Raw genomic sequence first — 57671 nt, 5'->3', positions numbered from 1 at the left:
CGCACAGGAGGGCGCGGGCACCGGGCCCGGCGCACTGCGCTGGATGATCGCCACCGGCGAGGAACTGCCGCCCGCCCTGGCCCGGCGGTGGCACGCCACCCTGCCGGGCGTCCGGCTGCTCAACGCCTACGGCCCCACCGAGTGCTCGGACGACGTCACCCACGCCGTGCTCGGCCCGCCCGCCGACGACGTACGCCACCTGCCGATCGGATCGCCCGTCGGGAACGCCGAACTCCACGTGCTGCGCGAGGAGGACGGGCGGTGGCAGGCCTGCGCGCACGGCGAGGCGGGAGAACTGTTCGTCGGGGGAATCGTCGTGGGCCGCGGCTACCTGGGCGACCCGGTCCGCACCGCGCAGGCATTCTTCGCCGACCCCTTCGGCGACGGCGACGGACGCCTCTACCGCACCGGCGACGCCGTACGCGTGCTGCCGGACGGCCAGTTGGAGTACCTGGGCCGGGTCGACCGCCAGGTGAAGCTCGGCGGCGTACGCATGGAACTCGCCGAGATCGAGGCGGTGCTCGGCACCCACCCGGCGATCGCCGCCTGCGCCGTCACCGTCCACACCCCCGACGACGCCGGTGCCCTGGTCGCCCGGGAGAGCGCCCACACCCCGGCGGCCGCACAGCCGCCGCGGCTGGTCGCCTACGTCACCCACCGCGGCGAGGAGGTACCGCAGGAGACGCTCCGCGCCCATCTGGCCGAGCGGCTCCCCGCGCCGATGGTGCCCCGCACCTTCGTCGTCCTGCCCCGCATTCCGCTCACCCGCAACGGCAAGACGGACCACCGGGCCCTGCCCGCGCCGCCGCGCCGCGACCGCCCCGCGAACCGGCCGTACACGCCGCCGCGCGGCGCGGCGGAGACCGCCGTCGCGGACACCGTCGCCGAACTCCTCGGCACCGGACGGGTCGGCAGGAACGACAGGTTCCTGGAACTGGGCGGCGACTCGCTGCTGGCCATGCGCCTGGTCGCGGAACTGCGCCGGACGGGAGCGGCCGTGAGCCTGCGCGACGTGCTGCGCGACGGCAGCCCCGCCGCGCTCGCCGCCCTGGGCCGCGAGGAGCCGCAACCGGCCGACGACCGCACCGAACCGCCCCGGGACCGGCCGCGCACCCGGCCGCTCACCCCGCAGCAGGCCGGGGTCTACTTCCACTGGCGGCTCGACCCGCTCAGCCCCTACTACAGCTACCAGGGGTCCCTGGAGCTCGACGGCCCCCTCGACCCGGCACGGCTGGCACGGGCCTGGCACCTGCTGCTCGACGAGAACCCGTTGCTCCTCGCCCGGTTCCACGAGACCGACGCGGCGGACGGGCCGGAAGTGGTGCACCACTACCCGCACTGGGAGGTGCCGCTGCCCGCCCGCGCCCGGGACGTCACCGCGGACGAGTTCCGCACCGAGGCCGCCCGGGAAGCGGCCAAACCCTTCGACCTCCTCACCGAACCCGCCCTGCGGGCCGGACTGTTCCGCCTGCCCGACGGACAGCACCGGCTCCTGGTCACCATGCACGAACTGCTCCTCGACGGCTGGGGCGCCACCGTGCTCTTCCAACGCCTCGCCGAGCTGTACGAACAGCTCCCCGCCGCACCCGACCCCGAACGGGCCACCCGGTACGACCGCTACCTGGACCACCTGACGGACCTGCTGGCCACCGAGGAGGTGGCCGAGGCGGGGGAGTACTGGATGCGCCGACTCGCCGGAGACCTCCCGGCACTCCGGATCGCGCAGAAGCAGCGGCCCGCCGCACCCACCTACCGGGGCGGGATCACCGAGGCGGTCCTCGACGAACAGCTGTGCCGACGGCTGCGCGACACCGCCCTGGCCGCGTCCGCCACCACGTTCGTACCGCTGCTGGCCGCCTACGCGCTCGCCCTGAGCTACTACGGCGACACCGACGAGGTGATCGTCGGCGCCCCGATGGCGGGCCGGGAACGGCCGGAGACCGCCGAGGTGCCGGCCTTCGTGCTCGCCATGCTGCCACTGCGTCTGCGCATCGAACCGAACGCGACCCTGGGGGAGTTCACCGCACAGGTGCGGGAAACGGTGTACGACGCGTACGCCGCGGCCGACCACCCCTTCGGCTGGACGCTGCGACGGCTGCCCGCCGCGACGCGCAGCTCCTCGGCGACCCCGGTCTTCCAGACCATGCTCAACATGCTGCCGTACCCGGCGCGCGCCACCACCGCGTCGGGCGTCACCTTCCGCTTCGTCGAACTGGACACCGGCTGCACCAAGTACGACTGCGCCCTCTACGTCCAGCCGCACGGCCCGGACCGGCTGCTGCTGCAGTACGCCTACCAGCAGGACCTGCTCGACGCCCCGGCAGCCCGCAACGTACTGCGGTCCGCCCTGATCGCGCTGCGGGCCCTCACCGACCCGGAGTGCGCGGCGCACACCACCGTCCGTTCCCTCGACCTGCTGCCCGGAGACGATCACCGATGACCACGCCGACCCTGCTGGAACGCTTCGCCGAGCAGGTCGAGGCCCGCCCCCGGGCCGTTGCCCTGCGCCACACCGGCACCGACGTCACCTACCGCGAACTCGACGAGTGGAGCGGCCGACTGGCCGCCCGGCTCGTCGCCAGGGGCACCGGCCCCGGCTCGCTGGTGGCCCTCGCCGCCCAGCGCGGCCCCGCCGCCGTCGCAGGGGTCCTCGCCGTGCTGAAGACCGGCGCCGCCTACCTCGGACTGGACCCCGCCACCCCCGTGCGACGACAGCGCCGGATGGTGGAGGAGACCGGACCGCACTGCGTGCTGGCCGAACCCGGACTCGACCGGTTCCCCACCCTGGACGCCCCCCGTGTCGTCCTCGCCCCCCTCACCGAGGGCCCGCTGCACCAGACCCCCGGGCGGGAACCCGACGACGACACGCTGTTCCACGTCGTCTACACGTCGGGAACGACCGGAAACCCCAAGGGCGTGCGCATCAGCCACCGTTCGGTCCGCGGACGGCTGGAGTGGATGTGGCGGGACCACCCCTTCCCCGCGGACGCCGTGCTCGCCGTCCAGAAGTCCCTCGCCCTGGTCGCCTCGCCCTGGGAACTGCTGGGCGGCCTGCTGAAGGGCGTCCCGTCCGTCGTGCTCGGCACCGACGAACTCCTCGACCCGGTGCTGTTCGCCGCCACCGTCGAGCAGGAGCGGATCACCCACCTCTTCCTGACCCCGCAACTGGTCGCCGGACTCCTGGAGGAGAGCGCGAAACACCCCGGCGGCCACCGGCCCGTGCTGGTCACCAGCGGCGCCGACACCCTGCCCGTGGCCACCGTCCTGCGCTTCCGCGAGGTCTGGCCCGACGCCACCCTGCTCAACCTCTACGGCATGACGGAGACCGCCTCCAACGTCGCCGCCTACGACACCGCCCTACTGCCGAACGACGCCGAACGCGTCCCCGTCGGCAGCCCCGTCGCGGGCGCCTCGCTCTCGGTCCGCGACCGGCTCGGCCGACGACTGCCGCCCGGCGTGACGGGCGAGGTGTGGGTCTCCGGTCCGCCCCTGGCCCTCGGCTACGTCGGCGGCGACGGTGACGGCCGGTTCGTCACCGACGACACCGGGGCGACGCACTACCGGACCGGCGACCGGGGCCGCCTGCTCCCGGACTCCGCACTGGAGATCACCGGCCGCGCCGACAACCAGATCAAGATACGCGGCTACCGCGTCGAACTGGAGGAGATCGAGGCCACCCTGCGCAAGGCGCCGGACGTCACCGACGCCGGCGCGTACGCGGAGACCGAGGACGGCGGGACGCGCATCGTCGCCTGCGTCACCGCCGACGAGGAGACCGGTCCCGCCGCACTGCGCGCTTACCTGCGCGACCGGCTGCCCGACTACATGCTGCCCGCCCGCATCCAGCAGGTCCCGCACCTCCCGCTGAACACCAACGGCAAGCTGGACCGTGCCGCCCTGCGCACCCTCGTGGCGGGCACCGGACAGGAACGGGCGACCGGATACACCCCCGCCGACGACACCGAGGCCGCCGTCGCCGCCCTCTGGCAGGAACTGCTCAGCGCACCGCCCGCCTCGGCGGACCAGAACTTCTTCGACGCCGGGGGCCACTCCCTGCTCGCCGTGCGGCTCGCCAACCGGCTCGCGGGAACGGCGGGCCGCCGGGTACCGCTGCGCCGCATCCTCGGCGCGCCCACCGTCACCGCCATCGCCGCCCTGTGCCGCGAGATCCGGCAGGAGGAGCAGATATGAACAGCCCCTGGCTGAGCATGCCGGACGAGTGGGCGCGGTCCGCCGCGGCCACCACCCTCGCCGTCTGCTTCGCGCCCACCGGTGCCCACGGCTCCTCGTTCGCGGGCTGGCACGGCCGCCTTCCCGAGGACACCGCCCTCGTGCTCGTCACCCCACCGGGCCGCGGCAGCCGCATCGACGAGGAACCCGTCACCGACATGACGGTCTACGCGGACGCCGTGGCGGCCGGGATCCGCGAACTGCGGGGCGGGCGGCGGCTGGTGCTGATCGGCGTCAGCCTCGGGGCGCTGCTGGCGTACGAGACGTGCCGCCGGCTCCTCGACGCCGGGGTGCCGGTCGCGCGGCTGTGCGCGGTGGCCGGGCAGTGCCCCGGCGACTTCGACGGCCGCGGCCACGACGTGACCGTCGAGGACGCCCGCGCCTTCGTCGTCGGGACCGGACTGACCGAATCGGAGGTGCTGGCGGACCCCGAGTTCGAGGAGGTGCTGCTGCCGCCGGTGATCGCCGACCTCCGGCTGGCCGCGGGGTACGACGGCCGCCGGGGCCCCCTGCCGCAGGTCGACCTGCGTGCGGTGTGGGCCACCGAGGACCCGCACGTGCCCGAGGTCACCGTGCGCCGCTGGGCCGAGTGGACCCGCGGTACCTGCACCCTGGCGTCCGTCGAGGGCGGCCACTACGCCCACCGGGAGGACCCGGCGGCGGTCGTCTCCGCCTGCCTGGACGGCCTGCCGGGAAGCGGGCCGTCACGGCGCTCCGTGCTCGGCGCCGGGGCGACGGCCGTCGCGGGCACCGTACTGGGCATCGGCGCGGTGGCGTCGGCACCGTCCGGGGCGCGGGCCGCCACCGCCACCACGACGGGCGGCGCCCCCTTCGACGGCGACCCCACCGACCCCGTGGACCTGGCCGTGGCCATGATCCGGCAGAACACCGCCAACCCCGGCGACGGCGCGGTCACCCTGCCGCTCGCCCGGATGCTCCAGGACGTCTTCCGGGCCGCCGGCGTCGCCACCGAGATCGTGCCCACCCCGAAGGAGGGCAACGTCCACTTCTTCGCCCGCGTCCCCGGCAGCGGCCCGGCCCGGAAGGAACCGCTGGTCCTGCTCGGCCACTCCGACGTGGTGCCCGCCGACGGCGACACCTGGACGACCGACCCCTTCGCCGGCGAGATCAGGGACGGCAAGTTGTACGGCCGCGGCTCGCTCGACATGAAGGGCGTCAACGCCGCCTTCGTCGCCGCCCTGCTGCGTCACGTCCGCGAGGGCACGGCCTTCGACCGCGACATCGTTTTCTGGTCCGACTGCGACGAGGAGCAGGGCCCCTACGGCGTGCGTTGGTTCCTCACGGAACACCCCGGCAGGGTGACGGCGGGCGCGGTCGTCACCGAGGGCGGCTGGGTGCTCGACCAGCGCGACGGCACCACGCCCATGATCGCCTCGCTCACCTGCAACGACAAGCGCTCCCTGCTGCTGCGCCTGGAGACCTCCTCCTACGCCACCCACACGTCCAAGCCGTTCACCGGGCAGGCGGTGGTCCGACTGGGCGAGGTGCTCGACCTGCTGGGGGAATGGCGCGCCCACATCCGCCCCAACGCGCTGTCCCGGCGGTACTTCGCGGAACTGGCCGAGGCCACCACCGACCGGCCCTTCGCCGAGGCGCTGAGGGAGATGCTCGACGCCCGCACCGAGCGGCAGCGGGACCGGGCGGGCGAGACGGTGGTGCGGCTCAGCGGGACCCCGGAACTGCACAACGCGATGCTGCGGACCACGCTCGCCTTCACCGCGGCCCGGTCCGGCTACTACCCGAGCATCGTGCCGGGCACCGCGACCGCGGACTTCCGGGCCGCCTTCCTGCCGGGGGCCGAGGACCCCGGACGCACCGTCGCCGAACTGCGCTCGCTGATCGGCAACCGGGCGACGCTGACCGTCGTCGGGAACCCCGGCGAGAGCGAGCGGCAGGCCCTGGACCGGCTGCGCGGCTATCTGGCCACGCCCGACTCCGACCACGACACGGACGTCTTCCGCGCCTGGCAGGAGGCCGTGCGCCGGACCCACCCCGGAGTACGGGCCACCGCCTGCCAGTTCGAGGCCGTCACCAGCGCGGTGCCGTTCCGGGAGCGGAACGTGCCCGTGTACGGCATGTACCCGTTCACCGTGAACCGGGACATGCTCAAGCGCATGCACGGCACCGACGAACACATCGGGGTCGAGGCGCTGCGGCAGGGCACCGAGACCGTCTACCGGCTCCTGGCCGGACTGCGGACGGCGACCTGAGCCCGGACACACCGTGCGGGCGTGCCCGGCCGGGCACGCCCGCACGGTGTGCGGGACGTGTCGTCACCCCACGCGCACCCAGTCCAGGGTGCGTTCCACCGCCCTCTTCCAGTTCGCGTACCCCTCCGCCCGCCGCTCCTCGCCCCACTGCGGCTCCCAGCGCCTGGACTCCTGCCAGTGCTCGCGCAACTCGCCCTGGTCCTGCCAGAAACCGGTGGCGAGGCCGGCGGCGTAGGCGGCGCCGAGCGCGGTCGTCTCGGCGACGACCGGCCGGCTCACGGGGACACCGAGGACATCGGCCTGGATCTGCATGCACAGGTCGTTGGCGGTGACCCCGCCGTCGACCTTGAGCACGTCGAGGTGGACCCCGGAGTCCTGCTCCATCGCCTCCACCACGTCCCGGCTCTGGTAGCAGATCGCCTCCAGGGTGGCCCGCGCCAGATGGCCGTTGGTGTTGTAGCGGGCCAGGCCGACGATGGCGCCCCGGGCGTCGGACCGCCAGTACGGGGCGAAGAGGCCCGAGAAGGCCGGTACGAAGTACATCCCGCCGTTGTCCTCGACGGACCGGGCCAGCCGCTCGCTCTCCGCCGCATCGGTGATGATCTTCATCTGGTCCCGCAGCCACTGCACCGCGGACCCGGTGACCGCGATCGAGCCCTCCAGGGCGTAGACCGCCGGGCTCTTCCCGAACCGGTAGGCGACCGTGGTGAGCAGCCCGTGCTGCGAGCGGATGAGCTCGGTGCCGGTGTTGAGCACGAGGAAGTTGCCGGTGCCGTACGTGTTCTTCGCCTCGCCCGGCTCGAAGCACACCTGCCCCACGGTGGCCGCCTGCTGGTCGCCGAGCACCCCGGTGATCGGGATCGCGGCCCTCAGGGGGCGGGAGGTGCGGGCGCGGCCGTACGCCTCCGGGTCGGAGGAGGGGTTGATGGCCGGGAGCATCGCGCGGGGGATGCCGAAGATGTCCAGCAGTTCGTCGTCCCAGTCGAGCGTCTCCAGATTCATCAGCATCGTCCGGCTGGCGTTGGTCACGTCGGTGGCGTGGACACCGCCGTCGGGGCCGCCGGTGAGGTTCCACAGCACCCAGCAGTCCGTGTTCCCGAAGACCGCGTGCCCCTGCTCCGCGGCCGCGCGGACCCCCTCGACGTTGTCGAGGATCCACTTGATCTTCCCGCCGGAGAAGTACGTGGCCGGGGGGAGCCCCGCCTTGCGTCGGATGACCTCGCCGTGGCCCTCGTTCTCCAGGGCCTGGGCGATCGCGTCGGTGCGGGTGTCCTGCCACACGATGGCGTTGCAGTACGGGCGGCCGGTGCGCGGGTCCCACACGACGGTGGTCTCGCGCTGGTTGGTGATCCCGATGGCGTCGAGGTCCGTGGCGCTCAGGCCCCCGGTGCGCAGCGCGTTCTGCATCACCGAGTTGGTGCGTTCCCAGATCTCCACCGGGTCGTGCTCCACCCACCCGGGACGGGGCAGGATCTGTTCGTGCTCCAACTGGTGCCTGGCCACTTCGTTTCCGTCGTGATCGAAGATCATGAAGCGGCTGCTGGTGGTGCCTTGGTCCACCGCGCCGATGAAGTCCGCCATGGCGTGCTTCCTCTCCTGGGTCGGGGCCGTGAGGGAACCGGGTGTCACTTCTCCGGCGGTACGGGGAGGGTGCCCTCCGGCTCCGGTTCCGGCGAGGGCAGGAACCGGGTGATGAAGGCCTTGTAGAAGAACGCCCCCACCGGGCCGCCGACGAGCGGGCCCACGATCGGCACCCAGAAGTAGAAGTTTCCGTACTGGTCCCGCCACGCCCCTCCGTAGCCGGTGAGGAAGCTCGCGAGCCGGGGCCCGAGGTCACGGGCCGGGTTGATGGCGTATCCGGCGTTGGTGCCGAACGCCATGCCGATGGCCACCACGATGAGGCCCACGACGAACGGGCCGAGATTGGCGCCCGGCGGGTTGTTGAGGAGATCGGTGACCGCGAAGATCAGCAGCACGAGGAGCGCGGTGCCGATGACCTGGTCCCGGAAGGCTCCCCACTCGTGCACCGGGAGCGCGGTGTTCCCGTTGGCGGGCAGGGTGGAGAACACGATCTGCGTCTTGATGGTGTGTCCGGGATCGGCTTTCGCCAGCGCCTCCGTGTAGTTCCAGCGCACCAGCAGCGCCGCGACGAACGCGCCCACCAACTGGGCGAGGGAGTAGGGCGCCACTTTTTTCCAGGGGAAGTCCTTGAAAGCGGCGAGCGCGAGGGTCACGGCGGGATTGAGATGAGCCCCGCTCAGCCTGCCCGCCACATAGACGCCCAGAGTGACTCCGAGGCCCCAGGCCCAGGCGATGCTGTCGTGGTTCCCGAGGCCGCCCGGCGGGTCGGTGAGCGCACCGCCCGCGACGACCTGGGCGACGACGCCACAGCCGAAGAGAATGAGGATCATCGTGCCGAGGAACTCCGCAGAGAGTTCTCCGGCGAGTCCCGACCGCTTGAGCCGCTCCATGGGATCTCGCTTCCTGTCGATTCACGACCTCTGCGGCACAGATCCAGATATGAGCGTAGACGGGGGTCATGGGATTCGCACTCGGTGACGGAACCCCTGCGGCATGTGCCGGATCGCGACGCCGCTCAGTCCACCTCGACGTGGTCGAAGAGCTCCACCATGTGGCCGAGCACCCGTACGCAGGCCGTCACCTCGGCATCGGTGAGGTCCCCGCCCACTTGGCGCAGCAGGGACTGCTCGCGGGCGAGCGCGGCGGTGATCGCCGCCCGCCCGGTTCCGGTCAGGCGGACCAGTGACGACCGCTGGTGAGCCGGATTGGGGACGATCTCGACGAGCCGTCCCGCCGCCGCGTCGTTGACCATGCGCTGCACGAACTGTCGGCTCAGGGCCTGCGCGCGCCCCATCTGCGGGACCGTCATGGGCCCGTGCTCGCGCAGCAGGTCCAGCACGGCGCGCACGCCGACGGACAGGCCCTCGATCGGGGCGTTCTGCTCCACCTTGCGCTGCACGCGCCGGTAGAGCGGACCCACCAGGGCGAAGACCTCCGTGAGCCGGTGGGCGAGCTCCTCGGGAGGCAGGGGGCGATCGGATCCGGTCATCCCGCCATCATGACACCTCGGTTGCCAAGTTGCCGAACGAATGGCACCTTGGTTGTCATGTCTGTTGCTTCCGACCTGAGTTCCTTCGAGACAGGGGACGGCTCCCTCGTGTACCGCGACGCCGGGTGCGGCCCGCTGCTGGTGCTGCTGCACGGCGGCTTCCTGGACCACGGGATGTGGGACGACCAGGTGCCGGACCTCGCCCGGACCCACCGGGTGATCGTGCCGGACGCCCGCGGGCACGGCGGCTCGTCCAATGCGAGCGAGCCGTTCCGGCACACGGACGACCTGGCCGCGCTGCTGCGCCACCTCGGTGGCGGGCCCGCCGTCCTGGCCGGGGTGTCGATGGGTGCGGCCACCGCGGTCGACACCGCGCTCGAACACCCGGACCTGGTCCGCGCGTTGGTCCTCGGCGGCGCGGCCACGAGCGAGCCCGAGTTCCACGATCCCTGGTCCAGGGAGGTCCTGGCCGCGCAGGCCCGCGCCGTGGGTGCGGGCGACGTCGAGGGGTGGGTCGACGCCTTCCTGCTCTTCGTGGCGGGCCCGCACCGCACGCTCGACGACGTCGACCGCACCGTCGTGCGGCGCGTGCGCGAAATGGCCTTCCGGACCCTGTCCAAGCACCGTGCCGACGAACCGGACCTGCGCGTTCCCGTCCCCGACACCTGGGCGCGGGCGGCGGGGATCGAGGTCCCGGTGCTGGTCGTCCACGGCGGCGTCGACTCGGCCGATCACCTCGCCATGGCCCGGCGCCTGGTGCGGACGGTCGCCGACGGGCGCGAGGCGACCGTCGAGGGCGCCGCCCACTACCCCAACATGGAGCGGCCGGACGCCTTCGGCGAGATCCTCCGGGACTTCCTGGCGGCCGTTCCCGCGGGGTGACGGATGCGCGGGCGCGGCCGGTGGGACGCCGCCCGGTCCCGCGGGCTCAGCCGGCGGGGACGGCCGCCGCGTCGTCGGTCGCCCCCGCGGCGACCCGTGCCGGAGCGTCATGGAGGCCCAGGCGCAGGTGCTCGACGTGGAAGAGGGCCTGGTCGAGCAGTTCGGCCACATGGTTGTCGTACAGGGCGTAGATCACCGAGCGGCCCCGGCGCTCGCCCGTGACCAGACCGAGGTTGCGCAGCAGTCGCAGCTGGTGGGAGCAGGCGGACTGCTCCATGCCGACAGCCTCCGCGAGTTCCGTCGCGGGGCAGGGGCCCTCCTGCAGGCGGGCGAGGATGCGGAGCCGGGACGGGGCGGCGAGGGCCTGCAGGGTGGCCGCCACGTCCGCGGCCCCCACCGCGTCGAGGCGCTCGCGTGCGGTGGTGGCGGTGTTCGCATCAGCTCCGTGGCCCATGCGCCCATCCTACGGAGATGTACACATGAATGAGTGTTCATGTGATCCTGTATGGTGCGAGGGTCGAACCGCTCCGCCCTCCCGTGCGAAGGGTCACCGCCCATGTCTTTCACCCTCACCCGTCCGGCTCCGCCCGCCGGCCCCGCCCGGGACCGGGCCGCGGCCGTCCGGCGCACCCGTGTCCTGGCACTGGCGGAGGTCCGCTGGGCCGTGGCCGCCCTGACCCTGTTCCTGACGGCCCTGCCCCTGCACCTGCTCGGTGCGCCGTGGTGGACATGGGGCCCGCTGTACGCGCTCACGTACGCCGCGGGCGGCTGGGAGCCGGGCTGGGAGGGCCTGAAGGCGCTCCGGGACAGGACGCTGGACGTGGACCTGCTGATGGTGGTCGCCGCACTCGGCGCGGCCGCGATCGGACAGGTGCTGGACGGCGCCCTGCTGATCGTCATCTTCGCCACCTCGGGCGCCCTGGAGGCCTTCGCCACCGCGCGGACGGCGGACTCGGTGCGCGGACTGCTCGACCTCGCGCCCGCCACGGCCACCCGCCTCCTCGACGGCGACGCCGAGGAGACCGTTCCCGCACAGGAGCTGCGGGTCGAGGACGTGATCCTGGTGCGCCCCGGCGAGCGCGTCGGGGCCGACGGCCGGGTGCTCGACGGAACGAGCGAGGTGGACCAGGCGACCATCACGGGCGAACCGCTGCCGGTGCCCAAGGAACCGGGCGCCGAGGTCTTCGCGGGAACCCTGAACGGCACCGGGGCGCTGCGGGTGGCCGTGCAGCGCGACCCGTCCGACTCGGTGATCGCCCGGATCGTCGCCATGGTCGAGGAGGCGTCCGGCACGAAGGCGCCCACCCAACTGTTCATCGAGAAGGTCGAGCAGCGCTACTCGATCGGCATGGTGGCGGCCACCGTCGCCCTGTTCGCCCTGCCCCTGGCCTTCGGCGCGGCCCTGCAGCCGACACTGCTGCGGGCGATGACCTTCATGATCGTCGCCTCGCCGTGCGCCGTGGTCCTGGCCACCATGCCGCCGCTGCTCTCCGCGATCGCGAACGCCGGACGGCACGGCGTGCTGATCAAGTCGGCCGTGGTGATGGAGCGCCTCGGCCAGGTCGACGCCGTGGCCCTCGACAAGACCGGCACCCTGACCGAGGGCACCCCCCGCCTCACCGACGTCCGCCCGCTCGGCGGTTCGGGCCTGACCGAGGACGCCCTGCTCACCCTGGCGGCAGCGGCCGAGCACCCCAGCGAACACCCCCTCGCCCGCGCCGTCACCGAGGCCGCCCGGACCCGCGGCCTCGCCCTGCCCGCGGCCGAGGACTTCGCTTCCGCACCCGGAACCGGCGTCACCGCCACCGTGGACGGACGCACGGTCGCCGTCGGCGCCCCCGCCCGGCTGCCGGTCACCGCCACCGGCCACGACGCCGAGGCCGCCGCACTCGCCGCCCGGCTGGAGGAGGACGGCCGCACCGCCGTGCTCGTCGCCCTCGACGGCACACCCGTCGGCGTCCTCGGCATCGCCGACCGCCTGCGCCCCGACGCCCGCACCACCGTCGAACGCCTCACCGGCCTCACCGGCGGCGCACCGGTGCTGCTCACCGGAGACAACCGGCGGGCCGCCGCCCGCCTGGGCGCCGACGCCGGGATCGGCGACATCCGGGCCGGCCTGCTGCCGCAGGACAAGGCCGACGCCGTCAAGGAGCTGGCGGGCGCCGGCCGGAAGGTGCTCGTGGTCGGCGACGGGGTCAACGACGCCCCGGCACTGGCCGCGGCCCACACGGGCATCGCCATGGGCCGGGCGGGATCCGACCTCGCTCTGGAGACCGCCGACGCCGTCGTCGTCCGCGACGAACTCGCCGCGATCCCCACCGCCGTGGCGCTCTCGCGCCGCTGCCGCCGCCTCGTGGTGCAGAACCTCGTGATCGCGGGCGTGTTCATCACCGGCCTCGTCCTCTGGGACCTGATCGGCACGCTGCCGCTCCCGCTGGGCGTCGCCGGACACGAGGGCTCCACCGTTCTCGTCGGCCTCAACGGCCTGCGTCTGCTGCGCGACGCCGCCTGGACGCGCGAGGCCGACGGCCCTCGCCCAAACGGTGACACCACGACCTGACCGACCGTCAATCCCATTGGAACCTCGGGGGTTTCAGCCCGAGAGCGGCCGGGTTGCTGCCGGCACAGAAACCGGGAGTCCCGTGGGACGCCATGGACCGGGAGGCCCGGCCCGACCGGGGCCGGACGTCGGCCGCCGAGGAAATCCCCGAGGAACTGCTGACACTCCGGCAGGCGGCCGTGGCCCGCTCCCGCGCCCCGGTCGCCGAGGCCCCGGCCGACGGCGGCCCGGGGAACCCGGACCGGTACACCGCACCCGGTGGTGAATCGCCCGGCGTGCGACGGGGCCTGATCGACATGATCGAGGAGTACGCGCGGCACGTCGCTCACGCCGACCTCGTCCGGGACCGGTGGACGGGCTCGTCGGGGAGGCCCCGCGGCGCCGACGACGACGCCCCCCGGGCCGGTCGTCGCCCGCGGCCCGGCGGACGGCACCGACCCGTCCGCCGGCCCTACTGCCGGCGGGTGCGCCCGAGGGCCCTGCGCACGCCGTACGACCCGGCCCCGGCCGCCAGCACCGCGGCACCGGAGACGACCGACGCCGCCGGCAGCGCGAAGGCGAGCAGCAGACAGCCCGCCAGACCGATGACGGGCACGGCGCGGGGCGGCCGGCCCTCGTCGGGGCCGAGCGTCCGGGCGGCGGCATTGGCGACGGCGTAGTACACGAGGACCCCGAAGGACGAGAAGCCGATCGTCCCCCGGAGGTCCGCGGTGGCGGCGAGGACGGCGACCACGGCACCCACGGCGAGCTCCGCCCGGTGGGGGACCGCGAAGCGCGGGTGCACCGCGGCCAGGACGTGCGGCAGATGACGGTCGCGGGCCATGGCCAGGACGGTGCGCGAGACGCCCAGGACCAGTGCGAGCAGCGAGCCGAGCGCGGCGACGGCCGCACCGGCCCGGACCACGGGCACGAGACCGGGCGCCCCCGCCGCACGCGCTGCCTCGGCCAGCGGCGCCGGGGAATGGGCGAGACGGTCGGGGCCCAGGACGGCGAGCAGGGTGACGGCCACGGCGGCGTAGACGAACAGGGTGATGCCCAGCGCGAGGGGGATCGCCCGGGGGATGGTGTGCCGCGGGTCGCGGACCTCTTCCCCGAGCGTGGCGATCCGCGCGTAGCCCGCGAACGCGAAGAACAGCAGACCGGCCGCCCGGAGCACGCCGCCGACCGTGGCGTCCGCCCCGATGGCCAGGCGCCCGGTGTCCGCGGTGCCGCCGCCGAGACCGGCGACGACCACCGCCGCGAGGACGGCGAGCACGAAGGCGACGGCCACCCGGGTCAGCCGGGCGGACCGGTGCACCCCGACGCAGTTGAGGGCGGTCAGCGCCACCACCGCGGCGACGGCCACCGCACGCTCCTGGCCGGGCCACGCATAGGACCCGACGGCCAGTGACATCGCCGCGCAGGAAGCCGTCTTGCCCACGACGAAGCCCCACCCGGCGAGATGGCCCCAGAAGTCGCCGAGACGCTCCCTCCCGTACACATAGGTGCCGCCGGACGCCGGATGGCGGGCGGCCAGACGGGCGGAGGACGTCGCGTTGCAGTAGGCCACCACCGCAGCCAGGCCCAGGCCGATCAGCAGACCGGACCCGGCCGCGCCCGCGGCGGGCGCGAACGCGACGAAGACGCCCGCCCCGATCATCGAGCCCAGGCCGATCACCACGGCGTCGGACACGCCCAGACGGCGTCTCAACCCGCCCGTTCCCCTCGGCGCGTTCATCGCTCTGCTCCCCGTCGGAACCCCGCGCGGGAGGTTCCCGCGAACGGTCGGGGCGCCCGCTCCGGGGGCACGGTAACCGAGCAAGGTGTACGGCCGGGGGTGCCGCGGGCCGGACAAACCCGGTGGGGGTATCGTCGGACTCGCACCGCAGGGCCCGTACGACCGAGGAGTTCGAGGCAGCCGTGGATCGCGGACCGACGCGCGCACCGGGAGTGTCCCGGCTGCTCGTGCTGTGCGCCGTCCTGTGCGGTCTGTTCCTCATGCACGGCGCCCCGGTCGCCGCGGCCGGGGGCTGCCACGACGCGATGACGACGCTCCCGGAGCGGTCCGCGCCCCTCTCGGCCGTGCCCATGGCGATGGCCGGACACGCCACCGTGCAGCACGGGGACGACGCCCTCCGGGTGGCCGCGGCCCCGTCCCCGGCGGGCGGCGAGTCGTGCGTGTTCACCCACGTCCGGGACCGGGTGCTGCCGCTGCTCCTCGCACTGGGCCTGGTGGTCCTGGCGGTCCGGGGCGTCGCCGGGCACCGTGCGGCCGTGCGCGGGCCGGCACGACGGGGGCCGCCGTTCGGCGGCAGGGATCTGCTGCTCCAGGTGTGCATCGCGCGGACGTGACAGGGAACCGCCGGTTCCCGGCCCACCGGGGCCGGACCGGCCGGACGACCCCGCCCGTTCCACGCGCCACCGACGTGGCGCGTCCACCTGGAAAGAATCCAGCATGCGCGTTTCCCTGCCCACCGCTGTCCGCCGCCGTCGCGCACTCGCGGCCGCCGGTGCCGTCGCCGCCCTCGCCCTGGCGCTCACGGCGTGCGGCTCCTCCGACGAAACGAAGTCCGACGACCCGTCCGTGCCCGGCATGGGCCATGGCTCCGGCAGCGCCTCCGCACCGGCCGCCCCGGGCGGTGCGTTCAACGACGCGGACGTGAAGTTCGCGCAGGACATGATCCCGCATCACCAGCAGGCCATCGAGATGGCGAAGCTGGCCGACGGCCGTGCCGCCGACGCCGAGATCAAGAAGCTGGCCACCGCGATCGAGAAGGCCCAGGATCCCGAGATCGACACGTTGAAGGGCTGGCTGGCGTCGTGGGGCAAGCCGCTGCCGGAATCCCCGAAGGGTGACATGCCCGGAATGGATCACGGCTCCCACGGCGCGGGAATGCCCGGAATGATGTCCGACAAGGACATGAGCGATTTGAAGGCCGCTGCGGGCAAGGACTTCGACAAGAAGTTCGCCCAGCTCATGATCGCCCATCACCAAGGCGCGGTCACCATGGCCCGGGACGAGCAGAAGAAGGGCGACAACGCCGAGGCGAAGAAGCTCGCCGAGGCCGTGGTGACGGCCCAGACCGCAGAGATCGAGCAGATGAACAAGATCCTCGAAAGGCTCTGATCCCGGCACGGGTGGGGCCCCGCCATGCGGGGCCCCACCTCCCGGACGAAGAGTCAAATGTAATTGCATGGGCGATTTGCCCCATTGGTGTAACTGGGCGGTGAAGGGGGGTTAGCCCCTTTCATGCCGCTTCGATGGGGGGCGAAATGCACCTTTTGCGATTAAGTGGTGCGCATCACGTTCGATGTCCGTGATGCCATGCCGGACGGTCCGGTTCCCTTTTCCTGCAAGGGGATTCGGCCGTTCGATGTGAAGTGCGTTACTGAATTCCCCGCAATTCGATCTTGCGAATGAATTGTGCGCGGAATTCGGGGGCTTGTCCCTTTCGGTGTTTCTCGCCTACGGTCACCGTCAATCCGGACGGAACGCCGAATCCTGCCGCTGTCCGGCAATCCGACCCACTCGTGCACGGCAGGAACGGGGGACCCAGGCAAGCCGCCGATCCGGTATCCGGAACGGCTCGGGGTGAAGCCGCATTCGCGTGCGGCCGGGCATCTCCAGCCCGAACCCGACAGCTCACCTCGTAGGCGACGGAGAGGAATTCACCATGCCCGCAAAGGGTGCGTACCGTCGTCGCAGGCCCGTTTCGCCGGTCCGGGGTTTCATCGCCGTGGGCACGGGCGTGGCCGCCCTCGTGCTCCCGCTGGCCGTCGCCGGAGCGGCGTCGGCAACGCCGGCGCAGTCCGCCGGTGCCGTCACCGCGCAGCCCGTGACGTACACGAACGATCTGGACGGCTGGATCAGGGAGTCGCTGGCCGTCATGGCCCAGCACAACATCCCCGGCAGCTACGAGGGCATCCACCGCAACATCATGCGCGAGTCCTCCGGCAACCCCCGGGCCATCAACAACTGGGACTCCAACGCCGCCGCCGGAACGCCCTCCAAGGGGCTCCTCCAGATCATCGACCCCACGTTCCGCGCCTACCACGTGCCCGGTACGTCGATGGACAGCTACGACCCGGTCGCCAACATCACGGCGGCGTGCAACTACGCCGCCGCCAGGTACGGGTCCATCGACAACGTCAACGGGGCCTACTGACGCACCGCACGGTCAGTCCGGCCGCGGGGGCGTCCAGTCGGCGTGCCGCAGGATCGTGCGGACGGTGACCCGCGACGGTGCCAGCCGCAGCGCCGTGTCGCGCAGGGCGATCGCCACCGGATGCGACAACTGCTGGCCCATCCGGCCGGCCCGACGGGCCGCCCTCGCGACCGACTGGCTGCGGGGGCGGCGCTCGGCGTCGTAGCGACCGAGCGCCGCTTCGACGGAGGGCGCGGTGCGGAGCGCGGCGGCCAGCGACACCGCGTCCTCCAGCGCCTGGCAGGCCCCCTGGCCGAGGTTCGGGGTCATCGCGTGGGCGGCGTCGCCGAGAAGGGCGATCCGCCCGACCGCGTAGGAGGGCAGCGGGGCGACCAGCTCGTTGACGTCGTGATGCAGCACGGCGTCGGGCCGGGTCGCGGCCAGCAGGGCCGGAATGGGGTCGTGCCAGTCGCCGAACCGGCGGCGGGCCTCGGCGAGCGGATCCGGACTGCGCACACCGGCGGGCGAGTTGAACACCGCGTGCCACTCGGCCCGGCCGTCGGCGAACACGATGTGCCCGAACTCGGCCCCCCGGCCCCAGGTCAGCTCGAAGTCGGTGCGCAGCTCCACCGGCGACTCCGTGATGGCCCGCAGCACCGTCGAGCCGCTGTGGACCGGGCCGGGATGGCCGGGAAAGAGCTGCGCCCGCAACCGGCTGTTCACGCCGTCGGCGGCCACGACCAGATCCGCGTCGAGAACGGTGTCGCCGACCGCGATCCGTACCCGGGAGGCGTCGGAACGGTCGACGGACGTCACCTCGGCCCCGACGACCAGGGACCCGGCGGGCAGCTCCGCGCGCAGCAGCCGGTGCAGCACGGACCGGGGAATGCCCACGATCGGGGTGCCCAGCTCGCGTTCCAGCGCCGCCCCGTCCATGCGCGCCAGCAGACGCCCGCCCGGACTTCGGGTGCCGCCCGTGTACTGGGGCCGGGCAGCCGCGCGCACCGCCGCTCCGACGCCGAGGGCGTCCAGCGCGCGGATGCCGTTCGCGTGCAGGGAGATGCCCGCGCCCGCGTCGTCCAGCACGGGACTGCGCTCGACGACGGTCGTCTCCCATCCGATGCGGCGCAGCCCGATCGCGGCTGCCAGCCCGCCGATGCCCCCGCCGACCACCACCGCACTGCCGCCCATGCCGGCCCCCTCTTCCGTCCCGTCCCGCCACGCCCTCGGTCTTCTACATCTGTAGAAGGAGGGTACTACGCCGCCTCTACAGGTGTAGAAAGAGGGGATGAGCACCGATCGACGCACCGTTCTCGCCGACGCCGCCATCGAGGTGCTGGCCGACGAGGGGATGCGCGGACTGACCCACCGTGCCGTGGACCGGGCGGCGGACCTTCCTGCGGGCACCACCTCGGCCTACTTCCGTACGCGCAGGGCTCTGCTCGCCGGGCTCGTCCGGCGGCTCGTCGAGCGGGACCAGGCGGAGTTGCAGGCGGCGGGGGAGCGGACGCCGGTGCCGAGGACCCCCGGCGAACTCACGGACGGACTCGCCGCGTTCGTCGCGGGACGGCTCACCGGGGAGGGGCGGCGGCGCTCGCTCGCCCGTTACGCGTGCGCGGTCGAGAGTGTGCGCCACCCGGAGCTGCGCGAGATCCTCGTACCCCGCCGGAACGCGGCACGGGAGACCGTGCGGGAGTTCCTGGACGCGCGGGGCGTGGCGGACGCCGAGGGGCGCACCCTCACCCTGCTGGCCTGCGTGGACGGGCTGGTCTTCGACCGGCTGGTGGGCGGCGGGGACGTGCCGAGGGGTGAGATCGCGGGACTGGTCGCCGCGGCACTGCGGACACCCGGAGCGGGCGGCGGCCTCGTGGCCCCCTGAGCCGTACGGCGACCGGGGCACGGCCGGGCCCACGCGCCCGCCGGGGAGAGCCGACGTGCCTGCCCTGGAGGACCGACGTGCCCGAGGTCAGTCCTGGAGGTTCTCCGTCGTCCGTCCCGGTTCCCTGACCGGTGGCACGGGAACGGTCGCGGCCCCGCCCTCCCGGACCGCCCGCACCGCCGTCTCGTGGAGGTGCCGGCTGTCCTTCTCCGAACAGCACGGCACGGGGCTGCCCGACATGGTGAACCAGTCGGTCGCACCGGTGTACTGCACGGTGATCTGGGCCGTGTCGTCCGCCCAGGTCGTATGAATGGTCAGGTCCCCGGACAGGACACCGGCCTCGTCCGTGAGCACGCCACCGCGCCCGGAGAACACCCCACGAGTCGTCCACGACGCCCAAGCCATGACTCCAGGCTGACACCAGGACGGCGGATGCGCGACCCGCGGGCCGTCGCGCCCCGCGCCCCCGGGCCCGTCCCGTGTTCCGGTATTCGGATACGAGCGAAACATTCCTGCCGGGACGGCTGCGGTTCCCGCACCCGCCGATCCCCGGAGGAAGAAGCGCTGTTAACGCGAAAACGTCGGATCGTTGCTCATGAACAACGAATTCCGAAGGTGAACAGCTATTGACCTGCGGAACTCGTCAGGATTGCATGTCGCGCTGGGAGCGCCGAAAACCACTCATCACGTCCTCGTCTGGAGGCGATACCGCTCCCGCGCTCGCACACCACCCCTGCTTGATCGGAACCGCACGATGACCGACACGCTCAGCGCTCCCCAGGCGCTCGCCCCAGCGACCGGCCCCACCCCACAGAAGCTCAAGCGTTCCATCGGCGTCGTGGGCGGAACACTGCTCACGCTCTCCTGCGTGACGCCCGCCTCGACCCTTTTCGTGGTCGTACCGGACCTGTTCTCCAGCCTCGGCACGTACACCGCCCTCACCATCGCCATCGGCTCGCTGCTCTGCATCGCGGTCGCCTTCTGCTACTCGGAGCTCGGCACCCTCATCCCGAGCGCCGGCGGTGAGTACGCCATGGTGTCGACGATGGCGGGACGGCTGGCCGGGTGGCTGGTCTTCGTGCTCTCGCTGCTGGTCGTGATGATCGTGCCCCCGGTCATCGCCATGGGGACCGCCGACTACCTCGCGCCCGTCGTGCACATCCCCGCCCCCGTCGCGGGCGCCGGCGTCATGCTCCTAGCCACCCTCGCCGGCCTCCTGGACCTGCGCGCCAACGCGTGGATCACCGGGATCTTCCTCGTCCTCGAAGTGATCGCGGCGGCCGTCGTCGCCCTGCTCGGCTTCGCGCACTCCGAGCGCGGCGTCTCCGCGCTGGCGCAGGGATCGGTCGCCTCGTCGGACGGCGGCACGTCGACCGTCACCGCCATGATGGTGATCTCCGGGCTCGCGATCGCCCTCTTCATCACACAGGGCTTCTCCACGGCCGTCTACCTCTCCGAGGAGCTGGAGAACCCGCGGCGCAACGTCGCCCGTACCGTGCTCGCCACCCTCGCCATCTCCACGGCCGTCATCCTCGTCCCCGTCATCGCCATCACCCTGGGCGCACCGGACCTGGAGGCGCTGACCTCCGGCGACCTCAACACCATGGTCGCCGCCTGGTCCAACTCGGCCGTCGGTACCTTCGTCAGCCTCTGCGTCGCCCTCGCCATCATCAACGCGGGCATCGTGATGGTCATTCAGAACTCGCGGGTGCTGTTCGCCTCCGCCCGCGACAAGGCCTGGCCCGCGCCGGTCAACCACGCCCTGTCCCGGCTCGGCCGGTTCGGCTCCCCCTGGGTCGCGACCCTGATCGTCGGCGTGCCCGGGGCGGCCCTGTGCTTCGTCAACCTGGACACCCTGTACGGCGTCACGGGCGTCTCCGTCACCGCCATGTACCTGCTGGTCGCCGTAGCGGCCCTGCTCTGCCGCCGGGGCCCGCACCGCGAGGCACCGGCCTGGCGCATGCCGCTGTGGCCCGCGATCCCCGTACTGCTGATCGTCGTGCTCGCGTACATCCTGACCCAGCAGGAGACCGAGTACCTGCTGTGGACCGGCGGGATCACCGCGGTCGCCACGCTCTACTGGGCGTTCTACCTGCGGCCCCGCAAGGAGACCCACTGGACGGTCAGCATCCCGGAGGACGCGCAGCCCTGACCTCCGGACGGGGCGGGCCCCGTCGAGCCGTAACGAAGCGGGGCCCGGCCGGTGGCGGTCGGGCCCCGCGGGCGTGCATGCCCGCCCTGCCGGGAAGCAGCGGCGCGGCACCGGGGCGCGACCGGCCGGCTCCGGGCGTACGGCGGGCGACGCCTACGATGCCGACGGGCGGGCGGTCCCGCTCTCCTGCCGCCACCCACGAAATGGCCACGCGATGCCCGCCGTCCTCGTCCTCCTGCTCGCCGGAACCTGGCTGCTCTCGGGCGCCCTGGTCACCGGGACCGATCCGCTGATCGTCGCCGTGGGCCGTACCGCGGTGTGCTGCGCGGTACTCGCCGCCGTCGCCGCCTCCACCGCCGAGGGCCGGGCCGACCTGCGCCGGGCCGCCGCCCGGCCGGGCACCGTATGGCTGCTGGGCCTGCTCGGCTTCGCCGGGTACGCGGCCGGGACCCTGCTCGCCATCCCGCGCATCGGCACTTCGCTCACCAACCTCGTCGTCGCGCTGATGCCGTGCGCGTCGGTGGCGGTCGGCACGCTGTTCTTCGGCGAACGCTCCGGGGCGCGCAAGGCGGCGGGGGCGGTACTCGCCTGCGCCGCGGCAGCCGGGTACGCGGCGCTCGGCGCGGACGCGGGCGACGCCGACGGGGCCGGGCTGCTGCTGGTGGCAGCGGCGACCACGGCCTTCGCGGTGTACGGGTTCCTGTACCGCAAGCGGCTGGCGGGGCTGCCGCCGCTCGCCGTACTGCCCGTGCTCCTCGCGGCGGCCACCTGCCTGCTGCTCCCGATGGCCCTGCCCGCCCTGATCGCCCACCCGCCGACACCGGCCGCGATCGGCGGCATCGTGGTGCTGGGCGCCGCCGTCTACGCGCCCGCCTACCTCGTGCAGCACCGGCTGATCCTGCTCCGCGGCCCGGTCTTCACGGCCGCGGTGCAACTGGCCGTCCCCTTCACCGTGCGCCTCGGCGACTGGGCGCTGGGCACGGCCCCTGCCCCCTCGCCCGCCGAACTGCTGCTCCTCACGGCGTGCTGCGGCGGGATCGCCCTCGTGACCGTCCAGCCGCAGCCCCGCCTCGCCGGGGCCGAATGACCGGCGGACCGGCACGATGCGCGGGGCCGCGCGGAGCGGGCCGCCGACGACTGGAGGAACAATAGCCCCTGCCCCGTGGCCGACACCGGCCCGGGACGCGTCGCCCCGGGCCGGCGGACCCCGCGGACGGGCCCGCCGACCCGGGGCAGGAGCGGGCCGGACTCAGAAGGTCACGTCCGAGCAGGCGTAGAAGGCGTTGCCGGTGTCGGCGATCGTCCAGACCCCGAGGATCAGGTGCTTGCCCGATTTCTGCGGCAGGACCCCGTCATGGGTCACCGTGGAACCCGGCAGCCGGCCGCCGAAGGGCACGGTCAGGAACGGCTGCGGCTCCAGGTCGGCCCGGGTGAGGGGCCGGGTGGGGTCGTAACCGTCCTTGGTGATGTAGTAGCGGAAGTCGGTCGTGGCGTGCCGGGCGGTGATCCGCCAGCGGAAGGTGTAGCTCTGCCCACCGGTGACCTGCGTCGCGGGCCAGGCGCCGCCGCGCGGGTCGTCCAACTCGGAGAACCGGCCGTTGCCGCCCGCGCAGATGGTGCCGTCGACCGGGCCGCGGGCGGGGAAGCCCTTCGGGCCCTCGACGCTCGGCGGCTCCCACTGGATCTGGCCGCAGTTGCGCACGGTGCCGTTGCCGCAGAGCTGCTGACGGCTGATGGGGGAATCGGTGTAGCCATGGCTCTGGGCACTGCCGGTGGTGGCGAGGAGGGAGGCTCCGGCGATGCCGAGCCCGAGCAGTAACGAGGTGATCCTTCTGCGCATGCTTCGCTCCTGAGGGAGGTGTGGGGGCGCTGCGAGACGAGTGGGGGGCTCACCCCACCCACTAGGTCTAGACCAACTTCGAGACTAGTCAGGGCGATTGGTCGTGTCCATACCAAGGGGAAGCCCCCCCGGGCCGAGGAAGAGTCCCGAGGCAAGGGGGGTGTTCTCGGGCGAAGCAGGCGTACGCTGACAAAAAACTCCTGTGCACCGTGAGTGGGCGAGGGAGGCGGCGCATGACCGACCCCTACGGCTTCCTCGAGTTCCCCCGCCGGCCCGTCCCGGCACGCCCCGTCAGGGAGCGCCTCGGCGACTGGGGCGAGGTCTACGCGGGGCAGGCGACGCTTCCCCTCGTCTCCGAGCAGGCCGGGCGCTGCATGGACTGCGGCCTGCCGTTCTGCCACCACGGCTGTCCGCTGGGAAACCTCGTCCCCGAGTGGAACGCGTACGCGAGACGGGAGGACTGGCGGGCGGCGGCCGAGCGGCTGCACGCGACGAACAACTTCCCGGAGTTCACCGGGCGGCTCTGCCCCGCACCGTGCGAGGACGCCTGTGTGCTGACCATCAACGCGGCGCCGGTGACCATCAAGAACGTGGAGCAGGCGATAGCCGACCAGATCTGGGAGCGCGGGTACGCCGCACCGTGCCCGCCCGGCCGGCTCAGCGGGAGGACCGTCGCTGTCGTCGGCTCCGGCCCCGCCGGCCTGGCCGCGGCACAGCAGCTCACCCGCGCCGGCCACACCGTCGCCGTCTACGAGCGCGCCGACCGCATCGGCGGGCTGCTGCGCTACGGCGTCCCCGCGTTCAAGCTGGAAAAGCGCCACCTGGACCGGCGCATCGAGCAGATGCGGGCCGAGGGCACCGAGTTCCGCACGGGTGTGGACGTCGGAGTCGACCTCGATGCCGCCGAACTCGCCGCGCGGCACGACGCGGTCGTCGTCGCCGTCGGTGCGGGGGAGCGGCGGGACCTGCCCGTCCCCGGGCGCGAACTGAGCGGTATCCACCAGGCGATGGACTACCTGACCCTGGCCAACCGGGTCGCCGAGGGCGACCGCCCCTCGCCGGGCGTCAGCGCCGAGGGCAGACACGTGGTCGTGGTCGGCGGCGGGGACACCGGCTCGGACTGCCTGGGTACCGCCCTGCGCCAAGGAGCCGCCTCCGTGGTGCAGTTGGACATCAACCCGGAGCCGGGGGAGAACCGGCGGGACACCGAGCCCTGGCCCGTGCACCCGAAGGTCTACCGGATCTCCCATGCCCATGAGGAGGCCCGGGGGCGGGAGGGCGCGGACCCCCGGGTCTTCTCCTCGGTCACCCTTCGCTTCGAGGGGGACCGGACCGGCCGGGTGCGCGCGCTGCGCCTCGCGGAGGTGGAGCCCGGGGCCAGGACCCCGCGCCCGGGGACCGAACACGGCATCCCGGCGGACCTGGTCCTGCTCGCCCTCGGCTTCCACGGCCCCGAACGCGGCACGGGACTGGTGCGGCAGCTCGGCCTCGCCCTGGACGACCGGGGGAACTTCGCCCGGGACGCGGGTTTCGCGGCCGGGGCGACGGCACCGTCCGGCGCCGGGGCGCACGGGCTCTTCGTCGCCGGGGACGCGGGACGCGGTCCGTCCCTCGTGGTGTGGGCCATCGCGGAGGGGCGGTCCGCCGCTGCCGCCGTGGACCGCTGTCTGACCGGTTCCACGGTGCTGCCGGCGCCCATCGCCCCGGGAGACCGGCCCCTGACCGCCTGAACGGGCCCGGCGCGCCCGCCGGGCCCGGGGCTCAGGCCGTCGGGGCGCCCGCCACGCGGCGCTCGCCGCCGTTGCGCTCCTGCCACGCCCGGTAGACGTCGACCGCGCCCTCGTGCGGCTCATGGCGCATCGGGAGCCGCCGCTCGTCCCAGTTCTTGGCGAACTCCTCGTAGAAATTGCCGAGTTCGAAGTACTTGCGGTCGTCCACGTAGTGGGGTTCGTACTCCTCGCGGGTGGTGAGGAAGACGACCCCGTCGGGCGAGCAGTAATAGAGGGAGCCGAGGCACATCGGGCAGGGGTGGGCCAGTACGTAGATGGTGGTGCCGGTCAGGTGCTCGGTGCCCAGCTTCCGGCACGCCTCGCGGATGGCGAGGATCTCGGCGTGCGCGGTCGGATCGCCGGTCTGGGCGACCTTGTTCGCCGACTCGGCCAGGATTCTGCCGTCCTTGACGACGACGGTCGCGAACGGCCGGCCGCCCTCGTCGACGTTGCGTCGGGCGAGGCCGATGGTGCGCTGTGCGAAGTCCACGGGATTTCCTTCCGGGAGGGGCGGGCGCCGGGGCGCCCGAGGGAGGGCGGGGCGGTCCGGCGACGCCGTCGGCACGGACCGCCCCGCGGCCTGTCGGGCGGGCCGGGTCAGAAGGGCTTGGTCGGCAGGTACTTGCCGTCCAGGGTGATCACCGCGCGCTCGCCGCCCTCGGGGTCGGCGACCTTCTTGACGTCCAGCTTGAAGTTGATCGCGCTGATGATGCCGTCCCCGAACTGCTCGTGGACCAGGGCCTTCAGCGTGGTGCCGTAGACCTGGAGCATCTCGTAGAAGCGGTAGATCGTCGGGTCGGTGGGGATGCCGCCGGGAATGGAACCGCGGGTCGGGATGGTCTGCAGCAGCAACGTGTCGTCCTCGTCCAGGCCCAGGAGCTCGGCGACGGCCTCGGCCGAGCCCTTGGGCAGCGGGTGCTGGCCGAGCACGGCGGCGGTGACGAAGGCGACCGAGAGCCCTGCGGCGTCGGCGATCTGCTGCCACGAGACGTCCTTGCGCGTCTTGGCCGCGACGGCCTTGGCGGCGAGCTCCTGGCGGGCGGTGGCGTCGAACTGGGCGTGCACCATGGGAGGGGTTTCCTTTCGGGGGTGTGCCGTTCGCCGGAGGGGAGGGAACGGCGGGTTCTCGGGGGCTCAGGGCGGGAGCCGCGCCGGGGGAGCGATCAGGCGGTGAGGGTCGTCGGCCGGCCGACGGTGCCGAGCCGGTCGACGGTGCCGGTGGCGATGTCGTAGACCCAGCCGTGCAGGGTGAGCGCGCCGGTTGTCGTGGCCCGCGACACCGAGGGATGGGTGGCCAGGTTCGCCAGCTGACTGAGCACGTTCTCGCGCACCAGCGCCGCCACTTTCGCGGTCCCGGCCTCGACGGCGGTGGTACGGGCCACGGAGGCGTCCGCGTGCCGCAGCCAGTCGGCGATCGCGGGAGCGTCGCTGAGGTCGTGGTGCTCGGCGAGGGCGGTCATCGCGCCGCAGGCGGAGTGCCCGCACACCACGATGTCCGTGACGCCGAGGACGGCGACCGCGTACTCGATGCTGGCCGCCACACCGTCCGGTCCGGGGGTGTGGGCGGGAACGAGGTTCCCCGCCGTGCGGATGACGAACAGCTCGCCCGGCTCGCTCTGGGTGATCAGCTCCGGCACCACGCGGGCGTCGGAACAGCCGATGAACAGCGTGGTGGGCCGGTGGGCAACGGCCAGACGGGCGAAGAGCTCCGCCTTGGCCGGGAAGACGTCCTGCTGGAAACGCGCGATGCCCTCGCTCAGATCGTGCATGGTCACTCCCTTCGGAATCTGCCGGCCGGTGAGGCTGACGAGATCCACCATGCACGACCTGTGTCTATAGTGTCCAAGACGTGGTAACCATGATTGCTATCGATGACATCTATGGTTTGGTCGTGGCCCCGGACCCCGTCACCTGCGCTGTCTGCTCGTCGTCGCCGGGCGCACCGACTTCAGCCGTGCTGCAGAGGGCCCGTGCATCTCCCAGCCGACCCTCTCCCGGCGGATCGGGCAACTGGAGCGTGCCGTCGGCGTCCGGCTGCTCGGCCGCGCGGGCCGCACCGTACGGCTCATCGACGCGGGCGAGACTCATGTGCACGCGCCCGTCGTGTGCTGCCCCCGGCCTGACGCGACCGTCGGTCCGGCACGGCCGTCGGTCCGGCGCGGTGGAGGGAAATCGTGAACCGAAAATAAAAATCAGATCAGTATTATTAACGATCATATTCATGATGGGTGCAATGGTTCATGATTAACCGTTCGTATGTAATCCATTCAAGAGGGAATCGAGCGGGGTGACAATTCTCGCCACGGCTGCCCCGGAGCGCCGGCGCGAGGCTTGAATTCGACGGTTGAGTCCGGTGAGTGGGGAAAAGTTAGTAGGGCGGGTTCGCCCGGCAGTCGCACTCGGGCCCACGGGACCGCAAGGCGGCTCGTGCCATCCAGGAAGTTCAAGATTCATTCGCGCGTGGCGGGTGGCGGTCGACGCGCTGTTCCGGCATGTCCCGGGGCGGCGGAAGGCTGTCTCCTTCCTGATCCGTGCGCCGTTCTGTGCTGGTTCCTTTCGTAAAGGTGCTGTGAGTGGAAAATCGTGAACCGCTGCCCGGCGGTGATCCGGAAGCGGAGTCCGGTCCCGCCCGCGGGGCGGGGGAGTCCCTGCGGTCGACGCGCGCCGTCCTGCGTGTGTCGGGGTACCCGCTCCTGCTCACGGCCACGGTTTCGGTGGCCGCCGCGGCACTGTGTCTCGACTGGGACCCCGATCGGGTGAGCCCGCTCTTCCTGATCGGCGTCATCACGTATCTCACCGCTCTCGAACGCCTGATTCCGTACCGGCGTGCCTGGCATCCGAACCCCAGGGAATGGCGTTGGTACGGCGTCTACTTCCTGCTGACGATGGCGGGCAGCGCCTTCGCGCAGTACATGGTCTCCACGACGGTTTCCCTGGTGTCGCCGGACGAGCCGATGCTCAATCTCTGGGCGGAAATACCCGGGGCATTGCTGACCGGTTCACTCGCCAGTTATCTGGTCCATCGATTCGGTCACACCAATGCGATACTCTGGCGATTCCACGGCGTGCATCACGTGCCGGAAAAGGTCAATGTCGCCAATAATGGCGTCAATCATGTCCTTGACATCGTCCTTGCCCAAGGGTTTGTTCAACTGGCTCTGGCGCTGGTCGGTTTCTCCCGTGAATCCGTATTCGTCGTCGGGCTCTTCGTGGCCGCCCAGGGATATTTCGTCCACGCCAATATCGACATACGTATCGGCCGGCTCAACCATGTGTTCGCCAGCCCCGAACAGCACCGGTTGCACCACAGCACCGACCTGTCCGAGGCGGGCCACTACGGCTCCGATCTGTCGATCTGGGACCACGCCTTCGACAGCTACACCTGGCGGCCCGGCCGCGAACCGGTCGCCGTCGGACTCGGCGACCCCGCGACGTTCCCCCGCACCGGGGAGATCGTCGCCAGCCTTCTCCACCCCCTGCGCCGTGCGAAGAGGGGCGGAGCCGGTTCTTCCTGAACCGCCCCCTCCCACGGGAAAGCGCACGGATCCGGAACGACACCGGTGCGCGGCCGCACGGCTCCCCGGAGCCGCCCGGCCGCGGGGCACCGCAGTGCCCGGAAATCCGTACCGCCTCTCCTGCCCCTTCTTCTTGTATCCGTGCCGTGCCGTGCCGTGCCGCGGCGCCATGACTTGAGGAGTACGACCTTGCCCGACGTGAACAGTGCCTCTGTGAGCGACAAAGTGGCGATCATCGGCATGGGCTGCCGCCTGCCCGGCGGTGCGTCGGACCCCCGTACGTACTGGCAGAACCTCATGGAGGGCAAGGACTGCATCACACCGACACCGTCGGACCGCTACGACGTCGGCACGCTCGGCAGCCGGCACAAGGAGAAACCCGGGCGGTTGATCGGCGGCCGGGGCGGATACATCGACGGTTTCGACGAATTCGACCCCGCCTTCTTCGGCATCAGCCCGCGCGAGGCGGACCACATGGACCCCCAGCAGCGCAAACTGCTGGAGGTCGCCTGGGAGGCACTGGAGGACGGCGGCCAGCGGCCGGAGGAACTCGCGGGCAGCAACACCGCCGTGTTCGTCGGGGCGTTCACCCTGGACTACAAGATCCTCCAATTCTCCGACCTGGGATTCTCATCGCTGGCCTCCCACACCGCCACCGGCACCATGATGACGATGGTCTCGAACCGTCTCTCGTACTGCTTCGACTTCCGCGGCCCCAGCCTGTCGATCGACACCGCGTGCAGCTCCTCCCTGGTGGCGGTGCACCTCGCCTGCCAGAGCCTCAACAAACGGGAGACCGACCTCGCACTGGCCGGCGGAGTGCTGCTGCACATGGCGCCGCAATACACCATCGCCGAGACGAAGGGCGGATTCCTGTCCCCCGACGGCCGCTCGCGCGCGTTCGATGCCGCGGCCAACGGCTACGTACGGGCCGAGGGTGTGGGAATCGTCGCCCTCAAGCGCCTGGACGACGCCCTGCGCGACGGCGATCCGATCCACGCGGTGATCCTCGGCACGGGGGTCAACCAGGACGGCCGGACCAACGGCATCACCGTGCCCAACGCGGACGCCCAGGTCTCCCTCGTCCGGCGCGTCTGCGGCGAGGCCGGCATCACGCCCGGCGACCTCCAGTACGTGGAGGCGCACGGCACCTCCACACCCGTCGGCGACCCGATCGAGGCGAACGCCCTGGGCCGGGCACTGGCCGAGGGCCGCAGGCCGGACTCCGCCTGCTACGTGGGCTCCGTCAAGGCGAACATCGGACACACCGAAGCGGCGGCGGGCATCGCCGGACTGATCAAGACCGTGCTCTGCCTCAAGCACCGCCTCATCCCGCCCCACATCAACCTGGACCGGGTCAACCCCGCCATCGACCAGGAAACCTCCCCGTACCGCATCCCGGTCGAGCCGACCCGATGGCCCGAGCACGAGGGCCCCGCACGGGCCGGGGTGAACTCGTTCGGCTTCGGCGGCACCAACGCGCACATCGTGCTGGAGGAGGCACCCGTACGCGACGTACGGCCGGACACGCCCGGCGAACGGGCCTGGAACATCCTTCCGCTGACCGCCCGTACCCCGGAAGCCCTGCCGGAGGTGGCAGCAGGAATCCGCCGCGAACTGGCGGGGGAGAACGGCACCGAGGTGTCGCTGCCCGACCTCGGCCACACACTGGCCCGGCGCCGCCAGCACCTGGAGTCGCGGCTCTCCGTCGTGTACTCCTCGCGGGCCGAACTGGACGAGAGGCTCGCCGCGTTCCTCCGTGGCGAACCGCACCCCGGCGTCACCCACGGCAGACGGCTCGACACCGAACAACGCGGCCTGGTCTGGGTCTTCACCGGAATGGGACCGCAGTGGTGGGGCATGGGGCGCCAACTGTTCGAGAGCGACGAGGTGTTCCGGGAGGCCGTCACCCGCTGCGACCGGGCCGTCCGCTCGATCGCTGGCTGGTCCCTGATCGAGGAGATGACCGCCGACGAGCCCGGCTCGCGCATGGGCGAGACCTGGCTCGCCCAGCCCGCCAACTTCGCCGTACAGGTGGGACTGGCGGCCATGTGGCGTCACCACGGCGTGCGGCCCGATGCCGTGGTCGGCCACAGCACCGGTGAGGCAGCCGCCTTCTACGAGGCGGGGGTCTACACCCTGGAGGACGCGGTCAGGATCGTGCTGCACCGCAGCCGGCTCCAGCAGAAACTGACGGGAACCGGAACCATGCTCGCCGTGAGCCTGCCCGAGGAGGAGGCCCAGCGCCGAGTGGCCGCCTACGGCGACCGGGTCTCCGTGGCGGCGGTCAACAGCCCCTCGGCGGTCACCCTGGCCGGGGACCGGGACGCACTGGCCGAACTGGCCGGGGAGCTGGAAGCGGAGCAGGTTTTCGCCAAGTTTCTGACGGTGGAGGTGCCGTACCACAGCGTGGGCATGGAGTCGATCAAGGACGAACTGCTGGCCTCGCTGGACGGCATCACCCCCCGGGCCGCGACGGTACCGGTCTACCTGACCGGACAGGAGGGCACGGCGCACGGCACCGAACTGGACGCGGACTACTGGTGGAGGAACGTCCGCGACCGGGTCCGCTTCCGCTCCGCGGTCGACCGGCTCGCCGACGACGGCTACGGGCTGTTCCTGGAGATCGGTCCGCATCCGGTGCTCGCCCACTCCATCCGCGAGTGCCTGGAGAACCGGGGTACGACCGTCCGGACCCTGCCGTCGATCCGCCGCCAGGAGAACGAACCGGAACGGTTCGCCACCTCACTGGCGGAACTCCACAACCTCGGCGTCCCCATCGCCTGGGACACCCTCCACCCGGCGGGGAACCCGGTGCCCCTGCCCCGGTACCCGTGGCGGCGCGACCGCTACTGGACGGAGCCAGCGCCGGTCGCCCAGGTCCGTCTCGGCCGGGTGGACCACCCCCTGCTGGGCCGTCGTACCACGGACACCGAACCCACCTGGCACGCCACCCTGGACACCGAGCGACTGCCCTACCTCGACGACCACCGCATCCAGTCCACCGTGGTCTTCCCGGCGGCCGGATACCTGGAAATGGCCACCCAGGCCGTCCGCTCCCTGACCGGCGGCACCCACGCCGTGCTGACGGACATCGAGTTCCGCAAGGCCCTGTTCCTGCCCGAGGGCGAGGACCGGGACGTGCGCCTGACCCTCTCGTCGCAGAACGCGGCGTTCACGATCGCCTCGGCCGGGCAGGACGGGAACGACCGGGCGGTGCACGCCAGTGGTGTCGTGCGCTCCGGACAGCCGCGCCCGGTCGGACCCCCGCTCGACGCCGAGGCCCTCCGGGCCCGGACCCGGCGCAGGCTGACCGGAGAGGACTGCTATACGGCACTGGCCGCGCTGGGGTACCACTACGGCCCCGCGTTCCGGGCCGTCGAGGAGGTGTGGATCGGCTCCGGCGAGGTGCTCGCCCGGCTCCGCCCGCCGGCGGCGATCGGCGACGACGCTGCCGGACACCACATCCACCCCGTGCTGCTCGACGCCTGCTTCCAGTCGTTGCTGGCGACGCGACTCGCCGACACCGGGACCGGGGAGGCACCGGACGGGCCGCCCTCCGGCATCCGCCTGCCACTGTCGATCGACGAGATGTGCCTGGCCCCGGTGGGAGACCGGCCGATCTGGGTGCACGCGACGGTGACCCGCGACGACGCGGACGAACTCGTCGGTGACATGACCGTCCACACGGACGACGGCGTTTCCCTCGGCACCATCCACGGCTTCCGCGCCGCCGACGTGGAGAAGGCGTCCACGGCGGTCGGCCTCGGCACGATCGACTCCTGGCTCGCCGAAACAGTCTGGATCGACCGGCCCTTCGCACCGGACGAGGACGAGAGCGGGAACGTGGCCCCGGCCGTGGCCGACGCCGACGGGCCTCCTGTCTCCACCGGCGGCGACTGGCTCGTGTTCGCCGACGGCCGGGGCGTCGGCGACGCCCTGAGCGCCCTGCTCACCGAGCGCGGCGAACGATGCCACCTGGTGCGCCCGGGAGACACGTACCGCAAGGGCGACGACGGCCGGGAGTTCACCGTCGTCCCGGACTCCGTCGCCGACCTGGAACGGCTCCTCACGGACCTGGACGACGGCGGGACCGACCCGGAGGACGGCGAGCCGGGCACACCGTCCGTCGGCACCGTCGTCCACCTGTGGAACCTCGACCGGCCGCACCTGGCCGAAGCCACCCCGCAGGACCTCGTACGGCACAGCGGGACCGGGGCGTACTCACTGATCGCGCTCGCCCGGACGCTGCTGGGCCGCGGCGCGGCGGGCCGGCTGCACATCGTGACCCGCGGCGCGCAGCCCGTGGGACCCGGCGAGACGGTCGAACCCCTGGGCGCACCCGCGTGGGGCGTCGGCCGGGTGCTCAGGCACCAGGAACTGACCTCCCACCGCGGCAAACTGATCGACCTGGACCCCGGCACCCGGGGCGAGGACGCACACCGCGCCGAGGCACGCGCCCTGCTGCGGGAACTGCTGAGCGACGACGAGGAGGAGATCGCGCTGCGCGGCGCGAATCGCCTCACCAGCAGGATCCGGCAGGCCGAAGGGCTCACCCACCCGCTCCCGCTGCGCCTGCGCACCGATGGCGACTACCTCGTCACCGGCGCCTTCGGGGCCCTCGGCCGGCTGCTCTGCCGGACCCTCGTCCGACGCGGCGCGCGCAGCCTGATCCTGGTCGGACGCACCGTACTGCCGGAGCGCTCCGCCTGGCGGGACCTGGACCCCGCCGGCGCCCCCGGCCGGGCCGCGGCCTTCGTCAAGGAACTGGAGGCGCTCGGGGCACGGGTGGTCCTGGCACCGCTCGACATCACCGACGAGGCCGCGTTCACGTCCTGGCTGGAGACCCACCGCAGCACCGACCCGCTGCCGATCCGCGGGGTGTTCCACCTCGCGGGCCAGGTCCGCGACACCCTCGTCCCGGACATGGACCGGCAGACGTTCGCCGCCGCCCACGACCCCAAGGCCGTCGGCGCGTACCTGCTGCACCGCCATCTGCGCGACGAACCCCTGGACCACTTCGTCCTGTTCGCCTCGATCGCCTCGCTGCTGACCACGGCGGGCCAGACCAACTACGCGGCGGGGAACGCCTTCCTGGACGCACTGGCCCAGCACCGCCGGGCACTCGGCCTGCCGGGACTGAGCCTGGACTGGGGCCCGTGGGCCACCGGCATGATCGAGGAACTGGGACTCGTCGGGCACTACCTCCACAGCCGGGGGATGAGCTCGCTCGCCCCCGACGTCGGCATGGCGGTCCTGGAACGCGTCATCGGCCAGGACCGGCCCCAGCTGCTCGTCGCGACGGTCGTGGACTGGCCGGTGTTCCTGGCCTGGTACGCGACGCCGCCCGCACTGGTCGCCGAACTGGCGAAGACGGCCCCGGCCGGGACGGCCGACGGGACGGGCGAGGGCATCCTCGACGTCTTCCGCGCGGCGGACGCGACGGAACGCCTGGCGCTGGTGGCCGGACGGTTCACCGCCCTGACCGCCTCGGTGCTGCGGACGGGCCCGGAACGGATCGATCCGCAGGCAGGGCTCAACGCACTGGGGCTCGACTCCCTCCTGGCGATGGAACTGCGCGCCCGCCTCAGCACCGAACTCGGCGTCGCCCCGCCGGTGGTGGCACTGCTCAGCGGCACCCCGGTCGGCGAACTGATCCAGCAGCTCCACGACGGCCTCGCCGAGGCGGTGGCCCACGAGGCGGGCGGGGACGGCGCGGGCGAAGTGGAGGTGTTCGAGGACGAACTGCGCCACCCGCTGACGCAGAACCAGAAGGCCCTGTGGTTCCTCAGGCAGCTCAACCCCGACGGCTACGCGTACAACATCGGCGGCGCCGTCGAGGTCCGGGTCGAGCTCGACCCCGACCTGATGTTCGAGGCAGTCCGCTGCATGGTCGCCCGCCATCCCGCGCTGCGGACCAACTTCCTCACGGTGGACGGCGTCCCGCTGCAACAGGTCTCGTCGGACACCGAACCGGACGTCGCGCTGTTCGACGTGCAGGACCAGGAGTGGGAGGACATCCACAGCACGATCGTGGCCGAATACCGCAGGCCGTACGACCTGGAGCACGACCGGCTGTTCCGCTTCCGCCTCTTCAAGCGCGGCCCCGACCGCTGGGTGATCATGAAGGCGGTCCACCACATCGTCTCCGACGCGATCTCGACGTTCACCTTCATCGAGGAACTCCTGGCGGTGTACGAGGGGCTGCGCCAGGGGCAGGCACCCTCGCTGCCGCCCGTCACCGCGCGCTACCTCGACTTCCTCAACGCCCAGAACCGCTTCCTGGCCGGACCCGCGGCACCGCGCATGCTCGATTACTGGCGCGCGCACCTGCCGGCCGAGGTGCCGACCCTGGAACTGCCCGTCGACAAGCCCCGGCCCGCCGTGCAGACGCACAACGGGGCGTCGGAGTTCTTCGTCCTGGACACCGGCCTCAGCGCCCGGGTGCACGACCTGGCCCGCGAGCACGACGTGACCCCGTTCATGGTGCTGCTGAGCGCCTACTACCTGCTGCTGCAACGCTACTCGGGCCAGGACCAGGTCATCGTGGGCAGTCCGGTGACCGGCCGGACCGAGCAGGACTTCGCCTCCGTCTACGGCTACTTCGTCAACCCGCTCCCGCTGCACGCGGACCTGTCCGGCGACCCGACGGTCGCCCAGCTACTGCAACAGGTGCGGAGCACCGTGCTGGGCGGACTGGACAACCAGGAGTACCCGTTCGTCCTGCTGGTGGACGAGCTCGGACTCCAGCACGACCCGAGCCGCTCCGCGGTGTTCCAGGCGATGTTCATCCTGCTCACCCACAAGGTCGCCACCGAGAAATACGGCTACCGGCTCCAGTACATCGAACTCCCCGAAGAAGAAGGGCAGTTCGACGTCACACTCTCCGTCTACGAGGACGAGGCGGAACACCGCTTCCACTGCGTGCTGAAGTACAACACCGACCTGTTCCTGCCCGAGACCATGCGGCGGATGGCGGCGCACTACACCACCCTGCTCGACAGCATGACCACGGCACCGGCCGACCGCCCCACCAGCCGGCTGGAGATGCTCGGCGCCCGGGAGCGCGAGCTGCTGGTCGGCGAATGGAGCGGCGCCCGGCGCGCCGCGGCACGACAGCCCGGCACGGGCCGCCCGCGCCCGGTGCACCGGCTGTTCGGCGAGGTGGCCGCCCGCCGCCCGGACGCCGTCGCCCTCACGGTTCCGGCCCGCCACGGCGCACCCCACCGGATGCGGTACGCGGAACTGGACCGGAAGTCCGAGGAACTGGCCCGCCGGCTGCGAGGGCTCGGCGCGGGCACCGGCTCGGTGGTGGCGCTCTGCCTGGAGAAGTCGCCGGACCTCGTCGTCGCCCTGCTCGCGGTGCTCAAGGCCGGTGCCGCGTACCTCCCGATCCCGCCCGACCACCCGGCCGACCGCGCCGCCCACACGGTACGGAGCACGGCCGTCACCCTCGTCGTCGTCGAGGACGACGCCCGCCGGGACCGGATGGCCGGGCTGCCGGCCCGGACCCTGACACTGCGGGAACTGCACGAGGCGCCCCTCGGGGAGGACGGGCCGAGAACCGCGGAACCCGACGACGAGACCTGCCTCGACACACCCGCGTACGTCATCAACACCTCCGGCTCGACCGGCCTCCCCAAGGCCGTGCAGGTGAGCCACCGGAGCCTCGCCTCGGCCTACGGGGCCTGGCACGACGAGTACCGGCTGGACCACGACGTGCGGGTGCACCTCCAGATGGCCGCCCCCTCCTTCGACGTCTTCACCGGCGACGTGGTGCGCGCCCTGTGCTCGGGCGGCAGCCTGGTCCTGGTCGACCGCGATCTGCTCTTCGACACCGAACGCCTGTACACCACCATGCGTGAGGAACACGTCGACTGCGCGGAATTCGTCCCCGCCGTCGTCCGCGGCCTCATGGACCACTGCGAACGCGAGGGGCGGCGGCTGGACTTCATGCGCCTGCTGGTCGTCGGCTCCGACGTGTGGAAGGCGGGGGAGTACCGGCGGCTGCGCGAGCTGTGCGGGCCGGACACCCGCCTGCTCAACTCCTACGGGGTCACCGAGGCCACCATCGACAGCGCCTTCTTCGAAGGCCCCCTCGACGACCTGGAGCCCGGACGGACGGTGCCCGTCGGACGCCCCCTGGGCAACAGCACACTGCACGTGCTCGACCGGCACGGCGAACCCGTGCCGCCCGGCGTGCCCGGCGAACTGTGGATCGGCGGCGACGGCGTCGCCCTCGGCTACGCGGGCGACCCGGAACTGACGGCCCGGCGCTTCGTCACCCGCACCCTGAGCCGGGAACCCGGCGCCGTCCCCGAACGCCTCTACCGCAGCGGCGACGCGGCCCGCTGGGACGCCGAGGGACGGATCCACCTGCTCGGACGCATCGACAGCCAGGTGAAGCTCCGCGGCCACCGGATCGAGATCGGCGAGATCGAGGCCCACCTCGCCCAATGGCCCGAACTGGCCGGAGCGGTCGTCACGGTGCGCCCCGACGCCCGGGGCGAGGAGATGCTCTGCGCCTACTGCGTACCGGCACCCGGCACGGAGCTGGACCGGCGCGCGCTGCGCCGGCACCTCGCCGATCTGCTGCCCGCCTACATGGTTCCCACGCACTTCACCGCCCTGCCGCGGCTGCCGCTGACCGCCAACGGGAAGATCGACCTCGCTGCCCTGCCCGAACCCCGGCCCGACGCCGACGACGGGCCCGAGGAGACGCTGCGCACACCGTTCGAAGTGAGCATGGCCCGGCACTGGAAGGAACTGCTCGGACTGGAACGGGTCGGCCTGGCACACGAGTTCTTCGAGGCCGGGGGCAGCTCGATCAAACTGATCGAGCTCATCCACCGGCTGCGCAAGGAATTCGGCGTCGGCATTCCCGTCAGCCTGCTGTACCGGGTCACCACCCTGCACGGCATGGCCGCGACCGTGGAACGACTCGCCACCGGAGGAATCTCCGACGACCTGCCCTGCCTGAGCTTCAACGGCGACCGGGAACCCACCGTGTTCTGCTTCCCGCCCGCGGGTGGCCACGGCCTCGTCTACCGGGAGTTCGCCGCCCGGCTCCCCGAGTACCGGCTCATCGCCTTCAACTACGTCCCCGGCACGGACAAGGTGACCCGCTACGCCGACCTCGTCGAGTCACACCGGCCCGAGGGAAAGTGCCTGCTGCTCGGCTACTCGCTCGGCGGGAACCTCGCCTTCGAAGTGGCCAAGGAGCTCGAGGGCCGCGGACGCCAGGTCGCCCACGTGATCGTGCTGGACTCGTACCGCATCGTCGAACCCTACGAACCCGGCCACGAACACCTCGCGGTCTTCGAGACCGAACTCGCCGAACACCTGCGCAAACACACCGGATCGGACGCCGTCGCCCGCGAGACCCTCGACCACGCCGCGGAATACCTGGCCTTCTGCGGCCGCACACCGAACCTCGGCGAGGTGACCGCGACCGTCAGCGTCGTCACGGACGAGGAGAAGACGGAACTCTACGCCGCCGGCGCACGCGGCACCTGGCACGGCAGCTCGACCACGGCGACGGCCGTGCTGCGCGGCTCGGGCATCCACGCCGACATGCTCGACCCCAAGCACGCGACACACAACGCCGAGCTGGTGCGCGGCATCCTCCAGGAGGGCGCGAGCGATGTCCGATGAGACGGCCGACCCGTGGAGCACCCGGGAAGGAGGGAAGGACGGCGGTCCCCGCGTCATCGTGATCGGCGCGGGCGTCGCCGGAATGTCCACCGGGTGCTACGCGCAGATGAACGGGATGCGCTCCCGCATCTTCGAAAAACACGTCCTGCCCGGCGGCTGCTGCACGGCCTGGTCGCGCGACGGATACATCTTCGACTACTGCATCGAATGGCTGATCGGCACCGCCGCCGGCAACGAGGCCAACCAGGTGTGGCGCGAACTGGGGGCGCTCGACGGCAAGAGCATCACCAACTTCGAGATGTTCAACCGGGTCGTCGACGAGACCGGACGGGCGGTGGTCTTCTACAACGACCCGGACCGCCTGGAGCAGCACCTGCTCGAACTCTCGCCCGCCGACGCCCGGCCGATCCGCTCGTTCTGCCGCGACCTGCGCCGGTTCCTCGACATCGAGCTGTACCCGTTCCTGACCGCCCCCGCACTGCGCACCGTGCGCGAACGGGCGTCGATGCTGCGCACCGTCCTGCCCGCCTTCCGCCTGTTCTGGCGCACCGCCGCGACACCGATGCACGAATTCGCCGACCGGTTCCAGGACCCGCTGCTGCGCCGGGCGTTCCGCAACATCTTCTTCCAGGACCCCGAGGGCTTCCCGCTCCTCCCGTACCTTTTCAACATGGCCGGCGCCCATCACCACAACGCCGGTTTCCCACAAGGAGGTTCACTGGGCCTGGCCCGGTCGATCGAGGAGCGCTACACCGCGCTCGGCGGGGAGATCAGCTACCGGGCGCGGGCCGAACGGATCCTGGTCGAGGACGGGCGAGCCGTCGGGATCGAACTGCGCAACGGCAGAAGGTACTACGCCGACCACGTCGTCTCGGCCTGCGACGGCCACACCACGATCCACGGCCTGCTGCAGGGCCGCTACACCGGACCGCGGGTCGACAAGCTGTACAACGAACTGCTGCACCGCCCCGGCACCCTGTTCCCCGCCGTGGTCTCGGCCTTCGTCGGGATCGAGGGCGACCTGGGCCCCGACCGCGCCCACAGCACCACCTACCTGCTCCCGCCCGAGGACGCCGCACGACTCCCCGGCGCCCTGCAGAGCAGCGTGGTGGTCCAGCTGCGCTCCGACTACTCGGACGGATTCGCCCCACCCGGAAGATCGGTGATCCACTGCACCTACTTCAGCGACTTCGAGTACTGGAAGGACCTGCGCGCCACCGACCGCAAGGACTACCGGGCCCAGAAGCGCCAAGTCGCCGCATTCGTGAGGGACTTCCTGGAGCGCCGCATGCCGGGCACCGGCGAGCGCATCGAACTGGTCGACGTCGCCACCCCGGCGACCACCCGGCGCTACACCGGCAACCACGGCGGCTCCATCCTGGCCTGGAAGGCGTTCTCCGACGCCGACGACATCGCGGCCAAACTGGTCGGCAAGGACCGCATGCGCCTGCCCGGCCTGCACGGATTCTCCATGGCGGGCCAATGGGTCGGCATGGGCGGCCTGATCCGCGCCGCGTCCACCGGCCGCTTCGTCGTCCAGTACCTCTGCGACGAGCTGGGGCGCGGATTCACGGCCTCCGAGAGCCCGGGAACCGGGCCCTGGCACCCCGGAAAGCTGGGCCGGCTGCCCCAGCTCGACAAATGGTCCGCGCGCGGGGACATCCGCACATGAACCGCGCAGAGGGACTTCGCACATGACCACCGAGGAGAACACATCCATGCCGCGATCCGCACGCGAGTCGATGATCATCATCGGCGCGGGGCTCGGTGGTCTGTCCACCGGCTGCTACGCCCGGATGAACGGCTACCGGACCCACGTCCTGGAGATGCACGAACTGCCCGGCGGCTGCTGCACGGCCTGGGACCGCGGCGACTTCACCCTGGACCCCTGCGTCAGCTGGCTCCTGGGCAGCGGCCCCGGCAACGAGATGCACCAGATCTGGCTGGAGCTCGGCGCACTGCAGGGCAAGGAGGTACGGCACTTCGACGTGTTCAACGTCGTACGCGGCCGGTGCGGCCGGTCCGTGTACTTCTACTCCGACCCCGACCGGCTCCAGGCCCACCTCACGGAGATCTCGCCCGCCGACGCCGGTCTCGTCCGCGACTTCTGCAGGCAACTGCGCGTCTTTCGCAAATGCCTCGCCGTCTACCCGTTCCTCAAACCCGTCGGACTGATGCCGCCCCTGGAACGCTGGCGCATGCTGGCCTCGTTCGTCCCGTACTTCAACGTCGTGCGCAAAACCATCGGCACCCTGATGACCGACTACTCGGCGAGGTTCAAGGACCCCCTGCTGCGCGAGGCGTTCAACTTCATCCTGTACGAGAAGCACCCGGCCTTCCCCGTACTGCCGTTCCACTTCCAGCTCGCCTCGCACGCCAACCTCTCCGCGGGCGTCCCCGAGGGCGGATCGCTCGGACTGGCCCGGTCGATCGAGCGGCGCTACCGCGGGCTCGGCGGCGAGATCACGTACAACGCCAAGGTCGAGGAAGTACTCGTCGAGGACGACCGGGCCGTCGGGGTGCGGCTCAGCGACGGGCGCGAACTGCGCGCCGACATCGTCGTCTCGGCCTGCGACGGACGCACCACGATGATGGACCTGCTGAAGGGCCGCCACCTCAACGAGGCGTACCACCGCCTCTACACCCGGACCATCGAACAGCCCGGCATGGTGTTCCCCGGCTACTTCACCCTCTTCCTCGGCCTGCGCCGCGACTTCCCCGACGCCGACCCCTGCACCACCTACCTGCTCGACGAGGCGGAAGCGGACGAACTGACCGGCATCAGGCACCCCAGCATCAACGTCCAGTTCCGCAGCAGGCACTACCCGGAACTCTCCCCGGCCGGAACGAGCATCGCCTACGTCACCTACTTCTGCGACATCGCCCCCTGGCGCGCCCTGGACGAAGGCCCGGAACAGGTGACCCGGTCCCGCGGCGGACAGGAACTGCACACCCTGCCGGTGCGCCACGGCCGCGGCTACTACGCGGCCAAGCGCCGCGCCCGCGAGGCACTCGTCGCCTTCCTGGAACGGCAGCACCCCGGCATCACGGACGCGATCGCCGTGCGCGACGTGTCCAGCCCGCTCACCCAGGTCCGCTACACGGGCAACTACGACGGCACGGTGCTCGGCTGGCAGCCCTTCGTGGAGAGCGGGGAGACGCTGGAGAAACTCATCAAGAAACACGGCCCCGGACTGCCGGGGCTGCGGAACTTCTACCAGTCCGGCGTATGGGCGACCACGGGCGGCCTGATCCGCGCGGCGGCGGCCGGCCGGCACGTCATGCAGTTCATCTGCCGGGACGACGGCCGGACGTTCACCGCGTCCGTCGACGAGAGCGGGCCGCCCCCCACCCACCTCGTGGTGCCGGTGGGCCCCCGGCAGGTCGCACGGTCCGCCACCGAGGGCCGCCCGGCCCTCGCGGAGAGGAAGGGAACGGGATGAGGGCCAGGAAATGGGTGGTGCGCGAGCACATCGAGGGCGTCCCCGACGTCGAGCGGGTCTACGGGCAGGTGGAGGAGGAGATCGACACCGAACTCGCACCCGACGAAATGCTGTTGAGGACACGCTACGTATCGGTCGACCCCTACCTCCAGGGCATCGCGCTGGACACCCCGCTCGGGGCGCACATGGGGGCCGACTCGATCATGGAGGTGCTGGAGGCGGGACCGCTGGCCGCCCACCGGCCCGGCGACCTGGTGCAGGGCTTCGGCGGGTGGCGCACCCATCTCGTCAGCAACGGCGCCGCCACCCCCTGGCAGACCGGGACGTTCCCCATGGTCTTTCCGGCCTACCGCCGCCTGGACCCCGGCTGGTTCGACGACGCGCTGCCGCTGTCCACCGCGCTGAGCGTCATGGGCGGCCCGGGAATGACGGCCTGGGGCACCCTCACCAAGTTCATGTCGGTCCGCCCGGGGGACACCGTTGTGATCAGCGGCGCCTCCGGTTGTGTCGGCTCGCTGGTCGGCCAGCTGGCCAAGCTCGCCGGTGCCAGGGTGGTCGGCACCACCTCGACGACGGAGAAGGCGGGCTACCTGGAGGAGCTGGGATTCGACGCGGTCGTCGTCTACCGCCACGGGGACAGCCACGACGCGGTGTGCGACGCCCTCCTGTGGGCGGCACCGGACGGAGTCGACAAGTACTTCGACAACCTGGGCGGCACCGTCACCGACGCCGTGTTCTCCATGCTCAACGTCGGCAGCCAGGTGGCCGTCTGCTGGCAGTGGGCCACCCAGGTGGGCCGGGACGTCATGGGGCCGCGGCTGCTCCCGCACATCATGTTCCCGCGCACCCACGTGCGCGGGATCTTCTCGCTGGAATGGTTCACCGAACAGAACTGGCAGGCGCTCCACGACGAACTCGGCGGCCTGGTGCGCCGGGGCGAGGTGCGCTGCGGACACACCCTCCACCACGGCTTCGACAACATCCCGGACGCCTACCACAGCCTCTACCGGGACACCGGGGCCAGCCGGGGCAAGGTACTCGTCGAGCTCTGACCCCCGGCCCCGGAGCACCCCTTCCCGCCCGCCCTCGCAGACCCTCGTTCCCGTGCAAGCCAGGAGGTTCAGTGTCCTGCCCCGCCGACTCCCGTACGCGCCCCGGCCCGCCTATGCTGCCCCTGCACCGTCTCGCGTTCGACCCGCCCGGCCCGCCCAGGCCCGTCGAACTGCCCGACGGGACCCCGGCCTGGCTGGTGAGCCGGTACGCCGACGTACGGAAGGTACTGACCGACAGCCGGTTCGGACGCGCGGCACTGCACTCCCCGGACGCCCCGTCCCTGTCCGGCGAGACCGGCCTGGTCGGCAGCCTCGACCTGATGTTCAACCAGGACGGCGAGGACCATCTGCGGCTGCGCCGCACCCTGCGGCGCGCCTTCACCCCGAGGGCCGTGGCCCGCTGGCGGCCCTGGATCGCGGAGATCGTGGAGGAGTGCCTGGACGAACTCGTGGACCGGGCACACCCGGTGGACCTGGTGTCCGGCTTCACCCTGCCGCTGCCGGTCGCGGTGATCAGCAGACTGATGGGCCTCGACGCCGGGGCGCGGGACCGGCTGCGCCACTGGACCCTGTACGCCTTCTCGGACGGCTCCCACCCGGAGGAGGAGATGAGAGCGGCGCTCGTCGAGTTCGCCGCCTTCGGCGCGGAGCTGCTGGCCGAGCGGAGGAAGGCGCCGGGCGACGATCTCACCAGTGTGCTGGTCGTGGCCGCCGACGAGGAGGGCGGCATCCCGGAGAGCCAGCTCGTGGACCTGGTGTGCGGACTGGTCGTCGGCGGCCACGACAGCACGATGACGATGCTCGGCAACTCGCTGCTCTACCTGCTCGGTGAGCGGCCGGAGACCTGGCCCCGGCTCGGCGCGGACGAACGGGCCGCCGAGGCCCTGGCGGAGCGGCTGCTGCACCTGGTGCCGCTCGGCGACGACCGGGGGACCGCACGTCACGCCGCCGTCGACACGGAGGTCGGCGGTGTGACGATCCCGGCCGGCTCGGTGGTGCTCGCCGACTGCGGCATGGCCAACCGCGATCCCGCCGTGTTCCCGCCCCGGCCGTTCGACGACCTCTTCGCGCCGCTGGCGGCCCCCACCCTGTCGTTCGGCGCCGGGGCCCACTACTGCCTGGGGGCCTGGCTGGCCCGGATGGAACTCCAACTGGCCCTGCACCGGCTCGCCGCCCGCCTCCCCGGGCTGCGTCTGGCCGAGCCCGCCGACGAGGTCGAGTGGAACCGGGGCACCACCTCCCGCAGCCCACGGCGCATCACGGTCACCTGGTGAAGGAGCGGGGGAGCGGCGTTCTCACGTCCGGGGACACGCCCCGGACGTGAGAACGCCTCGTGCGCGGGGCGGACTCAGCCGCCCGAGCCGGTGACGGCGGCGTTGCGCCAGACCGTCAGGTCCAGCGTCATGTACGTGCTGGGCGAGTCCTCGCCGGACAGACCCCGGACGGTCACCAGGCCCATGTGCCCCGACCCCGTCGTGACACAGACCTGCCGCCCCGTCGAGAGCTTCTCCAGATCGACGGTCTCGGTGAACCGGGTGTCCGCGCGGCAGGTTTCGAGCGATCCCACCTGCCCCGGGTCGAGCAGCACCAGGCTTCCGCCCGTGCTCTCGGCGTCGAGATAGCCGCCGGTGTCGTAGGAGAGCTCGTATCCGCCGTCCTCGCCCTGCTGGGGGCGGACGGTGTCGTCGCCGAGCGACAGGTGGTAGCCGGCCGTGAGGTTGATGCCCTTGTACTCCACGGGCTTCGGCTCCGGCTCGGTGGCCTGCTCGGAACCGGAACCCGACCCGGGCTCGTTGTCGGCGCCGGACCCCTTGCCCGAAGCACCCGGCTTGTCCGGGGAGGAACCGCTCCGATTCTTCTGGTCGCCTTCCTTGAGCAGCGTGTACGCCGTGGCACCGCCCGCGATCGCCAGGACCAGCACCGCGGCGACGGCGATGATCGCGCCCCGCTTGCCACCGCTCTTCGTGGGCCGGGGCGCCGGAGGCGTGCCGTCCGCGGGAGGCGTGGGGCGCCCGGGGTGCGGCTGCGCAGGGCCGGCCATTTGGGTCGGGGCATAGGCGTTGACCTGGGAGGGGGCAGGCGTGGGGTACGGGGGCTGCGGATGGGGCGGCTGGTGCGCCGCGGGCGGACCGTACCCCTGGGGCGGGGCGGCGGGAGGTACCGGCGCGGTGGCGGGCGCGGTGGGCTGATGGGCCGCTGCCGCCGTGGCGGCGGGTGCGGTGGGAGGGTGGGCCGGCGGGGCGGTGGCGGGCGTGGTGGGCGAGTGGGCCACGGACGGTGCCACGGTCGGGGGCGGCGGGGTCTGGGCCGGGGCGGGAGCGGCCGTGCGTACCGTGATGTCGGCACTGACCGGGGCCGGCAGCCAGTCCTCGGGGCGGCGCAGCACCGTCTCCGCGTTCGCGGACCGGCACAGCTCGATGACCTCGGCGACCGACGGCCGGGCCGCGGGGTCCTTGTCGAGGCAGCGGGTGACCAGCTCCCGCAGCCGTTCCGGGACGCCGCTGAGGTCGGGCTCCTCGTGGACGATCCGGTAGAGCACGCCGTGCGAGGTGCCCTCGCCGAAGGCCGGGGCGCCGGTCGCCGCGTACACCGCGACCTGGCCGAGCGCGAAGACGTCGGTGGCCGGGGTCACCCGGTGCCCCGCGGCCTGCTCCGGCGCCATGAACGAGGGGGTACCGATGGTGACGCCGCTGCCGGTGAGCGAGGTCGCGTCGGCGGCATGGGCGATGCCGAAGTCGATGACCCGGGGGCCGTCGGCGGCGAGCAGCACATTGGACGGCTTGAGGTCGCGGTGCACGATGCCCGCCCCGTGGATGACGTGCAACGCCTCGGCCATGCCCGCGATCAGCAGCACCACCGTCTCGACGGGCAGCGCCCCGTGCGCGACGACGGCGTCGGCGAGCGGGGGGCCCGGCACGTACGCGGTGGCCAGCCACGGCTGCACGGCATCGGTGGCGGCGTCGATGACCGGCGCCGTGAACAGACCCTGCACGCGCTGCGCGGACCGCACCTCCTGGGCGAACCGGCGGCGGAACTCGGCGTCCTCCCCGAATTCGGGACGAATCACTTTGATGGCCACGGGGCGTCCGCCGGGTGTGTACGACAGATACACCTTGCCCATGCCGCCGGCGCCGAGCCTGGCCGCCAACCGGTATCCGGCGATTGTGGTCGGGTCGTCCCCGGCGAGCGGCTGGAAGACCTCGGGGGTGTTTCCAGGTGCCGGCTGCTGACCACTCGTCACTTACGTCTCCCCATGTGGAACGCCGATGTCGAACGGCACCTTATCCAAGGGCGGGCCGTCGACGCGTGTTCCGGTGGAGGGTGCAACCAACCGCGGAAGCGGGAAGGTGCCGGGGAGGCGTCAGTCCCAGAGCTGCTGTGTCACGACCCGGCCCGTCCGGGCCGGAGCGCCGTCGGTGTAGACGAGTTGGAGCCGACTGAACCGCTTCAGCTCGGGATGCTTCTGCCAGGACTTCGGCCGGTCCAGCCGCACGGTGACCGGATAGGAGTGGAACTTGCCTGCGGCGCAATAGGGCTGACAGTCGTTCACCACGTCGAGTGCCCGGCCCGCGGCGGACGTCGGGCCCCAGGAGGACCAGTGGATGTCGACGAGCCGGTTGTTGCCGTCCCCGCAGGCGAGCAGGAAGTCGCCGGGGCGCACCTGCGGGCTCCAGAAGCAGTCGACGGCCACCACGGGGGCGGACGGAGGGGCGGCCGCGGCGGGGGAGGGCGACGCGGACGCCGGTACCGGTGCGGCCACCGCGAGGGCCGTGGCGGCGCACAGCATGAGACCTGTCCTGAGCTTGCGTCCTTGCATGTCGGCTCCTCGGCCGCCTCGCTTCGGGCCCGCGCCGCCGTCGTGCGTGCCCGACGCGCCCCGTGTGTTCCGGGACCGCCCGGCAGGAGCAGTCGTCGGCCGCGGCTCCTTCTTCCAGCCGTCGTTCCTGAATCGACCATAGGGCCCCATCCGGGGATGCACCACCCGTACAGGTGGCAGAAGTGCAAAACGGGTGTGAGCGGTACTCGGTCCCGGCGCGGTGACGGGCCCGGTCGGAGGGTGTGTGCGGTGCCGCGTGCCTTTCCGGATTCCGGGCTCCGGCGCCGGTTCAGCCGCGTTCCACCAGTCGTGCGGTCGCCGACAGGGCCGCACGGAGCGCGCTCTCGCGGTCCGCGCCGTGCTGGCCGAGAACGACCCGGGTGCTCAACCCGTCGAGCAGGGCGAGGAGTTCGGATGCGCGCGCCGCCGTGTCGAGGTCCGCGGCGAAGCGGCCCCGACGGGCCCCCTCGGCGAGGAGTGCTTCCAGGTCCTCCTGCCAGCCGCGGTCGATCTCGGCCTGTGCCTGCCGCAACGGTTCGTTCGACGCGGTGCGTGCCCACAGTTCGATCCACAGCGTCCAGCGGGGGTCGCGCGGCCCGCGGGGGAGGTACAGCGCCAGGAAGAGTTCCAGTGCGCGTTCCGGGTCGACCGGGCCGGACAGCAGCTCCCGGCGTTCCTCGGCGAGCGCGTCCTCGCTCCAGCGCAGCACCTCCAGGAGCAGCCGGTCCTTGCTGCCGAAGTAGTAGAGGATGTGGCCGCCGCTGGTGCCGAGGCGTTTGGCCAGCGCCGACATGGTGAGCGCGGCGAGGCCGTCCTCGGCGATGGCGGTCATCGCCTCCTCCAGCATGCGCTCCCGGGCCAGGTGCCCGTCACGCCGTCGCGCCGTCGTCGCCACGCCACGTCTCCTCTCCGGTCGGCCCGGTGACGACCCTAGCGGCCGATTTCGGCGGAGGTCTTGACGGGCTCCCGGAACCACATCTTGAATGCCGTTCTAACTTTTAGAACGGCATTCAAAGTGCTGTTCCGGTTCCCCGGGGCACACATGGACGAGGGACGGTCCGCATGACGCAACAGGACACGGCCGAGAGAGCGCCCGGCGCGCCGGCCGCCGCCGACCAGGTCTTCCAGGTCGAGACGTACGGCATCGTCCCGATCCCCGACGAGGACCGCCACGGCAGCGCGAAGGACCTGTTCTGGCTCTGGTTCGGGTCCAACCTCACCTTCACCTACGTCATCAACGGAGCCCTGGCCGTCGCCTTCGGCCTGTCCTTCTGGCAGGCGACCGGCGTCGTCGTCATCGGCGGACTGGCGTTCTTCGCCATCAGCGCCGCAGGACTGAGCGGAGTCCGTACCGGCACCGCCACCCTGGTGATCTCCCGCGCCCCCTTCGGCGTACGGGGAAACTGGCCCGCCGGGATGCTCAACTGGGTGGTCAGCATCGGCTACACCATCCTGAACACCGTCGTCGGCACCCTCGCCCTCGAAGCGTTCTTCGCCGGCCTGGGCTGGGAGTCCGGCCGCACCGGACGGGCCCTCGCCCTGCTGATCACGCTCGCGCTGACCTTCGCCGTCGCCCTGTGGGGCCACGCCACCGTCCAGTTCGCCGAGCGCTGGATCGCGTACGTCCTCGCCGTGGGGTTCGCCGCACTCCTGGTGTTCCTGCTGCCGGGCGCCGACACGGGCGGGAGCGCCGCGCAGCCCGGTGCGTCCGGGTGGAGCCTGGCCTTCGTCGTGATGCTGGCCGGTCCGTTCTCGTACGTCCCGATGCCCGCCGACTACACGCGCTACCTTCCCAGGACGACCTCGATGAAGGCGCTGACCTGGTACGGAGCCCTCGGTGGCTTCATCTCGTCGGTCGCCCTGGGCATGGCCGGAGTGGCCGCCGCCACCCAGACGGACATGACCGACGCGGTGGCGGGCACCGAGCGACTGCTGCCGGGATGGTTCCAGACGCTCTTCCTCGCCCTCGTACTCGGCGGTTCGGTCACCAACTCCATCGTCACGCTCTACTCGTCGAGCCTGAACCTCCAGGTCCTCGGCGTCCCCTGGAGCCGCTCCAGGGCCATCGTCATCAGCGCGGCCGTCACCGCGGCGGGCTCGCTCTGCGCGCTCTTCCTCACCGATTTCACCAGCTCGCTGCTGTCCTTCCTCTCCCTGCTGATCATCGTGTTCGCGCCCTGGGGCGGCGTGTTCCTCGCAGACATGCTGATGCGCCGCTGCCACTACGACGCACCGTCGCTGCACGCCGGACCGGACGGCGCCTACTGGTACCGGTCCGGCTACCACCCCGCCGGCATGACCGCACTGCTCGCCGGCATGGTCTTCGCCGCCCTCACCTGCGATTCCGAGCTGTGGACCGGGCCACTGGTCGCTCCACTGGGCGGCGCCGACCTGACCCTGCTCGGCTCCGTCGTCTCGGGGCTCGTCTACTGGCTGCTCGCCCGCCGGACCGTCGCACCGCACACCGGCCGCCCCGACGCCCACTGAACGGCCGCAGCGCCCCCGACGACCCGTGCGAACCGGGCGGCGGAGCCCGCCCCCGCCCCGCACCACCGAGCAGGCCGACCCGCCGACGCACCCCACGCACCACCGATCCGACCGACCCACCGCACCAGGAGGAGCCACCTCACATGCCCGTCCGCGCCCACCTCGTCCTGCGCAACGCCCGCATCCACACCGTCGACCCGGCACTTCCCGAGGCACAGGCCCTGGCGGTGGTGGACGGCCGCATCGCCTGGCTCGGCCCCGACGCGGAGGCCGAGCAGTGGACCGGTCCGGACACCCGGGTGATCGACGCGGACGGAAAGCTGGTCCTCCCCGGCTTCATCGACGCCCACAACCACGTCCGGCTCGGCTCCGACGACGCCTGCGTCCAGCTGTCCGGCGCCCACACCCTGGACGAGGTCCACGCCCGCATCCGCGCCTGGCACACCGCCCACCCCGACGCCGAGTGGATCGAGGCCGAGGCCTTCGACTACTCGGCGATCCCGGACGGCCGGATGCCGGCCGCCGCAGACCTCGACCCGGCCACGGGCGACGTGCCCGCCTTCGTCCTGAGCTACGACGTGCACACCGCCTGGGTCAACACCGTCGGCCTGCGCCGGCTCGGTATCGACCGCGACCACACCCACCTGCCCTTCGGACAGGCCGTCACCGACCCGGCCACCGGTGAACCCACCGGCTTCATCAAGGACTTCGCGGTCGAGGGCCTCTCCCGCGACGGCCACCGCGCCCTGCGGAAACTGGGCCTGCCGTGGGCCTCGCCCGACCGGCAGTACGGCCGCCTCGCCAAGTCCCTGGACGACGCCGTCCGTTTCGGCATCACCACGGTCGTCGAACCCCAGAACTCGCTCGACGACCTCGCCCTCTTCGACCGCGCACGCGCCGAGGGCCGGCTCAGGTCCCGGATCGTCGCCGCGCTCTTCCACCCGCGCGGCACCACGGATGCCGACCTCGACGACTTCGCCGCCGCCGCCCGCCACTACGACGACGACCGCATCGGGGTCGGACCGCTCAAGCTCTACATCGACGACGTCGTCGAACCGCGCACCGCGGCCCTCCTCGAACCCTATGCGGGCTGCCGCCACCACCGGGGCGAGACCTTCTACCCGCCCGAGGAGTTCGCGGACCTGCTGGCGAAGCTGGACGCCCGCGGCTTCCAGTGCTTCGTCCACGCGACCGGCGACCGGGGCATCCGCACCGTGCTCGACGCCGTCGAGCACGCCCGCGCCGTCAACGGGCCCCGGGACGCCCGCCACCAGATCGTCCACGTCGAATGCCTCGACCCCGAGGACACCCCGCGCTTCGCCGAACTGGGCGTGGTCGCGTGCATGCAGCCCCGGCACAGCGCCCCGGAGATCGCCGGTCCCGGCAAGGACTGGGCGCAGAACGTCGGCGCCGACCGCTGGCACAAGGCGTGGCCCCTGCGCAGCCTGCACGGGGCCGGGGCCGTCCTCGCGCTCTCCAGCGACTGGAACGTGGCCGAGATGGACCCGATGATCGGCATCCACACCGCCGTCACCCGGCGCCCGCTGGGCGGGGGCGACCCCTGGATGCCGCAGGAGACGATCAGCGTGGAGGCCGCCGTCCACGGCTACACGATGGGCTCGGCGTACGCCAACTTCCTGGAGCACGAACGCGGTTCGCTCACCGTCGGCAAGGCAGCCGACTTCGTGGTCCTCTCCCGCGACATCCTGCGCGTCGACCCCGATGACATCCCCGGCACCGTCGCACTGACCGTCGTGGTCGGCGGCGTCGTCGAGCACGAGGCCTGACCGGCCGGCCCCGTCCCTCCCCGCTCGTGGCGCGGGACGGGGCGGCCTCCCACGGACGGGGCGGTCCGCACGGCCCGAGGGTGCCGCGCGGACCGCCCCGCCGGTCAGTCTGCCCGGATCTCGTGGACCGCGAAGTGGCCCCACTGGAGGTGGGCGTCACGGACCGTCAGGCGCAGACGCCGGGCCGTCACCCGCTGCGGCAGGGTGATGGTGCGCTGCTCGACGGACGGAGGTGTTGCCGGACCGGACCAGTTGCTGCCCGGCGGCCTGCGTCACCCACGCCGAGCCGTTTTGATGTCGCCGGAGGGGGCGACGGGCGTGTCGGTGCCCCAGGAGAGGTTGGAGTCGTAGACGGTGCTGTTGTGGAGGTCGGTGCCCGACGTCTCGGCCCTGTTCTCCCGAAGCTACGGCGAAGTGACAAGTAGCTCTCCGCAGCGGATCCGGGGTGTGCTTGTCAGCGGTTTGGATCTTCTGGGCCTGTCGGGGGCCGTGCTCGGTGAGGTTGGTCCGGTCATGACGACCGGAGGGGGCTTCTCGCTGGATGACACCGAGGCGGACCTGCGCGAGACTGAGCCCGACATAGACCAGATCCGTGCTGACCTCACCGCCGTGACCGGCATCGCGGCGCTCACCGACTTTGCCGATACGGTGCCGTATCACCTGCTGTTCACGCCGCCGCGGAGGGCACGGGCGCACCGAGGGGATCAGTATGGCGATGATCACGGTGGACGTGGCGGTTCCCGACGCGCTGCGGCCGGTCGTGGATGTGGCAGCGTTGCCAGCGGCCCTCGGTGACGCGGGGTCGGCGTGGCTGGTGCTGTCCGAGGACGGACGGCTGGCGCGGTGGACGCCGACGACCGGCGAGGTGCAGGACGTGGCCCGGTATCGGGAGGAGAGGCCGGCGTCCGAATACGGTGGCGGCGTTCGGCTGCGGCTTCATGTGTCTCGATGTGGCCGTTGGGCGGCGGTGGTTCAAGACCGCGGTCGGTACGGCACCGTCGTCGATCTCACCACCGGTTCGCCAGCGTTGAAGTTGGACGGCGGGGATTACTGCTGTGAAACCGTCCCGTTCGCGTTGGCGTTCGCCGAACACGGTGGCCGGCCGGTTGTCGTCCATCGCACTGACTGGAACCGGTTGGATGTCACCGATCTCGCGTCCGGCGAGGTGCTTACGGCGCGGGACAGCCCGGACAGGGATGAGGAAGATGCGGAGCACGACCTCGATTACTTCCACGGCGCGCTGTCACTGAGTCCCGACGGGACTCGTGTCTACGACGGCGGTTGGGTGTGGCAGCCGTGGGGGATGCCGGCGGTGTGGAGCCTGACCGCCTGGCTGCACGACAACCCGTATGAGTCCGAGGACGGGCCCAGCTATGCGGTGTATCCCGAGGTCTCGGAGTGGAACTGGCCGGTGGTGTGGATCGACGACGGGCGGATCGCGGTGTATGACCGGGACGATGCCGACAGCGGTACCGTCCACGTCCTCGACCCCACCTCGATCGAACTGCGCTCGCCGGGCGTCCGATGGATCAAGGCGGTCGCGACGTTCCCCTGGCCGGTCGGCGATTTCGGCTTTTTCACCGACGGAGAGCATCTGCTGATCGCCGACGAGGCCGGTCTGCAGGGCGTCGACATCACCAGCGGACAGCAGGTGTTCGCGATCGACGGGTTCCGCCCGGCGCGTCAGGATCGACATACCGGAACGCTGATCCAGGTCGGCAGCGCCAATGCCCGGTTGTGGACGCCGCCGGAGTGGACTGCGCGCGCTGGCTGAGCTGCCATTTCCCGCAGGGTGCCGAGCGGGAGAACATCCGCGAGTCCACACTGGAACGGGTGTGAGTAGTTGGCGTACAGGAAATCCCGGTGAGAATGATCATGAGCTGAGTGCTGCGGCGTCCGGGCGGGGCCGGGGAAGGTCGCCGGCCTGGAGGGCGGCGAAGTCGGTGTGGGCCTGTTCGCCAGCCTCGGGGTACGCCTCGCGCTTGGAGTGTTCGGCGAGCGCCCGGTGGATGCTGGCCACAGAGGGGCTCTGTCCCTTGCGCTTGCCGGTGGGGATGATCAGGTCGGGCTGGACCTGCTCGACGGACTCGCCCCCGCGCGGCGCCGCAGCACGGTGTGCAGCATGTCGTCGGTGATGACCGGCGGCCGGCCGCCGTGCTTGCCCTTGCGTGCCGCGGTGTCGAGCCCTTCGAGCTCCTCTGGGCGGGGCGCTGCTGACGCTGGAGGTGATGCTCGACGTCCTGTCGCTGCGCCTGGCCCTGCCTGCCCTGGCCACCTGTTGTATCGCCACTGCGGTCTCCTGGCCGATGCTGCCCAACGGGCCCACCTACCAGTTGCCCGAAGTGGGGCCGCCCACGTCCCTGACCGTGTTCGCCGTGCTGATCGGGCCCCTCGCCGGGCTGATCGCGGTCGGCTGGGTGCGGATGATCCGGATCTCGCACGACCACCGGCCCATGGGGTGGGGAGCGCTGGTCGCGCCGCTGCTGGTGTTCACCGTGGTCGGTGTGCTGGCTGTTCCCTATCCCGAACTGCTCGGCAATGGCAAGGACATCGTTCAGCTCACGCTCTCCGCGCAGGTCGCCGCGCCCCTTCTGGTGGCCCTGCTCTTCCTCGAACCGATTGCCACGGCCGGGAGCCTGGGCAGCGGCGTCAGCGGCGGTCTGTTCACCCCACCATCGCCACCGGTGCCCTGCTCGGCTCTCTGGCGGGGCAGGGCAGGGCACAAGCATGGCCCGCCCCGGCACCCAGATCTCCCGCCGCCGCAGCGCGTCACGCAGCGCCACAAGCACGCACAGCTCGTACGGGATGCGCTCGACCCGGCCGCGCTCGTCCACCACCGCCTTGCGCCATTCCTCGCGTACCACCCCGGTCAGCGGGATCTTCTCCGCCTCGTCGAAGAACGCGCCCTCCTTCGCGATGAGCTGGTCCAGATACCGCTTGAGCAGGTCGATCGCGTCCATCACCGGCCGGTAGGCGGTGTTGTTGCACTTCAGCTCCAGCGCGTTCAGCAGTGGCGAGAGCATCCGCCGCCAGTGGTTGGAGTACGACGAACGCAGCACCGTGCGCCCCCGGGCCCGGTAGGGGGCCTCGCTCGCTGCGGCCTCCGCCGCCAGCGCCTTCAGCGTGGACTCCCCGGCCACCGGATAGATCACCTTGCGGACCGTGCCACCCGGCTCCGCGACCGCCGCCTCCGCCAGCCGCAGCAGGATGCCCTCCTTGCCGCGGACCCGCTTGAGCTCCTTGCTGAACTCGCCCTCGACCTTCTTCTCCGCCCGAGTGTTGATCTTCTGTACGAGTTGGATGAACAGCTCCACCAGCGAGTCGGTGATCTCCGTTTCCCGCCCATGGCATAGCGTGGACAGCAGCGTGTACCGCACCGGCCCGGCCGCCGCCCGCAGGTCCGAGGGGTACTCCTTCGCCGCCCGCGCCGGCCAGGCCGCCACCAGCTTCCCCGACACGTCAGCGAACGGCTCCGGCGGCAGCTGAGGCCCGCGCACCCGCTGGAGCTTGTTCACCTCCGCCAGCAGACTGTCCAGCCCCAGCGCCCCGGGGTCCGCCTTCGGCTCGGCGAAGAACGTGCCCCCGCCGCCCGCGCTCTCCCCGCTCGCGCCGTCCTCGGCGACCAGGTCGTCCAGCCGGGACCGGGTCGCCGCCGACAGCCGGTCCACGGTGGCCGCGCAGAACCGCTCCTCGAAGGTGGTCACCGCCTACCCGACGAGGCGGGCGATGCGTCCCGGCGTCGGCGGCTCCATCCGGTCACCCCGGCAGCGCACAACCACCGCCTCCGCCAGCCGGTCCCGGTTCAGCTCTACCCCGCACAGCTCCGCCGCCAGCCACTCGGCGAGCTGGGCCTGGTCCTGCTCGGTGCACTCCCGGAACCCGAACGCGCCCCGGATCCCCATCCGGTGCCGCTTGATCGCCCGCCCCGATCAGTCGTACGCGGCCCACTCCTCCGCGGGCACCCCCACCTATGGAGCGACGTACGACACCGCCGGGGCCGGGATCTCCCCGGCGTCCTCCGGGAACCGGGCCTCCACCTCGAAGGACTTCAGCAACAGCGCGAACCCCAGCCGGTTCGCCCCCGACTTGTTCCGCAGCCGCTCCTGGTCCTCCTCCAGCAGCGTCCAGACCTCGATCAGGTCCTCCGGCTCCCACTCCTGCCGCACCCCAGGCTCCTTCCGGTCGTCACGACCGGACCAACCTCGCCGAGCACGGCCCCTGATGACCCCAGAAGATCAAAAAACGCTGACAAGCACATCCCGGATCCGCCACAGAGAGCTACTTGTCACTTCGCCGCAGCTTCGGGAGAACAGGGCCGTCGAGCCGGCCCTTCCACCGCTGACCGGCCCTGAACAGCAGCCGGTCGCCGGGGCCCGGCGTCAGTCGGCTTGCCCTGGCCAGGGACTTCCAGGAAGCCGTCTCGTTCCGGCCCGACGCGTCGTCGTTGCCGGACACGGCGTCCACGTAGTGCGTGATGCCCGCCGCGACTTCGACGAGTTCCGCACCCGGTTGCACGACGCGCACCTGCCCCGGCTCGACGCGATCGGTGTGGAGTACCGGGTGCGGACGGGCCCGCGCTGCCCTGGCAGACGCGTTCCGGCCTCGTGGGCGCGCCCGCGACGAGGGCCGAGCGCGAGGAACACATGCGCCGACGCCTGGCGGCCATCCGCACCTGAGCCGCCGCCCGGCAACGAACACCGCCCGCGCTCCGTGGCCGTCCGGTGCACGAACGGGTACGGAGCACGGGCGGTGCTCTTCTCGGGGGCTTCGCGCGAATCGTGCCCCCCCGGGTGACGGGATCAGACCGCCGGGGCCGGGAAGGTGGGGTACTCCACCCCGGAGACGTGCTGGACGACCCGGATGACCTGGCACGAGTAGCCGAACTCGTTGTCGTACCACAGGTAGAGGATCGCGTTGTCGCCGTCGACCTTGGTGGCGCCGGCGTCGACGATCGACGCGTGGCGCGAGCCGATGAAGTCGCTGGAGACCGCGTCCGGAGCGGTGGTGAAGTCGATCTGCCGCTTGAGCGGCGAGGTCAGCGACACGTTGCGGAGGTAGTCGAGGACGTCCTCGCGCGTGGTCTCGCGGCCCAGTCGGAGGCTGAGGATCGCTATCGAGACGTCCGGCACCGGGACACGGATCGAGCTGCCGGTGATCGGTGCCTCGAGGTCGGGCAGTGCCTTGGCGACGGCGGAGGCGGCACCGGTCTCGGTGATGACCATGTTGAGCGGGGCCGAACGGCCGCGACGGTCCGCCTTGTGGTAATTGTCCAGCAGGTTCTGGTCGTTGGTGAACGAGTGGACGGTCTCCACGTGCCCGCGCAGCACCCCGTACTCGTCCGCCATCGCCTTCAGCGGCGGGACGATCGCGTTGGTGGTGCAGGAGGCGCAGGACAGGATCTGCTCGTCCGGCTTGATCGTGTCGTGATTGACGCCGTGCACGATGTTGGGGACGTCGCCCTTGCCCGGAGCGGTCAGGACGACCTTGTCGATGCCGGGGCGCAGGTGGTTCGACAGGCCCTCGCGGTCGCGCCACTTGCCGGTGTTGTCGATGAGGATGGCGTCCTTGATGCCGTACGCCGTGTAGTCGACCTCCGACGGGTCGTTGGCGTAGATCACCTTGATCGCGTTGCCGTTGGCGACGATCGTGCTGCTCGCCTCGTCGACGGTGATCGTGCCCTGGAACTGTCCGTGGATGGAGTCGCGGCGCAGCAGCGAGGCGCGCTTGACGATGTCCTGGTCGCCGCCCTGGCGGACGACGATGGCGCGCAGCCGCAGACCGTTGCCGGACCCCGCCTTCTCGATCAGCAGGCGGGCGACGAGGCGGCCGATCCGGCCGAAGCCGTACAGGACGACGTCGCGTCCCTCGCCGCGCTCGATCTTGTTGGCGCCCGTGGCTCCGGAGACGGCCTCGGCGGTGAACTCCGCCACCGGCAGACCGCGGTCGTCGGCGGCGTACGTCGCGGCGAGCATGCCGATGTCGATCTGGGAAGGGCCGAGGTCGAGGGTGGTGAGGGCCTGCAGGAACGGCAGGGTGTCGGTGACCGAGAGCTCCTCACCGGCGATCTGCCGGGCGAATCGGTGGGTCTTGAGGATGCTGACCACCGACTTGTTCACCAGGGAGCGGCTGTGCAGCAGGACGGTCACGTCCCGCTCCCGGTGAAGTTTCCCGATGATCGGGATCATCGACTCCGCGATCTCCTCGCGGTTTTTCCAGCTGGTGAACGAGTCGTCATTGACAGTCACAGGTTTATCTTTCGAGCTAGGCGGCGCTCATATGGTAACCACACGGCGCTTTGATCACCCAAACGGTCCCGTCCCGGGCCGTGGCCCCGCACCGCCGCCGGGCGGGGAGCGGGTCGTACGGCCTTGCGGGCGGGCCGGCGGGCGGGCGCTCGGAGGTCGCGGGTGCGGCCCGGGGCGCGACGGAGCGCGTCGGTGGAGGAACTGGTGGACGGCCGGCCGCAACGGTGGGCGGTCGAGGTCGCCGGGGCGCGGGGGCGGGCGGCGTCGTACGGGTCGCGGAAGGGCTGCCGCGAAGAGGGTCGGATGTCCTCGAAATGGCCTCCCGGATGTGATGCCACCCATAGGAGCCACGTCACATTCTAGGCCGGGTAGTAGGAACAAGGCGCCTCAAAGGGCGTGAAAATGGGTTCTAAAGTTGCATTTCGGACATTGCTCCGTATTCGGGTAGTACGTCACATCGTTGACCCCCGCGCCGGCCGCCGCTAACCATGGTTGTCGTCGCGGCGCACCGCGGCAGCAGCGGACGGACATCGCCGGACCCGCTCACCCCTCCCGCACCACGCGGGATCCGTCCTGCCCATCGGCGCCGGACGGCACCACACCCCCCACCGCAGGAGAGTTTCTTCCGTATGACCACGCAGACCCGCACCAGCCGCATCGCCCGCCTCCGCACCTTCTCCGTCGCCGCCGTCGCCACCACCGGCGCCGCGGCTGCGGCCCTCACCCTGACGTCGACCTCCGCGCAGGCGGCCGAGGTGCGGCAGACCGTCCCCGTGGTCAAGACCTCCGTGGTCGGTGCCGCCCAGGGCGTCCAGCAGGGCGACAAGGGGCACGCCGGCAACCTCGACGGCTGGATCAAGGAGGCGCTGGCCGTCATGAAGGCCAAGGGCATCCCCGGCACCTACGAGGGCCTGCACCGCAACATCATGCGCGA

General features: G+C 71.8%; 42 protein-coding genes, 3 pseudogenes and 1 riboswitch (1 of these 46 running past the window's edge). Of the genes and pseudogenes, 27 read left to right on the top strand and 18 right to left on the bottom strand.

The window, feature by feature from the left end; translation table 11 throughout:
* The 3 genes in view from ACWCXX_RS25255 to ACWCXX_RS25245 are tightly spaced (each overlapping or abutting the next) and all read left to right on the top strand, a layout consistent with a single transcriptional unit that may run on beyond the window.
* Positions 1-2440, top strand: the 3' portion of a protein-coding gene (locus tag ACWCXX_RS25255; RefSeq protein ID WP_451130911.1) for an amino acid adenylation domain-containing protein. 857 nt of this gene lie to the left of the window's left edge; 2440 of the gene's 3297 nt are visible here — the last part of the coding sequence; the start codon falls outside the window, past its left edge; the stop codon is at positions 2438-2440.
* Positions 2437-4191: a non-ribosomal peptide synthetase gene (locus ACWCXX_RS25250; RefSeq protein WP_451130909.1), complete on the top strand. Its 1755-nt coding sequence runs from the start codon at positions 2437-2439 to the stop codon at positions 4189-4191. The genes ACWCXX_RS25255 and ACWCXX_RS25250 overlap by 4 nt, the downstream gene beginning before the upstream one ends.
* The gene (locus tag ACWCXX_RS25245) at positions 4188-6461 is read left to right on the top strand and encodes a M20/M25/M40 family metallo-hydrolase (RefSeq protein WP_451130907.1); all 2274 of its coding nucleotides are present in this window, start codon (positions 4188-4190) and stop codon (positions 6459-6461) included. Before ACWCXX_RS25250 ends, ACWCXX_RS25245 begins: the two co-directional genes overlap by 4 nt.
* Positions 6462-6524: 63 nt before the next feature.
* On the opposite strand, the gene glpK is transcribed toward ACWCXX_RS25245, so the two are convergent.
* From glpK to ACWCXX_RS25230, 3 genes are all read right to left on the bottom strand, one after another.
* Positions 6525-8042, bottom strand: a complete 1518-nt coding sequence (gene glpK, locus ACWCXX_RS25240) for a glycerol kinase GlpK (RefSeq protein ID WP_451130905.1) — start codon at positions 8040-8042, stop codon at positions 6525-6527.
* Between the two features lie 44 nt (positions 8043-8086).
* Positions 8087-8932 (bottom strand): MIP/aquaporin family protein, encoded by an 846-nt coding sequence (locus tag ACWCXX_RS25235; protein ID WP_451130903.1) that lies wholly within the window; start codon positions 8930-8932, stop codon positions 8087-8089.
* A 125-nt stretch (positions 8933-9057) separates the two neighbouring features.
* Positions 9058-9531, bottom strand: a complete 474-nt coding sequence (locus ACWCXX_RS25230; RefSeq protein ID WP_451130901.1) for a MarR family winged helix-turn-helix transcriptional regulator — start codon at positions 9529-9531, stop codon at positions 9058-9060.
* 57 nt (positions 9532-9588) lie between these two features.
* Between ACWCXX_RS25230 and ACWCXX_RS25225 the strand changes: the two genes are divergently transcribed.
* On the top strand, positions 9589-10413 hold the full coding sequence (locus ACWCXX_RS25225) for an alpha/beta fold hydrolase (RefSeq protein ID WP_451130899.1): 825 nt from the start codon (positions 9589-9591) through the stop codon (positions 10411-10413).
* A gap of 46 nt (positions 10414-10459) precedes the next feature.
* Here the strand turns inward: ACWCXX_RS25225 and ACWCXX_RS25220 are convergent, their stop codons facing one another.
* Complete coding sequence (locus ACWCXX_RS25220; protein WP_451130897.1) at positions 10460-10867, bottom strand: ArsR/SmtB family transcription factor; 408 nt, start codon at positions 10865-10867, stop codon at positions 10460-10462.
* Positions 10868-10969: 102 nt separating this feature from the next.
* On the opposite strand from ACWCXX_RS25220, the gene ACWCXX_RS25215 reads away from it, so the two are divergent.
* Both ACWCXX_RS25215 and ACWCXX_RS25210 read left to right on the top strand, forming a co-directional pair.
* Positions 10970-12973, top strand: coding sequence for a heavy metal translocating P-type ATPase (locus ACWCXX_RS25215; protein WP_451130895.1), 2004 nt, complete (start codon positions 10970-10972; stop codon positions 12971-12973).
* A 92-nt stretch (positions 12974-13065) separates the two neighbouring features.
* Positions 13066-13320: pseudogene (locus tag ACWCXX_RS25210) on the top strand (mycothiol transferase); the annotation flags it as partial.
* A gap of 104 nt (positions 13321-13424) precedes the next feature.
* On the opposite strand, the gene ACWCXX_RS25205 reads toward ACWCXX_RS25210, so the two are convergent.
* Positions 13425-14690: an APC family permease gene (locus tag ACWCXX_RS25205; RefSeq protein WP_451130893.1), complete on the bottom strand. Its 1266-nt coding sequence runs from the start codon at positions 14688-14690 to the stop codon at positions 13425-13427.
* A 182-nt stretch (positions 14691-14872) separates the two neighbouring features.
* Between ACWCXX_RS25205 and ACWCXX_RS25200 the strand changes: the two genes are divergently transcribed.
* From ACWCXX_RS25200 to ACWCXX_RS25190, 3 genes are all read left to right on the top strand, one after another.
* Positions 14873-15304: a hypothetical protein gene (locus ACWCXX_RS25200; protein ID WP_451130891.1), complete on the top strand. Its 432-nt coding sequence runs from the start codon at positions 14873-14875 to the stop codon at positions 15302-15304.
* 103 nt (positions 15305-15407) lie between these two features.
* Positions 15408-16079, top strand: a complete 672-nt coding sequence (locus ACWCXX_RS25195) for a DUF305 domain-containing protein (RefSeq protein WP_451130889.1) — start codon at positions 15408-15410, stop codon at positions 16077-16079.
* A gap of 356 nt (positions 16080-16435) precedes the next feature.
* Positions 16436-16624, top strand: a riboswitch (cyclic di-AMP (ydaO/yuaA leader).
* Between the two features lie 2 nt (positions 16625-16626).
* Positions 16627-17118 (top strand): transglycosylase SLT domain-containing protein, encoded by a 492-nt coding sequence (locus ACWCXX_RS25190; RefSeq protein WP_451130887.1) that lies wholly within the window; start codon positions 16627-16629, stop codon positions 17116-17118.
* Between the two features lie 12 nt (positions 17119-17130).
* Here ACWCXX_RS25190 and ACWCXX_RS25185 read toward each other — a convergent pair whose 3' ends face one another.
* The gene (locus ACWCXX_RS25185; RefSeq protein WP_451130885.1) at positions 17131-18288 is read right to left on the bottom strand and encodes an FAD-dependent monooxygenase; all 1158 of its coding nucleotides are present in this window, start codon (positions 18286-18288) and stop codon (positions 17131-17133) included.
* Between the two features lie 97 nt (positions 18289-18385).
* On the opposite strand from ACWCXX_RS25185, the gene ACWCXX_RS25180 reads away from it, so the two are divergent.
* Positions 18386-18976, top strand: a complete 591-nt coding sequence (locus ACWCXX_RS25180; protein ID WP_451130883.1) for a TetR/AcrR family transcriptional regulator — start codon at positions 18386-18388, stop codon at positions 18974-18976.
* A gap of 87 nt (positions 18977-19063) precedes the next feature.
* On the opposite strand, the gene ACWCXX_RS25175 is transcribed toward ACWCXX_RS25180, so the two are convergent.
* The gene (locus ACWCXX_RS25175; protein ID WP_451130881.1) at positions 19064-19381 is read right to left on the bottom strand and encodes a hypothetical protein; all 318 of its coding nucleotides are present in this window, start codon (positions 19379-19381) and stop codon (positions 19064-19066) included.
* 349 nt (positions 19382-19730) lie between these two features.
* Between ACWCXX_RS25175 and ACWCXX_RS25170 the strand changes: the two genes are divergently transcribed.
* Together ACWCXX_RS25170 and ACWCXX_RS25165 are read left to right on the top strand one after the other, a co-directional pair.
* Positions 19731-21128: an APC family permease gene (locus ACWCXX_RS25170; protein WP_451130879.1), complete on the top strand. Its 1398-nt coding sequence runs from the start codon at positions 19731-19733 to the stop codon at positions 21126-21128.
* A 214-nt stretch (positions 21129-21342) separates the two neighbouring features.
* The gene (locus ACWCXX_RS25165; RefSeq protein WP_451130877.1) at positions 21343-22215 is read left to right on the top strand and encodes an EamA family transporter; all 873 of its coding nucleotides are present in this window, start codon (positions 21343-21345) and stop codon (positions 22213-22215) included.
* A 162-nt stretch (positions 22216-22377) separates the two neighbouring features.
* On the opposite strand, the gene ACWCXX_RS25160 is transcribed toward ACWCXX_RS25165, so the two are convergent.
* Positions 22378-22968 (bottom strand): lytic polysaccharide monooxygenase auxiliary activity family 9 protein, encoded by a 591-nt coding sequence (locus tag ACWCXX_RS25160; protein ID WP_451130875.1) that lies wholly within the window; start codon positions 22966-22968, stop codon positions 22378-22380.
* Positions 22969-23201: 233 nt separating this feature from the next.
* On the opposite strand from ACWCXX_RS25160, the gene ACWCXX_RS25155 reads away from it, so the two are divergent.
* Positions 23202-24698 carry a glutamate synthase subunit beta gene (locus ACWCXX_RS25155; protein WP_451130873.1) on the top strand — a complete coding sequence of 499 codons (1497 nt, stop codon included), beginning with the start codon at positions 23202-23204 and terminating at the stop codon, positions 24696-24698.
* Positions 24699-24729: 31 nt separating this feature from the next.
* Here ACWCXX_RS25155 and ACWCXX_RS25150 read toward each other — a convergent pair whose 3' ends face one another.
* The 3 genes from ACWCXX_RS25150 to ACWCXX_RS25140 all read right to left on the bottom strand — a co-directional run bounded on the left by ACWCXX_RS25150 (position 24730) and on the right by ACWCXX_RS25140 (position 26506).
* Positions 24730-25227: a nucleoside deaminase gene (locus ACWCXX_RS25150; protein WP_451130871.1), complete on the bottom strand. Its 498-nt coding sequence runs from the start codon at positions 25225-25227 to the stop codon at positions 24730-24732.
* Positions 25228-25334: 107 nt separating this feature from the next.
* Positions 25335-25805, bottom strand: a complete 471-nt coding sequence (cynS, locus tag ACWCXX_RS25145; RefSeq protein ID WP_451130869.1) for a cyanase — start codon at positions 25803-25805, stop codon at positions 25335-25337.
* Positions 25806-25900: 95 nt separating this feature from the next.
* Positions 25901-26506, bottom strand: coding sequence for a carbonic anhydrase (locus ACWCXX_RS25140; RefSeq protein WP_451130867.1), 606 nt, complete (start codon positions 26504-26506; stop codon positions 25901-25903).
* 142 nt (positions 26507-26648) lie between these two features.
* Here ACWCXX_RS25140 and ACWCXX_RS25135 point away from each other — a divergent pair, with 142 nt between their 5' ends.
* From ACWCXX_RS25135 to ACWCXX_RS25105, 7 genes are all read left to right on the top strand, one after another.
* Complete coding sequence (locus ACWCXX_RS25135) at positions 26649-26915, top strand: LysR family transcriptional regulator (protein WP_451130972.1); 267 nt, start codon at positions 26649-26651, stop codon at positions 26913-26915.
* A gap of 395 nt (positions 26916-27310) precedes the next feature.
* Positions 27311-28252, top strand: coding sequence for a sterol desaturase family protein (locus ACWCXX_RS25130; RefSeq protein ID WP_451130865.1), 942 nt, complete (start codon positions 27311-27313; stop codon positions 28250-28252).
* 189 nt (positions 28253-28441) lie between these two features.
* Positions 28442-37906, top strand: a complete 9465-nt coding sequence (locus tag ACWCXX_RS25125; protein ID WP_451130863.1) for a non-ribosomal peptide synthetase/type I polyketide synthase — start codon at positions 28442-28444, stop codon at positions 37904-37906.
* Positions 37896-39578, top strand: coding sequence for a phytoene desaturase family protein (locus tag ACWCXX_RS25120; protein WP_451130861.1), 1683 nt, complete (start codon positions 37896-37898; stop codon positions 39576-39578). The genes ACWCXX_RS25125 and ACWCXX_RS25120 overlap by 11 nt, the downstream gene beginning before the upstream one ends.
* Before the next feature lie 46 nt (positions 39579-39624).
* Entirely contained in the window at positions 39625-41349 is a 1725-nt protein-coding gene (locus tag ACWCXX_RS25115) for a phytoene desaturase family protein (RefSeq protein ID WP_451130859.1), read from the top strand.
* Entirely contained in the window at positions 41346-42401 is a 1056-nt protein-coding gene (locus ACWCXX_RS25110; protein ID WP_451130857.1) for an MDR family NADP-dependent oxidoreductase, read from the top strand. The genes ACWCXX_RS25115 and ACWCXX_RS25110 overlap by 4 nt, the downstream gene beginning before the upstream one ends.
* 113 nt (positions 42402-42514) lie before the next feature.
* On the top strand, positions 42515-43675 hold the full coding sequence (locus ACWCXX_RS25105; RefSeq protein ID WP_451130970.1) for a cytochrome P450: 1161 nt from the start codon (positions 42515-42517) through the stop codon (positions 43673-43675).
* Positions 43676-43749: 74 nt separating this feature from the next.
* Here the strand turns inward: ACWCXX_RS25105 and ACWCXX_RS25100 are convergent, their stop codons facing one another.
* The 3 genes from ACWCXX_RS25100 to ACWCXX_RS25090 all read right to left on the bottom strand — a co-directional run bounded on the left by ACWCXX_RS25100 (position 43750) and on the right by ACWCXX_RS25090 (position 47113).
* Positions 43750-45642: a serine/threonine-protein kinase gene (locus ACWCXX_RS25100; RefSeq protein ID WP_451130855.1), complete on the bottom strand. Its 1893-nt coding sequence runs from the start codon at positions 45640-45642 to the stop codon at positions 43750-43752.
* A 120-nt stretch (positions 45643-45762) separates the two neighbouring features.
* Positions 45763-46218: a hypothetical protein gene (locus ACWCXX_RS25095; protein ID WP_451130853.1), complete on the bottom strand. Its 456-nt coding sequence runs from the start codon at positions 46216-46218 to the stop codon at positions 45763-45765.
* Between the two features lie 289 nt (positions 46219-46507).
* Positions 46508-47113 (bottom strand): TetR/AcrR family transcriptional regulator, encoded by a 606-nt coding sequence (locus ACWCXX_RS25090; RefSeq protein WP_451130851.1) that lies wholly within the window; start codon positions 47111-47113, stop codon positions 46508-46510.
* 167 nt (positions 47114-47280) lie between these two features.
* Here ACWCXX_RS25090 and ACWCXX_RS25085 point away from each other — a divergent pair, with 167 nt between their 5' ends.
* The 4 genes from ACWCXX_RS25085 (at position 47281) to ACWCXX_RS25070 (ending at position 52266) form a co-directional block, all read left to right on the top strand.
* Positions 47281-48705: a purine-cytosine permease family protein gene (locus ACWCXX_RS25085; protein WP_451130849.1), complete on the top strand. Its 1425-nt coding sequence runs from the start codon at positions 47281-47283 to the stop codon at positions 48703-48705.
* 143 nt (positions 48706-48848) lie between these two features.
* Positions 48849-50492, top strand: coding sequence for an amidohydrolase (locus ACWCXX_RS25080; protein ID WP_451130847.1), 1644 nt, complete (start codon positions 48849-48851; stop codon positions 50490-50492).
* Between the two features lie 372 nt (positions 50493-50864).
* Positions 50865-51287: a hypothetical protein gene (locus ACWCXX_RS25075; RefSeq protein WP_451130845.1), complete on the top strand. Its 423-nt coding sequence runs from the start codon at positions 50865-50867 to the stop codon at positions 51285-51287.
* Positions 51202-52266, top strand: coding sequence for a hypothetical protein (locus tag ACWCXX_RS25070; RefSeq protein ID WP_451130843.1), 1065 nt, complete (start codon positions 51202-51204; stop codon positions 52264-52266). Before ACWCXX_RS25075 ends, ACWCXX_RS25070 begins: the two co-directional genes overlap by 86 nt.
* Before the next feature lie 99 nt (positions 52267-52365).
* On the opposite strand, the gene ACWCXX_RS25065 is transcribed toward ACWCXX_RS25070, so the two are convergent.
* The gene (locus tag ACWCXX_RS25065) at positions 52366-52512 is read right to left on the bottom strand and encodes a hypothetical protein (RefSeq protein WP_451130841.1); all 147 of its coding nucleotides are present in this window, start codon (positions 52510-52512) and stop codon (positions 52366-52368) included.
* A 208-nt stretch (positions 52513-52720) separates the two neighbouring features.
* Here ACWCXX_RS25065 and ACWCXX_RS25060 point away from each other — a divergent pair, with 208 nt between their 5' ends.
* Positions 52721-53845 carry a chloride channel protein gene (locus ACWCXX_RS25060; RefSeq protein ID WP_451130839.1) on the top strand — a complete coding sequence of 375 codons (1125 nt, stop codon included), beginning with the start codon at positions 52721-52723 and terminating at the stop codon, positions 53843-53845.
* A 1-nt stretch (position 53846) separates the two neighbouring features.
* Positions 53847-53978 (top strand): hypothetical protein, encoded by a 132-nt coding sequence (locus tag ACWCXX_RS25055; protein ID WP_451130837.1) that lies wholly within the window; start codon positions 53847-53849, stop codon positions 53976-53978.
* Positions 53979-54199: 221 nt separating this feature from the next.
* On the opposite strand, the pseudogene ACWCXX_RS25050 reads toward ACWCXX_RS25055, so the two are convergent.
* The 3 genes and pseudogenes from ACWCXX_RS25050 to ACWCXX_RS25040 all read right to left on the bottom strand — a co-directional run bounded on the left by ACWCXX_RS25050 (position 54200) and on the right by ACWCXX_RS25040 (position 56737).
* Positions 54200-54658: pseudogene (locus ACWCXX_RS25050) on the bottom strand (DUF4158 domain-containing protein).
* A 112-nt stretch (positions 54659-54770) separates the two neighbouring features.
* Positions 54771-55007, bottom strand: coding sequence for a hypothetical protein (locus ACWCXX_RS25045; protein ID WP_451130835.1), 237 nt, complete (start codon positions 55005-55007; stop codon positions 54771-54773).
* Between the two features lie 284 nt (positions 55008-55291).
* Positions 55292-56737: a glyceraldehyde-3-phosphate dehydrogenase gene (locus tag ACWCXX_RS25040; protein WP_451130833.1), complete on the bottom strand. Its 1446-nt coding sequence runs from the start codon at positions 56735-56737 to the stop codon at positions 55292-55294.
* Positions 56738-57366: 629 nt separating this feature from the next.
* Here ACWCXX_RS25040 and ACWCXX_RS25035 point away from each other — a divergent pair.
* A pseudogene (locus ACWCXX_RS25035) lies at positions 57367-57671 on the top strand (transglycosylase SLT domain-containing protein); the annotation flags it as partial.

The sequence above is a fragment of the Streptomyces sp. NPDC001732 genome (assembly GCF_053596315.1).
Note: the sequence above shows the minus strand (reverse complement) of the source record. Positions and strands in the feature narration are given on the sequence as shown.

Coding starts and splice junctions, on each gene's coding strand:
- ACWCXX_RS25250 (WP_451130909.1), top strand. CDS start 2,437: ATGACCACGCCGACCCTGCTGGAACGCTTCGCCGAGCAGGTCGAGGCC.
- ACWCXX_RS25245 (WP_451130907.1), top strand. CDS start 4,188: ATGAACAGCCCCTGGCTGAGCATGCCGGACGAGTGGGCGCGGTCCGCC.
- glpK (WP_451130905.1), bottom strand. CDS start 8,042: ATGGCGGACTTCATCGGCGCGGTGGACCAAGGCACCACCAGCAGCCGC.
- ACWCXX_RS25235 (WP_451130903.1), bottom strand. CDS start 8,932: ATGGAGCGGCTCAAGCGGTCGGGACTCGCCGGAGAACTCTCTGCGGAG.
- ACWCXX_RS25230 (WP_451130901.1), bottom strand. CDS start 9,531: ATGACCGGATCCGATCGCCCCCTGCCTCCCGAGGAGCTCGCCCACCGG.
- ACWCXX_RS25225 (WP_451130899.1), top strand. CDS start 9,589: ATGTCTGTTGCTTCCGACCTGAGTTCCTTCGAGACAGGGGACGGCTCC.
- ACWCXX_RS25220 (WP_451130897.1), bottom strand. CDS start 10,867: ATGGGCCACGGAGCTGATGCGAACACCGCCACCACCGCACGCGAGCGC.
- ACWCXX_RS25215 (WP_451130895.1), top strand. CDS start 10,970: ATGTCTTTCACCCTCACCCGTCCGGCTCCGCCCGCCGGCCCCGCCCGG.
- ACWCXX_RS25205 (WP_451130893.1), bottom strand. CDS start 14,690: ATGAACGCGCCGAGGGGAACGGGCGGGTTGAGACGCCGTCTGGGCGTG.
- ACWCXX_RS25195 (WP_451130889.1), top strand. CDS start 15,408: ATGCGCGTTTCCCTGCCCACCGCTGTCCGCCGCCGTCGCGCACTCGCG.
- ACWCXX_RS25190 (WP_451130887.1), top strand. CDS start 16,627: ATGCCCGCAAAGGGTGCGTACCGTCGTCGCAGGCCCGTTTCGCCGGTC.
- ACWCXX_RS25185 (WP_451130885.1), bottom strand. CDS start 18,288: ATGGGCGGCAGTGCGGTGGTGGTCGGCGGGGGCATCGGCGGGCTGGCA.
- ACWCXX_RS25180 (WP_451130883.1), top strand. CDS start 18,386: ATGAGCACCGATCGACGCACCGTTCTCGCCGACGCCGCCATCGAGGTG.
- ACWCXX_RS25175 (WP_451130881.1), bottom strand. CDS start 19,381: ATGGCTTGGGCGTCGTGGACGACTCGTGGGGTGTTCTCCGGGCGCGGT.
- ACWCXX_RS25170 (WP_451130879.1), top strand. CDS start 19,731: ATGACCGACACGCTCAGCGCTCCCCAGGCGCTCGCCCCAGCGACCGGC.
- ACWCXX_RS25165 (WP_451130877.1), top strand. CDS start 21,343: ATGCCCGCCGTCCTCGTCCTCCTGCTCGCCGGAACCTGGCTGCTCTCG.
- ACWCXX_RS25160 (WP_451130875.1), bottom strand. CDS start 22,968: ATGCGCAGAAGGATCACCTCGTTACTGCTCGGGCTCGGCATCGCCGGA.
- ACWCXX_RS25155 (WP_451130873.1), top strand. CDS start 23,202: ATGACCGACCCCTACGGCTTCCTCGAGTTCCCCCGCCGGCCCGTCCCG.
- cynS (WP_451130869.1), bottom strand. CDS start 25,805: ATGGTGCACGCCCAGTTCGACGCCACCGCCCGCCAGGAGCTCGCCGCC.
- ACWCXX_RS25140 (WP_451130867.1), bottom strand. CDS start 26,506: ATGCACGATCTGAGCGAGGGCATCGCGCGTTTCCAGCAGGACGTCTTC.
- ACWCXX_RS25120 (WP_451130861.1), top strand. CDS start 37,896: ATGTCCGATGAGACGGCCGACCCGTGGAGCACCCGGGAAGGAGGGAAG.
- ACWCXX_RS25115 (WP_451130859.1), top strand. CDS start 39,625: ATGCCGCGATCCGCACGCGAGTCGATGATCATCATCGGCGCGGGGCTC.
- ACWCXX_RS25110 (WP_451130857.1), top strand. CDS start 41,346: ATGAGGGCCAGGAAATGGGTGGTGCGCGAGCACATCGAGGGCGTCCCC.
- ACWCXX_RS25105 (WP_451130970.1), top strand. CDS start 42,515: ATGCTGCCCCTGCACCGTCTCGCGTTCGACCCGCCCGGCCCGCCCAGG.
- ACWCXX_RS25095 (WP_451130853.1), bottom strand. CDS start 46,218: ATGCAAGGACGCAAGCTCAGGACAGGTCTCATGCTGTGCGCCGCCACG.
- ACWCXX_RS25085 (WP_451130849.1), top strand. CDS start 47,281: ATGACGCAACAGGACACGGCCGAGAGAGCGCCCGGCGCGCCGGCCGCC.
- ACWCXX_RS25080 (WP_451130847.1), top strand. CDS start 48,849: ATGCCCGTCCGCGCCCACCTCGTCCTGCGCAACGCCCGCATCCACACC.
- ACWCXX_RS25070 (WP_451130843.1), top strand. CDS start 51,202: ATGGCGATGATCACGGTGGACGTGGCGGTTCCCGACGCGCTGCGGCCG.
- ACWCXX_RS25060 (WP_451130839.1), top strand. CDS start 52,721: ATGCTCGACGTCCTGTCGCTGCGCCTGGCCCTGCCTGCCCTGGCCACC.